Annotated in this window: 53 protein-coding genes, 3 tRNA genes and 1 pseudogene (1 of these 57 running past the window's edge); 26 read left to right on the top strand and 31 right to left on the bottom strand. The window is 36.5% G+C overall.

Features of this window, described 5'->3' with window-relative positions; all coding sequences use genetic code 11:
• A pseudogene (locus B0E34_RS11125) lies at positions 1-286 on the top strand (hypothetical protein) (its annotated part extends 170 nt beyond the left edge of the window); the annotation flags it as partial.
• 21 nt (positions 287-307) lie between these two features.
• Positions 308-1,279 (top strand): chorismate-binding protein, encoded by a 972-nt coding sequence (locus B0E34_RS11120; RefSeq protein WP_087709465.1) that lies wholly within the window; start codon positions 308-310, stop codon positions 1,277-1,279.
• Positions 1,280-1,626: 347 nt separating this feature from the next.
• Here the strand turns inward: B0E34_RS11120 and B0E34_RS11115 are convergent, their stop codons facing one another.
• From B0E34_RS11115 to B0E34_RS11070, 10 genes are all read right to left on the bottom strand, one after another.
• Entirely contained in the window at positions 1,627-1,821 is a 195-nt protein-coding gene (locus tag B0E34_RS11115) for a hypothetical protein (protein WP_076392320.1), read from the bottom strand.
• 5 nt (positions 1,822-1,826) lie between these two features.
• The gene (locus B0E34_RS11110) at positions 1,827-2,429 is read right to left on the bottom strand and encodes a MarC family protein (protein WP_087709463.1); all 603 of its coding nucleotides are present in this window, start codon (positions 2,427-2,429) and stop codon (positions 1,827-1,829) included.
• A 44-nt stretch (positions 2,430-2,473) separates the two neighbouring features.
• Positions 2,474-4,213, bottom strand: coding sequence for a BatD family protein (locus B0E34_RS11105; RefSeq protein WP_087709461.1), 1,740 nt, complete (start codon positions 4,211-4,213; stop codon positions 2,474-2,476).
• The gene (locus B0E34_RS11100) at positions 4,213-4,950 is read right to left on the bottom strand and encodes a tetratricopeptide repeat protein (protein ID WP_076392314.1); all 738 of its coding nucleotides are present in this window, start codon (positions 4,948-4,950) and stop codon (positions 4,213-4,215) included. Before B0E34_RS11100 ends, B0E34_RS11105 begins: the two co-directional genes overlap by 1 nt.
• Positions 4,951-5,050: 100 nt before the next feature.
• Positions 5,051-6,058: a vWA domain-containing protein gene (locus B0E34_RS11095; RefSeq protein WP_087709459.1), complete on the bottom strand. Its 1,008-nt coding sequence runs from the start codon at positions 6,056-6,058 to the stop codon at positions 5,051-5,053.
• Positions 6,058-7,050, bottom strand: a complete 993-nt coding sequence (locus B0E34_RS11090) for a vWA domain-containing protein (RefSeq protein WP_087709457.1) — start codon at positions 7,048-7,050, stop codon at positions 6,058-6,060. The genes B0E34_RS11095 and B0E34_RS11090 overlap by 1 nt, the downstream gene beginning before the upstream one ends.
• Positions 7,043-7,939 carry a BatD family protein gene (locus B0E34_RS11085; protein ID WP_442547406.1) on the bottom strand — a complete coding sequence of 299 codons (897 nt, stop codon included), beginning with the start codon at positions 7,937-7,939 and terminating at the stop codon, positions 7,043-7,045. Before B0E34_RS11085 ends, B0E34_RS11090 begins: the two co-directional genes overlap by 8 nt.
• A gap of 109 nt (positions 7,940-8,048) precedes the next feature.
• On the bottom strand, positions 8,049-8,912 hold the full coding sequence (locus B0E34_RS11080) for a DUF58 domain-containing protein (protein ID WP_087709453.1): 864 nt from the start codon (positions 8,910-8,912) through the stop codon (positions 8,049-8,051).
• 86 nt (positions 8,913-8,998) lie between these two features.
• Entirely contained in the window at positions 8,999-9,454 is a 456-nt protein-coding gene (locus B0E34_RS11075; RefSeq protein ID WP_087709451.1) for a GNAT family N-acetyltransferase, read from the bottom strand.
• Positions 9,454-10,458, bottom strand: coding sequence for an AAA family ATPase (locus B0E34_RS11070; RefSeq protein ID WP_076392594.1), 1,005 nt, complete (start codon positions 10,456-10,458; stop codon positions 9,454-9,456). Before B0E34_RS11070 ends, B0E34_RS11075 begins: the two co-directional genes overlap by 1 nt.
• 251 nt (positions 10,459-10,709) lie before the next feature.
• On the opposite strand from B0E34_RS11070, the gene B0E34_RS11065 reads away from it, so the two are divergent.
• The 7 genes from B0E34_RS11065 (at position 10,710) to B0E34_RS11035 (ending at position 17,821) form a co-directional block, all read left to right on the top strand.
• On the top strand, positions 10,710-11,180 hold the full coding sequence (locus tag B0E34_RS11065; protein WP_076392302.1) for a DinB family protein: 471 nt from the start codon (positions 10,710-10,712) through the stop codon (positions 11,178-11,180).
• 34 nt (positions 11,181-11,214) lie between these two features.
• The gene (locus tag B0E34_RS11060) at positions 11,215-11,607 is read left to right on the top strand and encodes a four helix bundle protein (RefSeq protein WP_087709449.1); all 393 of its coding nucleotides are present in this window, start codon (positions 11,215-11,217) and stop codon (positions 11,605-11,607) included.
• 125 nt (positions 11,608-11,732) lie between these two features.
• The gene (rlmB, locus tag B0E34_RS11055; RefSeq protein WP_076392298.1) at positions 11,733-12,476 is read left to right on the top strand and encodes a 23S rRNA (guanosine(2251)-2'-O)-methyltransferase RlmB; all 744 of its coding nucleotides are present in this window, start codon (positions 11,733-11,735) and stop codon (positions 12,474-12,476) included.
• A 25-nt stretch (positions 12,477-12,501) separates the two neighbouring features.
• Positions 12,502-13,554, top strand: a complete 1,053-nt coding sequence (locus B0E34_RS11050) for a DUF6263 family protein (RefSeq protein WP_087709447.1) — start codon at positions 12,502-12,504, stop codon at positions 13,552-13,554.
• A gap of 75 nt (positions 13,555-13,629) precedes the next feature.
• Positions 13,630-13,860: a hypothetical protein gene (locus B0E34_RS11045; protein WP_175608809.1), complete on the top strand. Its 231-nt coding sequence runs from the start codon at positions 13,630-13,632 to the stop codon at positions 13,858-13,860.
• Between the two features lie 36 nt (positions 13,861-13,896).
• Positions 13,897-16,431, top strand: coding sequence for a hypothetical protein (locus tag B0E34_RS11040; RefSeq protein ID WP_185117457.1), 2,535 nt, complete (start codon positions 13,897-13,899; stop codon positions 16,429-16,431).
• A gap of 97 nt (positions 16,432-16,528) precedes the next feature.
• Positions 16,529-17,821 (top strand): glycosyltransferase family protein, encoded by a 1,293-nt coding sequence (locus B0E34_RS11035; RefSeq protein WP_087709443.1) that lies wholly within the window; start codon positions 16,529-16,531, stop codon positions 17,819-17,821.
• Positions 17,822-18,089: 268 nt separating this feature from the next.
• On the opposite strand, the gene B0E34_RS11030 is transcribed toward B0E34_RS11035, so the two are convergent.
• Positions 18,090-18,728 (bottom strand): hypothetical protein, encoded by a 639-nt coding sequence (locus B0E34_RS11030; protein ID WP_087709441.1) that lies wholly within the window; start codon positions 18,726-18,728, stop codon positions 18,090-18,092.
• A 175-nt stretch (positions 18,729-18,903) separates the two neighbouring features.
• On the opposite strand from B0E34_RS11030, the gene B0E34_RS11025 reads away from it, so the two are divergent.
• The gene (locus B0E34_RS11025; RefSeq protein ID WP_087709559.1) at positions 18,904-19,866 is read left to right on the top strand and encodes a YpdA family putative bacillithiol disulfide reductase; all 963 of its coding nucleotides are present in this window, start codon (positions 18,904-18,906) and stop codon (positions 19,864-19,866) included.
• A gap of 195 nt (positions 19,867-20,061) precedes the next feature.
• Here the strand turns inward: B0E34_RS11025 and B0E34_RS11020 are convergent, their stop codons facing one another.
• The 3 genes from B0E34_RS11020 to B0E34_RS11010 form a co-directional block, all read right to left on the bottom strand.
• Positions 20,062-22,215 carry a TonB-dependent receptor gene (locus B0E34_RS11020; protein ID WP_228423061.1) on the bottom strand — a complete coding sequence of 718 codons (2,154 nt, stop codon included), beginning with the start codon at positions 22,213-22,215 and terminating at the stop codon, positions 20,062-20,064.
• A gap of 254 nt (positions 22,216-22,469) precedes the next feature.
• Positions 22,470-23,702: an MFS transporter gene (locus B0E34_RS11015; RefSeq protein ID WP_371263850.1), complete on the bottom strand. Its 1,233-nt coding sequence runs from the start codon at positions 23,700-23,702 to the stop codon at positions 22,470-22,472.
• Positions 23,703-23,856: 154 nt separating this feature from the next.
• Positions 23,857-25,530, bottom strand: a complete 1,674-nt coding sequence (locus B0E34_RS11010) for a glutamine--tRNA ligase/YqeY domain fusion protein (protein ID WP_087709437.1) — start codon at positions 25,528-25,530, stop codon at positions 23,857-23,859.
• 662 nt (positions 25,531-26,192) lie between these two features.
• Between B0E34_RS11010 and B0E34_RS21325 the strand changes: the two genes are divergently transcribed.
• Positions 26,193-26,342, top strand: coding sequence for a bacteriocin-like protein (locus B0E34_RS21325; protein ID WP_157967241.1), 150 nt, complete (start codon positions 26,193-26,195; stop codon positions 26,340-26,342).
• On the opposite strand, the gene B0E34_RS11005 is transcribed toward B0E34_RS21325, so the two are convergent.
• Together B0E34_RS11005 and fbp are read right to left on the bottom strand one after the other, a co-directional pair.
• Positions 26,339-27,343 carry an o-succinylbenzoate synthase gene (locus B0E34_RS11005; RefSeq protein WP_087709436.1) on the bottom strand — a complete coding sequence of 335 codons (1,005 nt, stop codon included), beginning with the start codon at positions 27,341-27,343 and terminating at the stop codon, positions 26,339-26,341. The genes B0E34_RS21325 and B0E34_RS11005 overlap by 4 nt on opposite strands.
• Positions 27,343-28,359: a class 1 fructose-bisphosphatase gene (fbp, locus tag B0E34_RS11000; protein ID WP_076392274.1), complete on the bottom strand. Its 1,017-nt coding sequence runs from the start codon at positions 28,357-28,359 to the stop codon at positions 27,343-27,345. The genes B0E34_RS11005 and fbp overlap by 1 nt, the downstream gene beginning before the upstream one ends.
• Positions 28,360-28,672: 313 nt before the next feature.
• Between fbp and B0E34_RS10995 the strand changes: the two genes are divergently transcribed.
• From B0E34_RS10995 to B0E34_RS10965, 7 genes are all read left to right on the top strand, one after another.
• Complete coding sequence (locus B0E34_RS10995) at positions 28,673-29,911, top strand: aspartate kinase (protein ID WP_087709434.1); 1,239 nt, start codon at positions 28,673-28,675, stop codon at positions 29,909-29,911.
• Between the two features lie 24 nt (positions 29,912-29,935).
• The gene (locus B0E34_RS10990; RefSeq protein ID WP_087709432.1) at positions 29,936-31,762 is read left to right on the top strand and encodes a bifunctional lysophospholipid acyltransferase family protein/GNAT family N-acetyltransferase; all 1,827 of its coding nucleotides are present in this window, start codon (positions 29,936-29,938) and stop codon (positions 31,760-31,762) included.
• 113 nt (positions 31,763-31,875) lie between these two features.
• Positions 31,876-31,948 (top strand) — tRNA-Phe (locus B0E34_RS10985).
• A gap of 119 nt (positions 31,949-32,067) precedes the next feature.
• Positions 32,068-32,140: transfer RNA gene (locus B0E34_RS10980), tRNA-Phe, on the top strand.
• Positions 32,141-32,275: 135 nt separating this feature from the next.
• Complete coding sequence (locus B0E34_RS10975; protein WP_087709430.1) at positions 32,276-33,451, top strand: thioredoxin family protein; 1,176 nt, start codon at positions 32,276-32,278, stop codon at positions 33,449-33,451.
• A 1-nt stretch (position 33,452) separates the two neighbouring features.
• Entirely contained in the window at positions 33,453-34,091 is a 639-nt protein-coding gene (locus B0E34_RS10970; RefSeq protein WP_087709428.1) for a DUF3575 domain-containing protein, read from the top strand.
• Positions 34,092-34,095: 4 nt separating this feature from the next.
• Entirely contained in the window at positions 34,096-34,302 is a 207-nt protein-coding gene (locus B0E34_RS10965; protein ID WP_076392260.1) for a hypothetical protein, read from the top strand.
• A gap of 79 nt (positions 34,303-34,381) precedes the next feature.
• Here the strand turns inward: B0E34_RS10965 and B0E34_RS10960 are convergent, their stop codons facing one another.
• The gene (locus B0E34_RS10960; RefSeq protein ID WP_087709426.1) at positions 34,382-35,593 is read right to left on the bottom strand and encodes an exo-beta-N-acetylmuramidase NamZ family protein; all 1,212 of its coding nucleotides are present in this window, start codon (positions 35,591-35,593) and stop codon (positions 34,382-34,384) included.
• A gap of 4 nt (positions 35,594-35,597) precedes the next feature.
• On the opposite strand from B0E34_RS10960, the gene B0E34_RS10955 reads away from it, so the two are divergent.
• Together B0E34_RS10955 and B0E34_RS10950 are read left to right on the top strand one after the other, a co-directional pair.
• The gene (locus tag B0E34_RS10955; RefSeq protein WP_087709556.1) at positions 35,598-36,827 is read left to right on the top strand and encodes an ABC transporter permease; all 1,230 of its coding nucleotides are present in this window, start codon (positions 35,598-35,600) and stop codon (positions 36,825-36,827) included.
• A 556-nt stretch (positions 36,828-37,383) separates the two neighbouring features.
• The gene (locus B0E34_RS10950; RefSeq protein WP_087709425.1) at positions 37,384-38,367 is read left to right on the top strand and encodes a PLP-dependent cysteine synthase family protein; all 984 of its coding nucleotides are present in this window, start codon (positions 37,384-37,386) and stop codon (positions 38,365-38,367) included.
• Between the two features lie 55 nt (positions 38,368-38,422).
• Here B0E34_RS10950 and B0E34_RS10945 read toward each other — a convergent pair whose 3' ends face one another.
• From B0E34_RS10945 to B0E34_RS10935, 3 genes are all read right to left on the bottom strand, one after another.
• Positions 38,423-38,950, bottom strand: coding sequence for a YcxB family protein (locus B0E34_RS10945; protein WP_087709423.1), 528 nt, complete (start codon positions 38,948-38,950; stop codon positions 38,423-38,425).
• A 128-nt stretch (positions 38,951-39,078) separates the two neighbouring features.
• A complete protein-coding gene (locus tag B0E34_RS10940; protein WP_087709421.1) occupies positions 39,079-39,381 on the bottom strand; it encodes a chaperone modulator CbpM in 303 nt (100 codons plus the stop codon).
• A gap of 3 nt (positions 39,382-39,384) precedes the next feature.
• The gene (locus tag B0E34_RS10935) at positions 39,385-40,305 is read right to left on the bottom strand and encodes a DnaJ C-terminal domain-containing protein (protein ID WP_087709419.1); all 921 of its coding nucleotides are present in this window, start codon (positions 40,303-40,305) and stop codon (positions 39,385-39,387) included.
• 94 nt (positions 40,306-40,399) lie between these two features.
• On the opposite strand from B0E34_RS10935, the gene B0E34_RS10930 reads away from it, so the two are divergent.
• On the top strand, positions 40,400-41,599 hold the full coding sequence (locus tag B0E34_RS10930; RefSeq protein WP_087709417.1) for a dicarboxylate/amino acid:cation symporter: 1,200 nt from the start codon (positions 40,400-40,402) through the stop codon (positions 41,597-41,599).
• Between the two features lie 143 nt (positions 41,600-41,742).
• Here the strand turns inward: B0E34_RS10930 and B0E34_RS10925 are convergent, their stop codons facing one another.
• Positions 41,743-42,126: a DUF779 domain-containing protein gene (locus B0E34_RS10925; protein ID WP_087709415.1), complete on the bottom strand. Its 384-nt coding sequence runs from the start codon at positions 42,124-42,126 to the stop codon at positions 41,743-41,745.
• A 355-nt stretch (positions 42,127-42,481) separates the two neighbouring features.
• On the bottom strand, positions 42,482-44,011 hold the full coding sequence (locus B0E34_RS10920; RefSeq protein WP_087709413.1) for an aldehyde dehydrogenase family protein: 1,530 nt from the start codon (positions 44,009-44,011) through the stop codon (positions 42,482-42,484).
• 181 nt (positions 44,012-44,192) lie between these two features.
• Here B0E34_RS10920 and B0E34_RS10915 point away from each other — a divergent pair, with 181 nt between their 5' ends.
• The gene (locus B0E34_RS10915; RefSeq protein ID WP_087709411.1) at positions 44,193-45,116 is read left to right on the top strand and encodes an AraC family transcriptional regulator; all 924 of its coding nucleotides are present in this window, start codon (positions 44,193-44,195) and stop codon (positions 45,114-45,116) included.
• A 48-nt stretch (positions 45,117-45,164) separates the two neighbouring features.
• Here B0E34_RS10915 and B0E34_RS10910 read toward each other — a convergent pair whose 3' ends face one another.
• Together B0E34_RS10910 and B0E34_RS10905 are read right to left on the bottom strand one after the other, a co-directional pair.
• On the bottom strand, positions 45,165-46,493 hold the full coding sequence (locus tag B0E34_RS10910; protein WP_087709409.1) for a hydroxymethylglutaryl-CoA synthase family protein: 1,329 nt from the start codon (positions 46,491-46,493) through the stop codon (positions 45,165-45,167).
• A gap of 145 nt (positions 46,494-46,638) precedes the next feature.
• Positions 46,639-47,199, bottom strand: a complete 561-nt coding sequence (locus tag B0E34_RS10905; RefSeq protein WP_087709407.1) for an RNA polymerase sigma factor — start codon at positions 47,197-47,199, stop codon at positions 46,639-46,641.
• 307 nt (positions 47,200-47,506) lie between these two features.
• Here B0E34_RS10905 and tyrS point away from each other — a divergent pair, with 307 nt between their 5' ends.
• Positions 47,507-48,802: a tyrosine--tRNA ligase gene (gene tyrS, locus B0E34_RS10900; RefSeq protein WP_087709405.1), complete on the top strand. Its 1,296-nt coding sequence runs from the start codon at positions 47,507-47,509 to the stop codon at positions 48,800-48,802.
• A 120-nt stretch (positions 48,803-48,922) separates the two neighbouring features.
• Here the strand turns inward: tyrS and B0E34_RS10895 are convergent, their stop codons facing one another.
• Positions 48,923-49,375, bottom strand: coding sequence for a hypothetical protein (locus B0E34_RS10895; RefSeq protein ID WP_076392232.1), 453 nt, complete (start codon positions 49,373-49,375; stop codon positions 48,923-48,925).
• 245 nt (positions 49,376-49,620) lie between these two features.
• Between B0E34_RS10895 and B0E34_RS10890 the strand changes: the two genes are divergently transcribed.
• The 3 genes from B0E34_RS10890 to B0E34_RS10880 all read left to right on the top strand — a co-directional run bounded on the left by B0E34_RS10890 (position 49,621) and on the right by B0E34_RS10880 (position 52,227).
• Positions 49,621-50,259: an alpha/beta hydrolase gene (locus B0E34_RS10890; protein WP_087709403.1), complete on the top strand. Its 639-nt coding sequence runs from the start codon at positions 49,621-49,623 to the stop codon at positions 50,257-50,259.
• 155 nt (positions 50,260-50,414) lie between these two features.
• A complete protein-coding gene (locus B0E34_RS10885) occupies positions 50,415-51,701 on the top strand; it encodes a PDZ domain-containing protein (protein WP_228423059.1) in 1,287 nt (428 codons plus the stop codon).
• Position 51,702: 1 nt separating this feature from the next.
• Complete coding sequence (locus B0E34_RS10880) at positions 51,703-52,227, top strand: hypothetical protein (RefSeq protein ID WP_087709399.1); 525 nt, start codon at positions 51,703-51,705, stop codon at positions 52,225-52,227.
• On the opposite strand, the gene B0E34_RS10875 is transcribed toward B0E34_RS10880, so the two are convergent.
• From B0E34_RS10875 to B0E34_RS10850, 6 genes are all read right to left on the bottom strand, one after another.
• Positions 52,224-53,246, bottom strand: coding sequence for a L,D-transpeptidase (locus tag B0E34_RS10875; protein WP_228423058.1), 1,023 nt, complete (start codon positions 53,244-53,246; stop codon positions 52,224-52,226). The genes B0E34_RS10880 and B0E34_RS10875 overlap by 4 nt on opposite strands.
• A 213-nt stretch (positions 53,247-53,459) precedes the next feature.
• Positions 53,460-55,124 (bottom strand): beta strand repeat-containing protein, encoded by a 1,665-nt coding sequence (locus tag B0E34_RS10870; RefSeq protein WP_087709395.1) that lies wholly within the window; start codon positions 55,122-55,124, stop codon positions 53,460-53,462.
• A 50-nt stretch (positions 55,125-55,174) separates the two neighbouring features.
• Complete coding sequence (locus B0E34_RS10865) at positions 55,175-55,858, bottom strand: hypothetical protein (protein ID WP_087709393.1); 684 nt, start codon at positions 55,856-55,858, stop codon at positions 55,175-55,177.
• 20 nt (positions 55,859-55,878) lie between these two features.
• A complete protein-coding gene (locus B0E34_RS10860; protein WP_123956606.1) occupies positions 55,879-56,502 on the bottom strand; it encodes a phage tail-like protein in 624 nt (207 codons plus the stop codon).
• Positions 56,503-56,978: 476 nt separating this feature from the next.
• Positions 56,979-57,359, bottom strand: coding sequence for a hypothetical protein (locus B0E34_RS10855; protein ID WP_087709390.1), 381 nt, complete (start codon positions 57,357-57,359; stop codon positions 56,979-56,981).
• A 158-nt stretch (positions 57,360-57,517) separates the two neighbouring features.
• A tRNA-Asp gene (locus tag B0E34_RS10850) sits at positions 57,518-57,591 on the bottom strand.
• Between the last annotated feature and the right edge of the window lie 80 nt (positions 57,592-57,671).

Raw genomic sequence — 57,671 nt, 5'->3', positions numbered from 1 at the left:
TTTGCTAAATAATCAGACTTATAAAATGCAGTTTCTGACTCCTGAAAATGACGCTTTAACCAAACTGGAAGATTTTAAAAGCACACAGACCAATCTCGGATTTTCTTTGGGGCTTCAGTACAGATTGCTGCGACGTTTCATCATTTCTGCGGAATATCAGCATTACAGCATCAAAAATATTTCCTTAAAAAACCCTGACTTTGATTTTGAGATTTTTAAGACTAATAATACCTTTGCAGAAAGAAAAATCAATGTTGGAATTTCTTATATTATTTCCCGACTCTGATTTTCTAAAAAGCTTCAAACAATGATTTATTTCAAATTTCCATTCGACGAAAAACTGTATTCCACAGATGAAAATTCCGGCGAAAACCCTATCAGTTTTTATTCTTTTGATGGATTGGAACGATTGGATTTTGGAGGAAAAATTATTGAATTAAATCCTGAAAATTTTAATCAGACAGCAATTTCAAGTGAGATTTTACCTGAAGACAAAAGCGGATTTGTTGCCGAAACAAAGGAAGAATATTTAAAAAATCTTGAAAAAGTAATTGAGGTTATCAAAGAACATCAACTTCCGAAACTGGTCTATTCAAGAAGAAAAATTTTTACCGATTTTAAAGAAATTGATTTAAAAGAGAGCTTTAATCATCTTTGTCAATCCTATCCGAATGCATTCAGATATATTTTTATCGATGACGAAAATTCATGGATGGGTGCTTTTTCAGAAGTTTTAGGAAAATTCAGTAAAAGAACGCACGAATTTGAAACGATGAGTCTCGCAGGAACACTTCCTGTTTCTGAGAACTGGTCGGGAAAGGAAATAGAGGAACAAAAACCTGTAACATCATACATCAGAAATATTTTAAATCAGTATTCTGAAAACGTAACGGAATCTGAAACCTACGATCATATTTCGGGAAACATCAAGCATCTTCGAACCGATTTTAAAGCCCGAATTAAGCCTGAAAACTTAGATCAGATTATTCAGGAATTACATCCCACTCCTGCTGTTTGCGGAATTCCGAAAGATTTTTGTAAAGAAGAAATTCAGAAGATTGAAAAATTTCCGCGCGAACTGTACGCAGGATATATTAAAATTGAGACTGATGAAACGGTACAGTATTTTGTTAATCTTCGCTGTTCAAAACTGTATAAAAATACGGTTTATTTATTTGTAGGTGGCGGAATTACCGCACAAAGCAATCCCGAAAAAGAATGGACAGAAACTGAACTGAAATCTGAAGCTGTTCTAAAAAATCTGGCGATTTTAAAATAATAAACTTCTTTAATTTTTTTTGACCGAAAAAGAGGCAAAAGATTCAAGATTTTGTCTAAAGTAAAATTTTAGAAAACTCTATGGAGTTTTATCTGTGTAGAAATCATATTGAATAGACGTTCGGCGTTCCGTAGGAACGCTATCTTTATAAAATGTATCGTATCATAGATATCAATCCTACGGATTGATTAATAGATATATTCTTATTTCTACACAGATTCTGCTCCTAAAGGAGCAAGACTCTTTACTTTAGAGTTTTATTATTTGAGAGTTAAAATGCAATAAGAAGCAGAAATAAAAAAGCCTCTTTCAGTCTGAAAGAGGCTTTATATAAGATTGTAATTCAATTATTTTCTTACTCCAATTTTGCTCCATGTATTCATTACAAAAAGCAAAATAAGACCTATTGCCGCTGAAGCTATTGAGAAAACAAACTTCAGGTTATCCTCAGACAAAATATCAGATTGCCAGTCTAAAGCATAAAGATTAATTGCGATAAACACGATGAACAGTACCAAAAATACTTTATAAAACTTCTGCATAACTCTTAAAAATTAATGTAATTCTGCACCAACTGCGCAAAATTCGCGGTGAATAATTTAATTGAAATCGCCAACAGGATAATTCCGAAAACTTTCTGTAAAATAGCGAGTGTCGCATCGCCCATTTTCTTCTCCAGCCACGTTGCAGATTTCAGCACCAAATATACGAAAATTGTGTTGAGAATAATTCCAAAAATAATGTTAATATCATGAAACTCGGCTTTCAGAGACAGTGTAGTTGTTAGAGTTCCGGCTCCTGCAACCAGCGGAAATGCAATGGGAACGATGGATGCAGCCTTTGCTTCAGACGTTTTGTTGATCTCAATTCCAAGAATCATTTCCAAGGCTATGATAAAAATCACAAAAGCTCCCGCAATGGCGAACGAATTAACATCAACACCAATAAATTTCAGAATTTTGTTTCCCACGAAAAGGAAAACAAGCATAATCGCTCCTGCGGTAATCGTTGCTTTTTCAGCTTCTATCTGTCCGAATTTCTGCTGTAAACTTACCACAATCGGGATAGAACCGATGATATCAATTACTGCGAAAAGAACCATAAAACAGGTAACAATCTCTTTAATCGAAAAATCATTAAATATTTCCATTTCCTTGCAATTAATAATTTCGCAAAAATATGAAAATAAATTAATTATTTGCTAATCTTAGAATACAAATTAACGATTGCTGATAAAAGTTCGTCCATTCCTTCGGAAGATTTTATCGGGGCATACTTTTCAACCTGCACTCTCTGAATAAGATTCCTGTATTCTTCGGCAATTGCTGAACCTTTTTCTTTTTCCAGCAACTCAGCGAAATGATCAGCCGGATTTACAGAATATTGGCTTTTAACTTCCTCATCAAGCTCATCGAAGGTTTGAAAAAACTTTTGATAATCTTCATTATCCTTAAGATTTTCCAAATATCCGAAATAGTCGTTGATATCTGTTTTAAACTTTTCACGGATTTCATTTTCTGTCTCAGCAACAGAACCTAAAGCCATCGGAGTCTTCGTTTCTTTAGATAATTTATTCTCTTTCTGCCACGTTTTAAACAGAAGATATATCCCGAATAAGGAAAGCAAAATAGCAATATTGATAAAAAGAACATTCCAGTGAAATTTCTTTTTCTCTTTTACTTTAAATGAAGTGGTCTTTAAAACCGGCGTATTTACCGTTTCTAAAAAAGTATTGGTATACTCATTCACTTTCTCAACCGCAGTGCGGGATTCAAGGATCTGATCATGAGAAAAAGCATTTACTGCTAAAGACTGTTCTCCAAGATCTACATACTCCTTGTTCGAAGGATCAAAAAATGCGAAATGCTCTGTTTTAATCGTAATTTCTCCTGCTTTTTTAGGAATCACAAGATAATTTGCCAAAACCTCCCCTTTCATTCCTTCTGTTCCCACCGTGACACGTGAAGTAATTTTGGGTGCAAAAAATTCATAATCCGGAGACTCCGCAATTTTGGGAAGCTCCATGCTTTTAAGATTCCCTTCTCCGCTTACTTTTATAAGAACATTCATTGGTTTTTTAACCTCAACTTTTTCTTTTGAAGTATTGGCAACCGTTACATTGAAGTTTCCTACCGCATTTTTAAAGCATTCCGGAGAACCTTCAGGAAGTTTTTTAACGTTAATTTTTACTTTATTGGAAACGAGTTTGTTTTTGTGCGCGTAGGAATTCAGCGAAGCCGAAACTCCCGGAATATCTACATAACCGGCTTCATTCGGGAAAACCATGAATACAGCCAGAATCTGCGACGCCATATTTCCTGCGTCAGAAGGATCAATCTCAGATTTTGTAAAGCTTACCGGAAAAACATCCAGATTGTCCTGTTCGGGAAGATGAATATTTCTTACCCTTCTGAAGTTATCCATGTTTTTTGAATAGACTTTCAGAACGGCAATGGTAGGCTGATCCTGATACACTTCACGGTCGTCAATCTCCATATTGAGATAAACATCTTTTGAAGCATTGTTTGCAGCCACCGGTTTCTTTTCTACATCTTTTATAAAAATGTCAAAAGGTTCCGTCTTATAAATTTTATTGTTGATGGTAATCAGGAAAGATCCGATCTTTACTTTTCCTTTCTGTTTGGGCTCAAGAGCAAGTCTTGTAATGGTTTGGGAAACCGCAACGTTACTTTCAGGATCTATAAATCCATTGCTCAGTGAGCCTGTTCCGATAAGATTGAATTTGGAAAAATCAGGAAGACGAAGTTTTGTCTGCTGATTGTATTCAGCCCCTTCTACCTCAAGAACAATGCTGAGATTTACAATTTCTTTGGAGCTGTAAGTCGTTTTATCCGGAGTTACAGAAAGATTTACCTGCCCGTAAGAAATTACGGAAGACATCAAGAGTAATATGTAGATAATTCTGTTCTGCATCACCAATCTTTCTCGTTGCTCTCGGGCATCGAATAAGAATTTTTATTTAAAATTCTTCTGGCGGTTTCTTTTTCCTTGTCGCTTACTTTGTTGAGTATTTGATTTTCGAGACCTTTAGGGATTTTGCCTTCATTATTCTGGTTCCGGTTGGGATCATTTCCCTGTCCGTCTCCTTTATTCTGCTGACCTTGTCCCTGATCCTGCTTTTGATCTTTTCCTTTTTGATCATCATTTTGCTGTTGGTCTTTACCACCGCCTCCTTTACCGGAGTTATTTTGCTGTTGTTTTTTCTGTTGGTTTTCCTTATCCTTCAGCTTGGCAATTTCGTAATTTTTTCTTGTTACTTCGCTGTACGGATTTTGCTTCAGGGACTGTCTGTAAAATTCTGCCGCTTTTTCCGGCTTGTTCATCTGCATATAGGTGTTCCCCAAATTATGAAGAGCGGCTGCTTTATCCGGAAGCGTCTGAGAAAGTTTCTGAGCCGTTTCAAATTCTGCTTTTGCCTCTTCGTATTTTTTGCTTTTATATAATGCGTTTCCTAAATTGTAGTGCGCCGTAAAATCTTTACTGTTGGTTCTTATCGCTTCCAGATACTTTACAGACGCTCCATCATAATCTTTACCGTTGAATTTTTCATTGCCTTCATAGACTAAAGTCCTGTAGTTTTTCTGCCCGAAAAGATTTCCCGGAAAGATGAAAGCAATTATAAACGATAAAAAAATGATTTTAGTATTCATTATGTGCAAAATTATTCCTTTAAATGTTAATAAACAGTGTCTTATTTGTTAAAATTGGGTTAAAGTAATGGTCTGATTTTGAGACAATGTATCCGGATTCTTATAAATTAAAATCTCTTTTAGGATTAAATAAATAAATCAGAAAGAAAAAAAACAGAGAAACTGCCAGAAAATACTGGTAATAATGATTGGCATTTTGTGATTTCACCATCGTTTCAGATGAACCGGTTTTCTTTCTTAATGCGTCTAAAATTCTGTCCGGTGCTTCGTTGATATTATTTCCGTCGATGTAACTTCCTCCAGTTGCATCAGCCATTTTTTTAAGTGCTTCCGTCTGTCTTTTCGAAATAACGGTCTGTCCGTTGATGTCACTTTTATACCCCATTAACTGTCCGAAAACATATTCCGGAACCGGAGCTCCCTCTTCTGTTCCTATTCCGACGGACGTAATCATTATTCCCTCTTTTTTAGCCAGTCGTATTGCTGCTTCGTCATTTCCTTCGTTGTCTTCACCATCACTCAGCAAAACAACTTTTCTTCCGTCTTTGCTTACATTTTTAAATTTTTCGGCAGCAATTTTCATCCCGTTCAGAAAATCTGTCCCCTGAATCTGCATGGAGTTTGTTTCGATTCCGCTGATGTAGGTTTCTGCCGAACTGTAATCTGTGGTTAAAGGCATTATGGAGGTTGCCTGTCCTGCAAAAATCACCATCCCCACTTTATCACTTTTCATCTTCTGCATCGTCTGAAGCATCAGATTTTTTGCTTCCGTTAAACGGCTCGGACTGATATCTTCCGCATTCATCGAGTTGGAAACATCCAGCATAAAAATGACATTATTTAATTTCTGACTGGTTTTAATTTCTTCTGAACCGCTTAACAAATCGATAATCGAAAATATTAAAAACAATGTTCCGAAAAGATACAGAGCCGGAAAAAACTTGGTAAAACCGGATTTTTTCTCGAATAACTGCTCATGAAACTGGCTGTCTGCAAAAATTTCTCTTTTCTTTTTTTTCCATTTCAGAAAACGGATCAAAAAGGAAGCTAACAGCGGCAAAAGCAACAGCAATAATAAAAACCAATAATTTCCTAAATACCAATCCATTAACTTAAAATTTTATAAAACACCCATCTCAGTAAAGCGTCTAAAAACAGCATTCCCAAAGCAATCCACAGGAAAATTTTAAAATATTCCTGATAATTGAAAAGTTTGGCAACTTTTACATCAGATTTTTCCAGTTGGTTAATTTCGTCATACACCTCTTCAAGACTTGTATTTGATGTGGCTCTGAAATATTTTCCGCCCGTCATTTGTGCGACTTCTTTTAAAACAGGCTCATCAATTTTCACTTCGGTTTCCGTAAAAACAAGATCTCCGAAAATATCGGTCTGTGTAGGCATTAAAGCATATCCGTTCGTTCCGATTCCGATGGAATATACTTTAATTCCGTTATTTTTAGCCAGTTCCGCAGCAATTGCAGGAGGCATTGCATTTTCAATGGTATTCACACCATCCGTCATCAGAATGATGATTTTACTTTTCGCCTTGCTGTTTTTCAAATGGTTAACCGCAACGGAAAGTCCTTCTCCGATGGCTGTTCCCGGCTGTAATTCCAGAGGATTCAGATTGTTCAGTTCATCCACAACAACCTGATGATCGGACGTTACCGGAACTTTGGTAAATGCTTCGCCGGAATAGGCAACCAGACCAATTCTGTCATTCGGTCTTTTATTAACGAATTTAATCGCAATATCTTTTAAAGCCGTTAAACGGTCGGGCGTTAAATCTTTTGCCAGCATACTCAGGGAAACATCCACAGAAAGCATAATATCGATTCCTTTGGTGTCGTCTCTGTCCTGAGAAACCGTAAAAGTTCTCGGTCTTGCCATGGCAATTATGAGTGCAGAAAGAATAATATACTTCGAAATTCGCAGGATAAACATAATGAAATGAATTCCACCGCTTTCCCCCATATTTTTTACCGTAGGAACTTTTATTCCTTTTCTTTTCTGTCGGCTTGCATCCCTGAATAACAAAGGGATAAACAGCGCGAAAAGCAACAGAAACCACGGACTGTAAAATTCAAAATCAGGCATCCTTTCTCAAGTTTTCAAATTCAAGATCTTTTGAGGATCTTTTTACAAAATCTCTGATGTCGGCAAAATCTTTTTCCATGGTTGCCTGATCCGGGAATGTTTTCGCAAATTTCACCAGATCGCCTCTTAAAAATACGTCTTCCACTATTTTTTCATTTTCCTGAGAAATGGTATTGTTCTTCTTCATCACATCAATAAGGTCATCCGTTAGTAAAACATCTGCCGGAACGCGGTATTGTTTTGCGATGAATTTTCGGGAAATATCAATCAATTCAACATAAAATGAACGGTAATTTCCACTTTCCACATATTTTTTCTTTTTGAGAGAATCCAGTTCCTTCAAGGTCTGATTTGTGGCGACAACCTGCGAATCTTTTGGTTTTCGTCCGAATTTAATGAACATGATGACCGCAATGATGAGACAGATGACCGCAATGGCGGCTAATATGTAAAATTTATACAGTTCCCAGTAATCGGTAACTTCAAGTTTTACTTCTTTGTTGTTCATAATGTCATTAATCTGGTCTGTTTTCTGAGCCGTATTAATGACATCAATTTCGTAAGGAATTGTTTTCAGAACTTTTCCGTTGACTTTGAATTCCAGTTCGGGAATGGTAAATTTTCCTTCATCAAAAACAGCAAATTCAATTCTTCTGTAATAAACATCCTGGGTCTGCGCGATACTGTCTTTAATTTCTTCAAAATGAAAAGGCAGCAACTCATTTTCGCGAGCTGCAGAAACTTTTTCATTGTTCAGGTTATTAATGGTGATCACGATGTGGTTCACTTCTCCCAAAGCAATGGTTTTCTTCTCAACACTGGAAGAAAGGATCTGTGAAAACGCATTTGCACAGATTAAAAAACAAAATATAAATAATAGTTTTTTCAATTTTATTATTAAATTTTAACGTCGTTTTTGTCATTCTGACGAAGGAAGAATCTGTATTAAAAAAGATTGCTTCGTCGTTCCTCCTCGCAATGACAAAAAATGTCTATTTTTATTTCTTCTGAAAATAATTATACAGCAATCTCGAATAATCCGAACCTGTACTAATATTCATAAAACTCGCCGAACTGTTGGCAAAATCTTCTTCTAAAGATTTCAGCTTCTGCTTTTTGGCTTCGGCAAAATTGTATCTCCATCTTGCACTTGAGGTATTTACCCAAATTTGCTTTCCGGTTTCTGCATCATATAATAAGGTATATCCCACATCCGGAATTTCATTGTCTTTTTCATCATAAATTCTCATTCCCAACAACTGATGTTTTTTGGAAGCCACTCTCAGCATTTTAGAGTCATATTCATCTTCAAAATCCGAAAACAGGAAGACCAGAGATTTCCGTTTGAAAATTCCCATCATGTATTCCATCGCTTTATCCATTTTTGAAATGGCAGGAATATAATCTGCGGTTAAAATGGTACTGATAATTGACAAAATATGTTTTCTTCCTTTCTGTGGCGGAATTACTTTGTATACTTTATCCGCAAACAGAATTAAACCTACCTTATCATTATTTCCGGCTGCTGAAAAACCCAGACTTGCTGCAATTTCGGCAACGTATTCTCTTTTCAATTGATTTTTGGTTCCGTAATCCATCGAAGCGGAAATATCCACAACCAACATCATCGTCAGTTCGCGCTCCTCCTCCATTACTTTTACGAAAGGTTCGCGGAAACGTGCCGTTTTGTTCCAGTCGATCCTGCGGATTTCATCTCCAAACTGATAGGGACGAACTTCCGAAAACGTCATTCCCTGTCCTTTAAAAGCACTGTGATATTGCCCCATTAAAGTAGCTTCCGTCTTCTTTCGGGTCCGGATTTCTATCTGCTTTACTTTTTTTACAATATCTTTTATCTGCATTTTCTATGTTTGAGAGTGTTAGTGTATGAGAGTTTCTTGTGACTTTTTAAAACTTCCATCATCTTGCCTCCAGCTTCCATCCTATTTTATTTAAACTCAATCGAAACATTAAACCATTCGTCATCAAATTTCGGGCTGTATTTTTTGTAGAAATTAATCGCTGGTTCATTCCAGTTGAGCACCTGAAAAACCATTCCGCTGTATTGGTTAGATTTTCCGTATTCCATGGTGGCTTCAAATAATTTCTTGCCGATCTGTTTTCCTCTCAGATTTTCCGTCACCACAAGATCTTCCAAATACAATCTTCTTCCCTTCCAGGTCGAATATCTGTCGTAATACAAAGAGATCCCGACAATTTTTCCATTAAATTCTGCTACAAAAGCACCCCAAACAGGAGATTTTCCGAATCCGTCTTCAATAAACTGATCTAAAGTTAAGGTAACTTCATGCAAAGCCTTTTCATAATCCGCCAGTTCTTTAATTAATTCCAGCATCGGTTCACAATCTTCCTGAGCTGCCTTTCTAATAACTACCTCACTCATTACGGAGCCTGAATTTTTGCTAAGATTCTATTGATGATCTCTTCTGAAGAAATTTCCTCCGCTTCAGCCTCGAAAGTTAATCCGATTCTGTGTCTCAGAACATCTTTTGCCAGTGATTTTACATCTTCCGGAATTACAAATGCCCTTCCTTTTAAGAATGCATATGCTCTTGAAGCAATGGCAAGGTTGATTGATGCTCTCGGAGAAGCCCCGAAACTGATATAATTTTTAAGTTCAGACAGTCCGTAATCTTCAGGGAAACGGGTGGCAAAAACCATGTCCAGAATATATTTTTCAATCTTTTCATCAAGATAGATCTGATTGATCAATTCTTTCGCCGCAACAATATGTTCAAGCGAAATCACAGGTTTTACAGTTGGCTGATGTGAAGTGGAAACCATTCTCATAACGGTTCTTTCGTCTTCCAGTTTTGGATAATCAATTGTGCATTTCAGCATGAAACGGTCGCTTTGTGCTTCCGGTAAAAGATAAGTACCTTCCTGATCGATCGGGTTTTGCGTTGCCAATACCAAAAACGGTTTTGGAAGTTTCATGGTTTCGTCTCCGATGGTCACCTGCTTTTCCTGCATCACCTCCAAAAGAGCCGACTGTACTTTTGCTGGTGCACGGTTGATCTCATCCGCCAAAACGAAATTCGCGAAAACAGGCCCTTTTTTTATGGAGAAATCATTGTCTTTTACATTGTAGATCATTGTTCCCACAACATCCGCAGGAAGAAGATCCGGCGTAAACTGAATTCTGGAAAACTCTCCGTGAACCGCTTCAGCCAGAGTTTTTATCGCCAGAGTTTTTGCCAGTCCCGGAACACCTTCCAAAAGAACGTGACCGTTACCTAAAAGACCGATCAGAAGACGGTCTATCATATATTCCTGTCCAATAATAACCTTGTTGATTTCCTGTCTCAAAAGAGAAAAAAAGTAGTTTGCTTCTTTTACCTGCTCCGTCAATTGACGAATATCTTCAGCTTGATTGATCTCTGACATATCTTGATTTAAAATAATGGGTAAATTTCCAATAAATACTTGCATTAATCAACATAAAAAATGCCATTTTTGAGTTAAAGTTTGTTAAATATTCCGGCATTGATGCAGGATCCTGAATAGATGAAGGCTTAAAACTCAATACAATCAATATTATTTTTCTTAAAAATATATAAATTTTGCTTTAATCCACCGTTCAAAAATTGTCATTTCCAGTTTATTAAACTATTTTTGGAGATTAAAATTTTTGCAAAATGAATTATCATTTTCAAGCACACAGACAAGTAAGAAAAAACCTTCTGGATATTCTGCAAAACACTTCTCACGAAGATCTTTTACTGATTCCGGACGGTTTCAATAATAATCTTTACTGGAACATTGCTCATACGGTTGCTACACAGCAATTGCTGCATTATTACCTAAGCGGAAATCCTTTCAGAATTGATAAATACTGGATTGAGACCTACAAAAAAGGAACGCTTCCGAATCTGGATGTGCAGAAATCTGAAGTGGAAGATCTGGAGTTTTTACTAACCGAAACTTCAAAAATCCTGATGAAAGATTATGACAGTGATTTCTTTTCGGATTATACACCTTACACCACAAGTTTTGGGCTGGATCTGAAAAGCATTCAGGATGCCATTATTTTTAACAATATGCACGAAGGCCTGCATTATGGCTATGCTTTGGCGCAGAAGAGAGCTATTTTAGGGGAAAAATATTAGAGGTTCAAGGTTTTTAGTTTAAAGTTTAAGGTTCATGGCAACAGTAAATAGATTCGAAGATTTAGAAATTTGGAAATTATCGCGCGAATTGTGTAAAGAAATTTACGGAATTATTGAATCTACTAATCTTAAAAATAATTTTAAACTCTGCAATCAGATTGATAGTTCTTCAGGTTCAGTGATGGATAATATCGCTGAAGGTTTTGAAAGAAACGGGAACAGAGAATTTATTCAGTTTCTTTCAATAGCAAAGGCTTCTTGTGGCGAAACAAGATCCCAGTTATACCGGGTTTTTGACAGAAATTTCATCTCTGAGGAAAAATTTGAAACATTAAGAGAACAGACTGAAGTATTAAGCCGAAAAATTGGCTCATTTATTAAATATTTAAATATAACAGATTTAAAAGGAACAAAGTACAAAACATAATTGTTTCTGGTTTAAAGTTTAAAATTCTTGATGTGAACCGGATTCACTTTAAAACCGAGAACTCAAAACATTAAACTTTAAACATAGAACTTTGAACTTTGAACCTTTAACATAAAATTTATTCAATGAAAGACGATTTTATTTTCGGGCTGCGTCCCGTAATTGAAGCTATAGAAGCGGGAAAAACAATTGACAAGGTTTTTGTGCAGAATGCATTGCAGGGACCTATTTATGCTGAACTTAAAGCCATTCTGGCGAAAAATAAAATACGTCCCAATTACGTTCCGGTAGAAAAGCTGAATCGTTTTACGAGAAAAAATCATCAGGGAGTGGTTGCTTTTATTTCGGATGTTCCTTTTCATAAAGTGGAAGATGTGGTTCCTCAATTGTTTGAGGACGGAAAAACTCCTTTTTTATTGATTCTGGACAGATTAACAGACGTCAGAAACTTTGGCGCCATTTGCAGAACCGCAGAATGTGTGGGAGTAGATGCGGTGATTATTCCCGAAAAAGGAGCAGCCCCGATTAATTCCGATGCGATAAAAACTTCAGCAGGAGCTCTTTATAATGTAAAAATCTGTAAAGCACCGAATCTGGCTCATGTGGTAGATTTTCTTCAGCAAAGCGGCATTTCCGTATTTGCAGCAAGTGAAAAGGCTGAAAAATTAATTTATGATATTGATTTTACAGAACCTTGTGCAATCGTTATGGGAAATGAAGAAACAGGAATTTCCAAAGAGGTTCTTCACCATTCTGATGAAAAAATAAAACTTCCGATCGAGGGAAAAACACAGTCTTTAAATGTTTCTGTTGCGTGTGGAGCGATTTTATATGAAGCGGTGAGACAGAAATTTATGAAAGCCAATTAATTCGATTAACATTTAAAAATTTACAATGAAAAACATAGCAGCGTTAGCGCTCATCTCAACCATAGCCATTGTTTCATGCAACAAAAAAGAAACGGCAAAAATTACAAAAGTAGATCCTAAAACAGGAAAAACGATTACAGTGGAAGTTCCGGCAGATTCCATAGCAAAAGTAGAGGAAAATCCGGCGATTAAAGATTCAGCGGGAGTGTATACGCAGACTTTTAAACTGGAAAAAGGAAAAACTTATCCTTTAACAACATATCAGAGAGATACGAAAACAATGACTGATCCTCAAGGGAAAACTCTTAATGGAACGAGCGAATCTACCGACGAAATGTCTTTTACGGTGAATGATATTAAAGGGAATGTTTACGATATTACTTTAAATTTAATCGCAAAAAGAAGCTCTCAGACGGCACAGGGAAAAACAATCGTAGTGGATACGAAACTGCCGATCCCGAAAGAGGATGATCTGAAGATGATCTGGAATATCAACAGAGCATTGACCGGAAATAAGCTGAACATGAAGATGGACACCAAAGGAAATGTAATTTCGATTACAGGTTTTGATGCTATTTACACTAAAGTTGCCAATTCTGTAGGATCGCTGATTAAAGATAAAAACCAGAAAGAAAGCGTTGTTGCAAGTCTTAAGGAATCTTTTAACGAAAAAGTTCTTAGAGATCAGTTCAACAAAAACTTAACGATTATTCCTAAAAAAGGGGCGAAAATCGGAGAAAAATGGACGAACAGCGAAAATGCTGATGCACAGGGAAGAATTAAAGTGACGTCTAACTATATTCTGAAAAGTGTAGGAAACGGAGTGGCTGAAATTTCTGTAACCGGGGGGATTCCTAAGAAAGTTAATAAGGAAAATCAGGGTGATGTTACGCACAGCTTAAGCACGGAACTTACACAAAACGGAACGATTACGTTTGACCAGAATACAGGATGGATCAAAAACCAGAATATTTCTGTAAAAACGACACAGATTGAAAGTATTTCCAGAGGAAAAGAATCTCAGTCTATGACGAGTGTTTCCAATTCTTCTGTAATGGTAAATCCTTCTGCGAAATAAAGCAGATCGTTTAAAGTTGAAATGTCAAAGCGTTACAGAAGCTTTGAGCATTAAACCTTAAATATTTTTATTATGATGAAACATATTTTTGAGTTTGTACTCGCAACCATTATCATCTATTTTGTGTGGAATATTTTGAAGAGAATCTTTTTCAAAAAATTTCACAGCTATCTGTTTAACCAGAACAGAAACGAAAACAGAAGGGAGCAGGATATTAAAAACTCAGACAATACGAAGAAAAAAATCAACTGGGACGCAGAAACCGTTGATTATGAAGAGGTAAAAGAAAACAACAATAAAAGGTAAAAATTCCGAAAAAATATTTAGATAATAACCATCAACATGGCGAAAAATAAAAACCTGATTTATATTGCAATTTCATTAGTTGTATTTATCGTTTTAGCATTTTTATACTCCACTCCTGTTTTTACGGGAAAGCAGCTTTTTCAGCATGATATCGTGCAATATCGAGGCGGTGCAAAAGAGCTTCTCGATTACAGAGCCGATACCGGAAAAGAAACCTACTGGAGCGATTCCATGTTCGGAGGAATGCCGACGTATCAGATGGGAAGTCAGTTTAACGGAGACATCATCAAAAAAATCGATTCCAAACTGAATTTTCTGCCAAGACCGGTTAATTATCTTTTTCTTCTTTCCGCAGGATTTTTCCTTTTGGGAATGGTTGTGGTAAGAAACTGGAAATATGCTCTTTTGGGAGCTACTTTTTTCGGACTTTCCACCTATTTTTATATTGCTATTGCAGCGGGACACAACGGAAAAATCAATACCATTGAATATTTCGCGCCGCTCTTAGCAGGAATTTTACTTGTCTACATCCGGAAACAATATATTTGGGGCTTCATTGTCACAACCCTATTTATGGGGCTTCAGATTGCTGCAAACCACCCACAGATGACGTATTATCTTTTCTTAGCGTTAGGATTTTTATTCCTTTCTGAGCTGATAAGAGGTATTCTGAAAAAAACACCAATGAAACACTTCCTGATTTCGTCCGGAATTGTTGCCGCTTCATGTTTAATCGGAGTCGGAATGAATTCTCAGAGAATCATGGCGAATTCAGAGTACATCAAAGAAACCGTTCGTGGAAAGCAGATCCTTACGAACAGCAGCAATACAGGCGGAGATTCCGGAATGGATAAAGAAAGCATGCTGATGTGGAGCTACGGAAAACTGGAAACTTTAAACCTTTTCATCCCGAGATTGATGGGAGGCGGAAGTCAGGAACCGGAAGGAAAAGAAATGATGGCTAAAATTCAGGAATTGGTTCAGGAAAACGTAAGCTCACAAGCTGAATATGACAGAATTTCCAAAGGTTTCGGAAATCTAACCTATTGGGGAGATCAGCCGGGAACTTCAGGACCTGCTTATCAGGGAGCTATTGTTTGTTTTCTTGCGCTTTTAGGATTCTTCATCGCATGGAAAAAATACCGCTACTGGATTTTAGGAGCATCTATTCTTACCGTATTTTTAGCTTGGGGAAGTAATTTTATGGCTCTTTCTGACTTTTTCATTGATTTTGTGCCTTTTTATAATAAATTCAGAGCACCTTCTTCTATTTTGGTGGTTGTAGAATTATTATTCCCTTTAATTGCGATCATCGGATTATACAGATTCTTCACAGATAAAACACTCACACAGGAATACAAACAAAAAACACTTCTTTACGTAGGCGGCGGAACTTTAGGTTTTGTATTGATTTTACTGATTTTCGGAAAATCTTTATTAGGATTTCATACCGATAATGAAAAAACATACCTTCCTCCTTTCTTACTGGATTATCTTATAGACGAAAGATTTAAATTATTCAGAATTGATGCTATTAAAGCATTCATTTATGTTGCGATTGCAGTTGCTGCTTTATTTCTTGTTTTAAAGCAAAAGCTGAATCAGAACATTGCTCTGGTAATTATCGGAGTAGTCAGTTTATTCGATCTTTGGACGGTTAACAAACGTTACCTGAATGATGACAATTATGTTGATAAAATCTTTGCTGAAAATCCTTTCCAGACAGAAAGCTCAGATCTGATGGCTGAAAAAGTTCAGGGAAATCCAAATCTGGAGCCAATTTTAGCGAATGTAAATGTGAACAAAACATTAGAAACCATCGCCGAAAAAGACAAAACGCATTACAGAATTTTCAATAATATTTTAGGAACATTCAGCGAAACAAACACTTCTTATTTCAAATCTTCTATCGGAGGTTATCATGCGGTAAAACTAAGAAGATACGATGATGTAATCAACGAATATTTCCAGATCATGGATTCTGTAAAAGTTCCGAATATCCTGAATCTTCTGAATGCAAAATATTTGGTTTTAGGAGATCCGGAACAACCTCAGGCAATGCCGAATCCAAAAGCCAACGGAAACGCATGGTTTGTAAGCGATCTTAAATTCGTAGAATCTCCGAATCAGGAAATCAAAGCAATCGGAACCATCAACAGCAAAAGAACCGCTGTTATTTCCGCAGATGATAAGAAATATTTCGACGGAAAACCTGTTCAGGCAGACTCAACAGCCTTCATCAATTTAACGAAATATCAACCAAACGAACTGGAATTTAAATCTCAGTCTAAGACTCCGCAATTGGCAGTTTTTTCTGAAATTTATTATCCTCACGGCTGGAAATTCTTCATCGACGAAAAAGAAGTTCCTTACATTAAGGCAGATTATCTTCTTCGTGCCGTTCACGTTCCTGCGGGAAATCATAACGTGAGAATGGTCTTCGAACCGGAAGTTATCGAAAAAGGAAAATGGATTTCGCTTATCTGTTTTGGTTTGTTTATTCTGTTAAGTGGTTTTGGGATTTATTTTCTTTACCGCAAAAGAGACAAAAGACAAACGGAAAAGATTTAGAAATTCAATCCGATCTGAAAATTGCTGGATAATGAAATTAAATGAGATTCTTCATTCCGTTTCACTTCATTCAGAATGACAACAGAATTCATTATTAATGGAACCAAAAAAAATACTCATCATCACCTATTACTGGCCTCCTGCAGGAGGTCCCGGTGTGCAGAGATGGCTGAAATTTGCAAAATATTTACCAGAATTCGGATGGAAACCTGTGATTTATACACCGGAAAACCCGAGTTATCCTTTGCTGGATGAAAGTTTGATGAAAGATGTTCCGAAAGATTTAGACATTGTAAAAACAAAAATCTGGGAACCTTATCAACTGGCTGAAAAACTGAACAAAAGCAACAAAAAATTTAAAGCGGGACAGTTTGATGTCGGTAAAAACCAAAGCTGGAAATCTAAGCTTTCGATTTGGGTGAGAGGCAATTTTTTCATTCCCGATGCGAGAGTTTTCTGGGTAAAACCTTCCGTGAAATTTCTGGAACAATATTTAAAAGAGAATCAGATTGAGGTTGTGGTAACTTCGGGACCGCCCCATTCTTTACATTTAATTGGTTTAAATTTAAAAAAGAAACTTCCCAACCTGAAATGGATTGCCGATTTCCGTGATCCGTGGACAGAAATCTCTTATTACAAACACTTAAAACTGACCAAAAGTTCCGATCAAAAGCACCGTCAACTGGAAAGCGAAGTTTTCAGAAATGCAGATATTACGTTAGCAACAAGTTACACCGATGCTGAAAATTTTCGTAAAAACGGAGCCAATGCAATTTGTATTACGAATGGTTTTGACGAGTCAGACTCAAACAATCAAACACTTAAATCCTCCGACACTCAAACAAAATTCACATTAAGTTATATCGGAGTTCTGGAACAGTTGAGAAACCCTGAAAATCTCTGGAAAGCTCTGAATAATCTGGTTACAGAAAATGCTGAATTTGCTGAAAAATTTACCTTGAAGTTTGCAGGAAGAATTGATGATAAAATTCTGAATTCAATAGAACATTCAAACCTGAAAAATCATATTCTGAATTTAGGATATCTTTCCCACGACAAAGCGATTGAAGAAATGCAGACTTCGGAAATACTGCTCATCACCAACTTTCCGAACGATTCTTCCAAAGGAATCATCCCCGGAAAAATATTTGAATATCTGGCAACAGGAAAGCAAATCATTTCTTTTGGTCCTAAAGATGCGGATGTTTCGAAAATTTTAAATGAAACACAGGCCGGAAAACATTTCAGTTATGATGATTCCGGGAAAATTAAAGAGTTTATTTTAGAAAAATTTGAACTTTGGAAAGAAGGAAATCTTTCGGAAAACACTCAGAATATTGAACAGTTTTCAAGAAAAAATTTAACTAAAAAATTAGCGGAAATTTTATAATCACGAAGATTTTACATATTAAAGTACTGTATTGACATCACATTATGTTAGTATTAGAGATGTCACCCTGAGCTTGTCGAAGGGTCTCTACCGGAATAAGTTATTAACAATTCAGTTACTTATAAAACAACCATTTATAAGATTCTTCCTTCGTCAGAATGACATAGGATCGTCAAACTTCTTTCTGAATGAAAATTACTTTTAACAATGATACATTGTTTAAATATTACACTGAGCTTTCACAACATTGCAATTTTTTTAATTTATTCTAAATCGTCCACTGATCGTTAACAACACCAATAAGATAATACGTTCCCTGAAATTCTTCAAAAATCAGACGAAGGCATTTCCAGTCCATTCCGGAGTTGGCTTCTGAGCCTTTCATGAAATTTTCCGTAAAATCTGCATTTGGATAAATTTCCTTTACATTATTCAGAGAATTGCCTTTTCCCTGAAACTCATTTAAAGAAACCTGCGCTGTCGCAAAATCTTTGGAGTACACCCAGTCTGATAAATAATCATGGATAGTCGCTCTGTACAGATCTCCGGAACCGTCCATTGTTCCCCAAGTAAAAAGTGTTCTGGTAGGTTGATATCTGATAAAATCTGCTTTTGAAAATTTTTTGTCTTCTTTTGGATTCACAAAAGCGTACATCGAAAAACGAACTCCTTTTTCAGGGTGAATAAATTCCGCAAACTTCTTAAAGTTTTTATCCTTTAAAGCCTGTATAATGTCCTCATTGATTTTTTTTAAAGCCTGATCTTTGGTAATTTCCGTTCTACTGATGACTGTACTATCCGTAATGGTTTTGCCTTTAGCATTAACCTCATCATTAACGAATTTTTCAGGGTTCTTCTTACACGCAACCGCAGATAAAGCCAGCAAGGAAATAATTATTTTTTTCATGTTTTTAATTTCTGATTATCATTTACCAAAATAAATGCCATGCTTTTAGAATCGTTTTGAAAGTTTACTATTGAAGGAATTTCATATTTTTCGAATAGATGGTCATTATGAAAAGAATAGTTTTTTGCTTTTACTGAAAAAGCCTTTGTTGATGGGTTTTCCTTACATTTGCTGTATGGAAATTTTAGATATTCTTATCATCGGAGGCGGACCGATCGGGCTGAACTGTGCACTGGAAGCGCAGAAAAATAATCTTTCTTATCGGGTTATCGAAAAAGGAACCATCGTTAATTCTCTGTACAATTATCCTTTGTATATGCGGTTTTTCTCAACTGCTGAAAAACTGGAAATCGATGGAATTCCCTTTATTTCAACTGCGCCAAAACCCGGAAGACAAGAAGCTTTGGAATATTATCAGGGAATTGCGAGACAGCGGAATATCAACATCAATTTATATGAAAAGGTAGAAAAAGTTTCCAAAGAGAATGAAATTTTCATCATTGAAACTTCGAAAGGAAAATATTCCGCGAAAAACGTCATTATTTCAACGGGTTTTTATGATATTCCGAATCTGATGAATATTCCCGGAGAAGATTTAGCTAAAGTAAGACATTATTATACAGAACCTTATCCTTACGCAAAACAGAAAATCGTTGTGGTAGGTTCGAGCAATTCGGCGGTCGATGCTGCTTTGGAAACTTACAGAAAAGGCGCGGAAGTCACCATGATTATCCGACATTCCGAGATTTCAAAAAGTGTAAAATACTGGGTGAAACCTGATATTGAAAACAGAATTGCGGAAGGAAGTATTGCTGCTCATTTCAATGCCGAATTGATGGAAATTAAACAACATTCCGTTGTTTTTAAAAATGAAAAAGATGAATTGCAGGAAATTGAAAATGATTTTGTTCTTGCAATGACCGGCTATCTTCCTGATTTTGATTTTTTAAAAAATTCTGGAATTGAATTGCAGGGCGATTGTCTGAACCCGCTTTATCATCCTGAAACCATGGAAACCAATGTTCCGAATTTATATTTGGCGGGTGTAGTTTGCGGAGGAAAAGATACACATCTCTGGTTTATTGAAAATTCCAGAATTCATGCGGAAATGATTGTGAAAAACATACTTTCGAAATAATGTCATTGCGAGGAACAACGTGACGAAGCAATCTTTATCTATTTTTATTGTTTATCTTTAATTAATCATATATTTAGTTTTAGACAAGCTCAGTATAAACTTTTCACTCAGTAAAGAATCCAAAGTTTTTTTAATGATTACAAATTGCTGACAATAACATGAGATTGCTTCGTCGCTTCGCTTCTCGCAATGACATTAAAAATCAACCTTCATCCCCAATACAAAATTTCTTTTGGCAGCCGGATTGTAATAACGGTTTCCGAATGCATTAATATCGAAGCCTAAAACATACTCTTCATTGTATAAGTTTTGAATCTGAAGATATAAACTGACTCTCGTTTTTTCAAAATGTACAGGAAATCTGAATTGAATATTCCCAACCAAACTTGGTTCCGACCATACTGAATTGGCATCATTCAAAGGAATTTTTGACGTGTAAAAATGGGAATAATCTACCGAAAGTTTTCTGAAAAACGTAAAATTCAGCAAGCTGTTAATTGTTGTTTTGGGAACTCCGGTGATTTCATTTCCTGAAAAATTATTTACGTTCTGCTGATAATTTTTAAATGTAAAATCGTAAAAGCTTCCTGAAAACCTGAATCTGAAATGGCTTAAAAAGTTGTTTTTCAGATTGAAATTCTTCGATTCCATTAAAATTTCAACTCCTTTTTGAACGGTTTCTCCGGAATTGACGAAGTATTCCTGTCCGGCTTCGTTCTGCCTTCTCACAATTGCATCTTTCATCCGGAAATCAAAATAACTTCCTTCTACAAAAATATAGTTGCCGAATTGTTTTCGAATCCCGATTTCCTTGTTCCAGCCGAATTCGGGTTTTAAATTTGTATTAAACTGCTGATTCGAAGAGCGGATTTCTTCATTCGTCGGTGCAGAATTCCCCTTCCCTATTTTTCCGCGCACAGAAAAACCTTTTCCAAAAAGATAGGTAAACCCAAAATTAGGCAGCCATTGATTTTTAAAATGAATTTTTCCTTCTTCATTTCGGGGATATATCCGGTTCCAGTCGTAAGAATTTGAATTTAAACTGATGGAAATATCGGTGAATAATTTTTCGCTGACATTCAGTTTTTGAGAAAGAAAGAAAAATCCTGAAGTATTTTTAATCTGATCGAAATTCTGTGGCTTTCCTTCTGTTCCTCTGTTATTATCGTAATTTCTGACCAAAATATCATTAATTCCGCCTTCAAATCCCAATCGGTAGGCTAATGAAACAGTATTCCACTTTTTTTCGTAATTGAGATGCGTTCTTAGTGCAAAATTCTTTTCAAAACGGTTTTCATAATTGGTGATAAACGGATTTTCAAAATCGACATAAGAACCCTGAACCAACATAAAATGGGAGAAATCCGGACTGAACTGATAATCATTTGAAATTCCTGCCAAAATCATTTTATTACGGATTCCGGCATCCTGTTCTTTTGCACCCGGAACTGTTTTGGTTGCCGGTCTTGCCTGTTTCCTGCTGATCTGCATCTGTTCTAAAGTAAGTCCTCCCGGAGTCTGATAATCGAGATCAGCATACAAAATCATGGCTTTGAGCAATCCATTTTCTGAATATTGAAAATTGTCTTTTACAAAAATCTGCTTTCGCTGAACCTTTGACTGTTCCCGATAAGAATCGGTCTGATAATAGTTCTGAAAAACGTGAAAAAAGTGTTTCCCAATGTGTTTGGAAAGATCAAAACTCTGGTTAAAGGTTCCATAACTTCCAATTGCCAGATTTGCGGAAATCTGATCTGATTTTCTGGTCTGAAGCAAAACAGTTCCGCCCGTTACGGCGCCGTAATCTCCGCTTTCAGAACCTTTATATATTTCCATCCGGTTGATGAGTTCAGGAGAAATAACATTAAAATAGGTGTTTCCCGAAGCATCGGACAGGATGAAATCGTCGAGATAAACTTTCACATTCCGAACGCCAAAAGGCGACCGCAAAGTGCTTCCGCGAAGGGAAATCCTGTAACTTCCGGGAGAACGTTCTTCCATTCTGGCTCCTGCAATCTGATTGATGGATTCGAGCATTCTTTCGGGTGTATTCTGGTTAAGCAGATTTTCTGAAACCACAGCAACCGACTTTGTGGACGAAATAAAAGTTGTGGGTTTCTTGTAGGCATCGATTCTGACTTCTGAAATCAGTGCTGCAGAATCTCTTTTTTGAGAAAACAGCAGGGAAACGGAACATAATGAAAATAGAAAGCAGAGTTTTGTCATCGAATGAAGGGAAGCAAAAACTGTACTTTTCTGTGTGGAAAATATAAATTCGCAGAAGATTTGTTTAAAATACCGTGAGTTGGGCTTCAGAAGAAATTGATGATGCGTTTTGGCTAAAGCCAAATTTGTTTCTTACTCCGTTACAATAAAAAGTCTGTCAACATTTTTTTGTGACGGACTGAATTTCTTAGGGTGTGTTTTCCTTCGCGTGAGGGATGCGGCGGGCGGCGGCGAAGACGCCGGTGCGAGTGAGGAACGAACGAGTACGGAAGCGAAGCGAACCCCAAAGCAGCCCGACCCGAATTGTAGGGGGAAACCTCATAGGTTTTAAAAACCTATGAGGTTTAGCTCCGGAATGAGGGACACGCCCAAAATATTTAAGATTCTGCGTGTTTTCTGTCGCCAATCATCCACGGAACAATGTAATAAAATGCACTGGCAATGATTGTGGCTAAAACTCCTGTCCCGATCCATAATATGGTGAATCCGAATCTTTCGGCGATGAACGTTCCCAAAGTAGGGGTTACAATAAAGGCGATGGAGAATGAAATTCCGTTCAAGCCCATGTAAGCTCCTTTGTTGTTTTTTCCGGAGCGTAATGCTGTGATGGTTGACATAAATGGCAAAGCCCAGATTTCTCCTACGCAGAGAAGGCTCATGGATACAACCAAAGTCACGATACTGTAATCAAAACCAAGCATGGCATAAGCAAATCCGCAGATGAAGGTTCCCAAAAGCATTGTTACTGCAAGACTGAGATATTTTTCGGCAACCTGTACCAATCCCATTTCGAGTAAAACGACTAAAAAGCCGCTGTACCCCAAAATATATCCTATACTTTGCTGACTTAAATGCGCCGTGTCTTTGTAAAAAATAGTCAATGTACTGAACAACTGGAAAAAACAGATTGAAAAAAGCATACAGAAAAAGCAGTAAACCAGAAATTTACCATCGCGGTAAGGCGAATTTTCTTTTTTAATTTCTATGGCTTCCTGTACTTTTCGGGCTTTTAATTTTGCCAGCATGTTTCGTTTTCTGAAAAAGACGATGTATAAAATTCCCGCCACCAAAGCTGTAAAAGCATTGCTGAAAAATAAAAATTCGTAGGAAATTGCCGATAAAATACCGCCCAAAGCGGGACCGATGGAAAAGCCTAAATTAATTGCCATCCGGTTTAAGGAAAATGCTCTGGTTATGTTTTCGGGTTTTGCATATTTTGTAATGGCAACCGAGTTTGCAGGACGGAAGGAATCGCTTACAATGCTTTGCAGCAAAATAATGGTCGCCACTCCTATTTCTGTCTTAAATAGAGGAATCATACAAAATAAAGGCACACTGAGCAATAAGCTGAGATACTGAACTCTGTATTCTCCGATTCTGTCTGTAATAAATCCGCCCAGCCAAGAACCAATTACCGAACCGATTCCGAAAAAGCTGAGTACAACTCCAGTATTTTCGATACTGAATTTTAAATGATCGGTCATGTAAACTCCCAGAAAAGGAAGTACCATGGAACCTGCCCGATTGATGAGCATAACCAAAGCAAGCATCCAGCTTTCTTTTGAAAGCCCTTTGAATGAGTTGGTGTATAAGTATATAAGTTTCACAATTTTTAATTTTAATTATTTTTTTAAACACTAATGAAGCAAATGTTTTTTACGGATAACGCCATTTTTTGGTGGTCACTTTTGTTTCGTTAGGGTTAAAAACAAAAAACAGGGCTTAAAAATAAGCCCTGTTCATTTATATAATATCAATGAATTTTTACTCCGGCTTATAAGAGTCTTTTAACGTCACAGTTCTGTTGAATACAAAGTTTGTATCCGTAGAATCCTGATCTTTCGTGAAATAGCCAATTCTCTGGAATTGAAGAGGTTCTCCAACTGCCACATCTTTTAAGCTTGGTTCAGCAAATCCCTGAATGGTAGTTACAGAATCCGGATTGATAAAGTTTAGGAAATCTACATCTTTCTCTGCATCTGGCTGTTCCACTGTGAATAATTTGTCGTAATTTCTTACTTCCACAGGAATTGCGTGTTTCGCAGATACCCAATGAATGGTTCCTTTTACTTTTCTTAAACTTTCTTCTGTTCCGCTTCCTGACTTGGATTTTTCGTCGTAGGTTGCGTAAATGGTCGTAATGTTTCCGTTTTCGTCTTTTTCTACTCTTTCACCTTTAATGATGTAAGCAGATTTCAGACGAACTTCTCCGCCTAACTTTAGTCTGAAGAATTTGTTGTTTGCTTCTTCTTTAAAGTCTTCACGCTCAATATATAATTCTCTGGAAAACGGAATTTCTCTTGTTCCTGCATTTTCCTGTTCAGGATTGTTTTCTGTTTCCAGCCATTCTTCTTTTCCTTCCGGATAGTTTTCAATGACTAATTTGACAGGATCCACAACCGTCATTACACGTTTTGCGACTTTATTAAGGTCTTCACGAACGCAGAATTCCAGTAACTGAAGTTCAATAAGATTTTCTCTTTTGGCAACTCCTACTTTTTCAATAAAATTCCTGATGGAAGCAGGGGTAAAACCTTTTCTTCTCATTCCGGAAATGGTAGGCATTCTCGGATCATCCCAACCGTTTACTACATTTTCGGCAATCAGCCTCTGTAGTTTTCTTTTGGAAGTAATCATGTAAGAAACGTTCATTCTCGCGAATTCTCTCTGCTTGTTTTTCACTTTTCCTTCTTCGTACACCTGATCCAAATACCAGTTGTATAAAGGTCTGTGGTTTTCAAACTCTAAAGAACACAGTGAGTGAGAAATTTGTTCAATATAATCGGATTCACCATGCGCCCAGTCGTACATCGGATAAATTTTCCAGTCGGTTCCTGTTCTGTGGTGAGGTTTGTTCAGAATTCTGTACATCACAGGATCACGCATATTCATATTCGGTGAAGTCATATCGATTTTTGCACGAAGAGACATAGAACCACTTTCGAATTCGCCGTTTTTCATCTTTTCGAATAAATCTAATGATTCTTCAACAGGACGGTTTCTGAACGGAGATTCCACACCCGGCTCTGCAGGATTTTTTCTCTGTTCGGTAATCACTTCAGAAGGCTGCTCATCTACGTAAGCTTTTCCTTCTTTTATTAACTGAACTGCCCAATCGTAAAGCTGCTGGAAGTAATCGGAGGCGTACAAAACTTTATCCCATTTGAAACCCAACCATTCAACGTCTTTCATAATAGAATCTACAAATTCCTGTTCTTCTTTTTCAGGGTTCGTATCGTCGAAACGAAGGTTTACGGGAGCATTGTATTTTTCACCCAAACCGAAGTTGATGCAGATCGCTTTGGTGTGACCTACATGCAGATAACCGTTTGGTTCAGGCGGAAAACGGAAACGGAGCTGATCTTTTCCCAGACCGTTTGCCAAATCATCTTCGATAATTTGCTCAATAAAATTGAGTGATTTTTTTTCTTCTTCCATTAAATTTCGCTTTTAATTGCTCTATAATACGGCAATTTGCAAATTTATGAAATTTTGAGGGTTTATGGAAATAATAATGCAAAAGAGTAATAGTGGATTTGCATTTCTTTTGGGTTACATTTTTTGCAGATATTAAAATTTCAAATAAAAATAACATCAATACTTTCTAAGAATTAACAAAACAAAAGAAATTTATACCTGTAAAAGTAAAAATAAAAGAAAAAAAACTCCAAACAGCTATTATACAACAGTTTACAATTTATTAAAGAAAAATGTTAAAAAAATAAAAATTATGCATTGACTTTTGGCATAAAGATTGTAAATTTATTACCACAAAAATATTAACATTTTATATTATGAAAAAGGTTAAAAGTAAGTTTTCTTTATTTTTGGAATACATTAAGAAAGCGATTTTTGTAAAAGATGTTATCTAATCGCCAATCACCTAATTTATAAACACTAAGATTATACGACTGAAAACTACAAATTAAAAATCTCAAAACAATTTCCGAAAGTTACACAAAGTTCTAATGTACTTTGGATGTATTCTATATACTTTAACTTATATTATTCACTTTAATGTGTGTTAATATAAGTTAAAGTTGTTGTACATTAAAAAAAAGAAATTCATATTTACATTACAAAACCAAAAAAATGTTTCTATGAAAAATCTAAAAAAACTTAAGAAGAGTGATTTAAAAACAATCAAAGGAGGTATTGTTCCCATCGGCTGTCTTAACTGGAATCCTAAATTAAGATGCTGCAGAACATGGGATGAAGAACATTACAACAATCCTGTTTGTGAAATCTAATTTTTAAACCACAGTAATTCTCCTTTCAGATCGAGATTTGATTCGAAATTATTAACAAATAAAGTTCCGGTTCCCAATCCTTGCGGCATCGGGCTTTTTTTTGTAAAAGTATACTGAGCAATTGCGTTCAGCCCGATATTACTTTCCAGTGCTGATGTAATCCACCATCCTATATTGCGTTCTTCAGCCAGAGAAATCCATTCATCAGAACCTGAAAAACCTCCTGCCAAAGCGGGTTTTAAAATGATATACTGAGGATTTACGGTTTCTAGTAATTTTCTTTTTTCATTAAAATCTGTAATCCCGATCAGCTCTTCATCCAAAGCAATCGGAGTAGGCGTTTCAAGACATAATTCTGCCATATCGTTCCAGTTTCCTGCTTTTATAGGCTGCTCGATAGAGTGAATATGTAGATCGGCTAATTGCTGTAAAACGACTTTTGCTTCCTCTTTATTAAAACCACCATTTGCATCAACGCGTAGTTCAAGCTTTTCTTTTGAAAATTTTAATCTCAGTTTCTGAAGAATCTCATGCTCGGATGTCCAGTCGACTCCTATTTTCAGCTTGATGCAGTGAAAACCTTTTTCCAGCTTATCCTGAATCTGCTCTTCCATATAATTGATGTCGCCCATCCAGATCAGACCATTAATGACGATCGGAGTCTTCCCTTCTGTAAAATCACTTGGGAAATACAGGTTTTCACCATTTTTCAAATTCAGAACAGCCTGTTCGTATCCGAACCAAATGGAAGGAAATTCTTTCAGTTCCTCTTTTAAAAACTCAGTTTCCTGCTGAATATTTTCACAAAGCCATTTTAATTTACCTTCATAATCCGGTCTGTCGTCAAAACTTAATCCTCTGAAAATTGCGCACTCCCCTATTCCTTTTTTTCCATTTTCTGAAATTTCGAGAATAAAGGTCTCTTTTTCAAGCAAAACGCCGCGAGATGTTCCACTCGGGCGTTTGAATTCTAGTAAACATCTTGAATATTCTGCTTTCATTATTTTACACTGTCAATTCGCATAAATTCTTCCGCTTTCTCCACCATATCAATACTTCCGCAGAAAAACGGAATTCTCTGATGCAATTCTGTCGGTTCAATTTCAAGGATTCTTCTGAAGCCGTCTGTTGCTTTTCCTCCTGCCTGTTCTGCAAGGAATGCCATCGGATTACACTCATACAGCAATCTCAGTTTTCCGTTCGGAGCCTGCGAATACGAAGGATAGATATAGATTCCGCCCTTCAGCATATTTCTGTGAAAATCTGCTACCAACGAACCAATATATCTTGAAGTATATGGTCTATCTCCTTCTTCCATCTGGCAATATTTAAGGTAATTTTTTACGCCCTGAGGAAATTTGATATAGTTTCCTTCGTTAATGGAATAAATTTTCCCTGTTTTTGGGAAAGTCATATTCGGATGAGACAGATAATACGTTCCCAGAGAAGGATCTAATGTAAATCCGTTCACTCCGTTTCCTGTGGTGTAAACAATCATTGTGGAAGATCCATAGATAACATATCCTGCTGCAATCTGGTTAACGCCTTTCTGTAAAAAGTCTTCCAACTGAACCGGAGTTCCGGGCTCTGTAACTCTTCTGTAGATTGAGAAAATGGTTCCTACTGAAACGTTTACATCAATATTCGAAGAACCGTCAAGAGGATCAATCAGCACCACATATTTGCTTAAATGTCCGTTTTCGCCACATTTAATATCAATGAAATCATCGTTTTCTTCGGAAGCGATTCCACAGACAACCTCTCTCTGAGACAAAGCGGTAATAAAAATTTCATTGGCAATTACATCCAGTTTCTGCTGCTCTTCTCCCTGTACATTCTGGTTTCCTGCAGCGCCTGCGATGTCTACAATTCCTGCTTTATTTACTTCTCTGTTTACTACTTTTGAAGCAAGTCTTATTGCACTCAAGAGACGGGAAAACTCTCCCGTGGAATACTGAAAATCATCCTGTCTATCAATAAGAAATTCTCCTAAAGTCTGTAATGGTTGCTCTGACATATTTTGCTTTTTACGTTTTCTCCAAATTTCGTAAAATTTATTACAATTTAAAAGAATAATTAATAAAAGACCTTAATTACTGTATATCAATACAATACAACGACACAAGCCTATTAAAAAAAATCTTAAGCTGGAATTAACATTCCCTTTTTATTGTGGCAATCGGAATAATTTCTGCTTATTGATAATTTTAATAAAATCTTAAGGCTACGACAAGATTCTGCTCTTTCATATCTCGTTGTAAATGTCTAATTTTGTCACCCGTAAAATATTCCCACAAATTTTATCTAACAATTTTATTATTAACAATTTAATGAAAATTTTCAAGTTTGGTGGAGCATCGGTAAAGGATGCCGAAAGTGTAAAAAATGTAGCCATGGTTTTAAAAAGCCAGGGATTTGCCAAATGTCTGCTGGTAATTTCAGCGATGGGCAAAACGACCAATGAGTTGGAAAAGGTTATAGAACTTTATTTCAAGAAGGATAACTATCAAACTGAAATTGAAAAGATAAAACGAAAACACATTGAGATCGCGGAAGGATTATTTCCCGAAAATCATGCGGTTTTTGCGGAAATCAATTTATTTTTTGATGATATTGATTCTTTTTTAAGAAGAAACAAATCTCCAAACTACGATTTTGTTTACGATCAGGTGGTAAGCTGCGGGGAAATGATTTCTACGAAAATTGTGAGCGAATATTTGAATGAAATTCAGTTTACCAATCAGTGGCTAGATGCAAGAGATTATGTAAAGACAGACAATTCTTACAGAGAAGGTGTGGTAGACTGGGCAAAGACGGAAGAGTTTATTTCAAACTTAAATAAAGAAATCTGCTACGTAACGCAGGGATTCATCGGTTCGGATAATAACAATTTTACGGTAACATTAGGAAGAGAGGGTTCTGATTATTCTGCCGCGATTTTTGCGTATTGCTTAAATGCAGAGGCTATGACGATCTGGAAAGACGTTCCGGGCGTAATGACGGGAGATCCGAGAAAATTCAAAGATGTAACGTTGCTTTCTAATATTTCATACGAAGAAGCTATTGAAATGGCGTATTACGGAGCAAGTGTGATTCACCCGAAAACATTACAGCCGCTTCAGCAGAAAAACATTCCTTTTTACGTAAAATCTTTTGTAGATCCTACAAAGGAAGGAACAAAAGTAGGTGCTTCGGAAAAAAACCAAAGCGAAGAATCTTATATTTTAAAGGAAAACCAGACTTTGCTTAAAATTTCCACAAGAGACTTTTCATTTATCGCAGAAGACCATATGAGTCTTATTTTCGGATATTTATCCAAGTACAAAATTAAGGTTTCCCTGATGCAGAATTCTGCAATTTCATTGGCTTTATGTCTTGAAGATAAATTCAATACCGTAGATGAATTAAATGAAGAACTTCAAAAAGTATTTAAAACAGAAGTTATAAAAAATGTATCTTTATTTACCGTAAGAAATGCAAAAATAGAGAACATAGATAAATTTTACCAGGAAAAAAGTGTATTATTGGAGCAGATTGCGAAAAATACGCTTCAAATGGTAACACAATAAAAACTAATTGCGACTAAACACAATATGAGTTTAATTTCGAAAAACGATCTGATAAAGGCTTCCGGCTTAAGTAAAATAGGATTTTTAAAGAATCCTGTAGCATCTGCTGTGATGAGCATTGCTAAAATAAACGAAGTAAATAAATTATACGACAAACTAAAAGACAAGGAAGGCAAAGACTTTTTCGACTCATTTGTAAGAGAGCGCAACTTAAGCTATATCGCTTTTGAAGAAGATCTGGCAAAAATTCCGAAAACGGGACCGTTTATTCTGGTATCCAATCATCCGCTTGGCGCGATTGACGGAATTTTAATGTGCAAAGTTCTGTCAGAAGTACGTCCGGATTTTAAGGTGATGGGAAATTTCCTTCTGGAAAAGATCAAGCCGATGGAGCCGTACGTTATTGCGGTAAACCCTTTTGAAGGCAGAAAAGAAGCATACAGCAGCTCTTCCGGAATGCGGGAAACGTTAAAGCACCTGCAAAATGGAGGCTGTGTAGGAATTTTCCCTGCAGGAGAAGTTTCCAATAAGAACAATCCTTACGGTGAAATTCTGGATAAAGAATGGGAAAAACCGGCATTAAAGCTCATCAGAATGGCAAAAGTGCCGGTCGTTCCTATGTATTTTCATGCAAAAAACAGCAGGATCTTTTATCAGGTAGCGAAAATTCATCCTAATTTGCAGACCTTGATGCTTCCGGCAGAAATGATGAACGACAGGGAAAAACCGATCAGAATAAGAATCGGAAAACCTATTACCGTTAAGGCGATGGATGATATGGAAACCATCGAGGAACTGGGAGAATTTCTGAAACGTAAGGTGTATATGATGAAATCTTACTACGAAAAGAGAAAATCTTTGGCGCAAAGTATCAATCTTAAAAATCTTTCGGTAAAATTCCCTTTACTAAGAGAAGAAAATATCGTTCAGAATATCATCGACGAAACTCCGAAAGAAGATATTTTAAAAGACATTAATAAACTGAAAGGCACAGATAAGATGTTTTTCAGCAACGGAAATTATGAAGTTTATTTTACCACTTACGAAGAAATTCCTTCAATAATGCGGGAAATCGGAAGACAGCGAGAGCTTACCTTCCGTGCAGTGGGTGAAGGAAGTAATCTGCCGTTCGACCTTGATGAATACGACAAACATTATCATCATCTTTTTCTTTGGGACAGTGCCGCTGAAAAACTTGTAGGAGCTTACAGAATGGCTTTGGGTAAAGAAGTGATGAAGAAATCCGGCATCAAAGGTTTTTACACCAGTTCTTTATTTGAATTCGAGCAGGACATTCATCCTTTTTTCAAAAAAGTGATCGAAATGGGTCGTGCATACATCTGTCAGGAATACCAGCAGAAGCCGCTTCCGCTTTTTCTTTTATGGAGAGGAATTGTGCATGTCTGTTTACGAAATCCGGATCATAAATTTTTAATGGGCGGTGTAAGTATTTCCAATAAATTTTCAGAATTTTCCAAATCTCTGATGATCGAGTTTATGCGTTCGAATTATTATGATTCCGCAGTAGCACAGTATATTACTCCAAGAAACGAATACAAAGTAAAGCTTCGCGACAGGGACAAGCATCTGTTTTTCGAAGAAATGGAATCTGATCTGAACAAGCTGGATAAAATCATTGATGATCTGGAACCAGAACTTAGATTGCCTGTTTTAATTAAAAAATACATTAAGCAAAATGCTAAAGTTATCGCATTTAACGTAGATCCCAACTTCAATGATGCGATCGACGGACTGATGTATATCCGAATAAGTGATCTTCCGGAAAGCACGATTAAGCCTGTATTAGAGGAAATGAGCGAACAGATAAGACGCGAACAGGAAAATAATTAAGTTGAAAATCAGTAGGTTTTTAAGTTTTGTTAAAAAAAGTCTTGTTAATACTTGCTTCATATACTAAAACTTACTACTTTTGCATCACTTTAAAACAACGAAGTAACAAGAATGGTTTCTTAGCTCAGTTGGTAGAGCAATGGATTGAAAATCCATGTGTCCCTGGTTCGATTCCTGGAGAAACCACTTAAAAAACCACCTGTAAAAAGGTGGTTTTATTTTCAAAGTTTTAAATAAAATTTGCCAAGGTTAATAATAATTATTATTACTTTTGCACCACTTCAAAAAAGAAGCAAAAATTAAATGGTTTCTTAGCTCAGTTGGTAGAGCAATGGATTGAAAATCCATGTGTCCCTGGTTCGATTCCTGGAGAAACCACTTAAAGTCATCTCATTTGGGATGACTTTTTTTATTTTTTATTTCACATTGTTAAATCGTAGTTAATCCCATCACAATAGCATCTCCTTTACGTTGAAATTAAGTATCTTCGCTTTTTTAAATTTTATTTGAAAAATGAAGAAGATTATCTCCGGTTTATTGTTATTTTCTGCCATCACGGCATTTGCTCAGGAAGCCATTAAATTTGAAGAACTGCCTTTTAAAGACCTTATTGCAAAGGCAAAAAAAGAAAAAAAGATTGTTTTTCTGGATGCCTATGCTTCATGGTGCGGTCCGTGCAAAATGATGGAAAGAAATGTTTTTACACAGAAATCGGTCGGAGATTATTTCAATGCAAATTTTGTGAACGCAAGATTTGATATGGAAAAAGGAGAAGGAAGAGATATTGCGGCAAAATACGGAGTACGCTCCTATCCTACTTATCTTTTTCTGAATGGCGACGGAGAGCTTGTTTCCCAGAATTTCGGCTACATGGAAGAAAGTATGTTTCTGACGATGGCGCAGGATGTAAATTCTCCTAACAACAAAAAAGGTTCGCTGAAAGAACGTTTTGCGAAAGGTGAAAAAGATCCCGATTTTCTGATCAATATTATGAAACTCAATTCCTCTTCGGATTTTAATTTTGCCAAACAGGCATCTGAAAGGTATTTTGAAAATAAAAAAGCCACTGAAGAATTTTCAAAAGACGACGTTGGTCTGTTGCTATTTTTCTTAAAATCTACTGAAGACAAAAATTACAAAGTTTTTACAGACCGAAAAGCTGAAATCATCAAATTTTTACCGGAAGAAACGTATAAAGAATTTGACAATCAGATCAAGCTTGGCAAAATTATGGAGCAGTCTATCGATCAGCAGAATAAAAAAATCAATGATGATTACTTCATGAAAAACGCAGAACCTCTTGTAGGAAAGCATGATGCGGAATTGAAACTCAACCAGATAAAACTTGGCTATTATGAGCAAAATTCGAATTTTCCGGAATACGAGAAAGCAGCTTTAGCCTATTACAGAAATTCAGAAGCGTTTGAACCTAATGAATTATTAAAAGCAGCATGGGTATTTGCGGAACACGTAAAAACCCCATCATCCCTGAAAAAAGCGGCGGAGTGGGCTGAAAAATCTGTGATGAGAGGCGAAAGTTCTGAAAACACATATATTCTTGCGAAACTTTATTTTCTAACCGGAAATAAAGAAATGGCAAAAACATACGCAGAAATGTCTAAAAATATGGCAACACAGGCTCAGAAAGATTCTACTTTAGCCGATGAGCTACTAAAACAAATAAAATAAAATGCTTAAAATAAGATTGATTGCAGGGATTTTAACCGTGTTTTTTTTAGGAACACTCAATGCACAGGAACAGGAACCACAACCGACTTCTGAAAAAAGTGTATACCTTAAAGGAAATGCTTTGCTAATACCTGTAGGAGTTATAAATGTAGGATTAGAGCATCAGTTAAATAAAAAATTCACGGTACAGGGCGATGTTTTAATTTCTCCGTGGAAATCTTTTGCCGGACATGAATTGCAGTATTACTCCGTTTCGCTGGAAGGAAGATATTATTTTGATGAAGCCTTCAAACATTGGTATATCGGAGGAAATATTGCAGGTTCCCGCTTTATTGCGCAAAAGTGGAATTACTGGAGTGACGGCACTTTTATTGATGAGAAAAATGGAAATGTCTACCAATATTCTGATATATATCAAAAAGGTTATTCCATCATAGTTGGAATTACAGGGGGCTATCAGTTTAAACTTGCTGAAAACTGGAACATGGATATTTATGCAGGAATCGGAACTTCTCAGGATTTTTATAAAGGCTATGTACGCTCGACGGGAGCTCGTTATGACGTAGCGGAAGGCTTTAACAAAAGCGGGGAAATTCTTCCTTACAGAGGCGGTGTCATGATTTCTTATAAACTAAAATAAAACAATGAAACTATTCGGTAAAAACCATATTATTATCTGCATCATCACTTTCGGGATTCTTTTTCTGATGAACTATCTTGGAAACGATCAGGCAGATAAGCTGGAAAGAGCTTTAATGATTGCGGCAGCGGGCGTTATCGGTCTGTCAATCGGTCTTGTGATCATGAATAAAGGAAAAGACGACAAAACTCCGCCGCAGAATTTTGATTAAAAAATTTTAATTGTCAATTGTCAATTTAGATTCACAAATAAAATGAATTCACTATTGACAATTGACAATTCATATTTCATCAGTTTTCGTAAACAACATATTTCTTTCTGATTTTCTCGAATTTTTCCAAATCTGATTTCCAGGATGCTTTGATTTCCGAAGCTGATTTTCCGGCAACAATCTGTTTTCTCAGCTCATCGGTTCCGGCTAAAGTATCAAACCACAGATTACTTCCTGTGGTTGGTTTCAGGAAAAAGTCCAGATCAGGATTTTTATAGTTTTTATACGCTTTTATTACCCAGTCCAGATTCAGTTCTCTTAAGTCTTTTCTATAATCTGAAAGGTTTTCGCCGTAGCACAATTTTCCGTTTAAAAAAGGATCTTTTGCTCCTGCACTTGGCTTCGGAGTAAACTGATAAGGAAGATTTTTTGTCCATGGAGATCCGTAAATCTGGAACGGCAAATCTGTTCCTCTTCCCACGGAAACCTGTGTTCCTTCAAAAAAGCATAAACTTGGGTATAAGTTGATGGCTTTATCATTGGGTAAATTCGGGGAAGGCTTATCTGAAATCTGGTAACGCAACATTTTATGATAATTTTTCATCGGAATCAACGTGTATTTTGCCTGAACTCCGTTTTTCAGCCATTTTTCTCCATTTACCATTTTTCCGTACTCTCCTATTGTCAATCCGTATACAACCGGAACTTCATGCATCCCCACAAAACTTGTCCATTTTTTCTTTAAAACAGGACCATCTGTATATCCGTCATGCGGATTTGGCCTGTCTAAAACAATCACTTCAATATTATTTTCAGCGGCTGCTTCCATAAGATAGGTCAGTGTTGAAATATAGGTGTAAAACCTCACGCCGACATCCTGAATATCAAACACCAGAACATCCATTTCTTTCAGTTGTTCCGGAGTCGGTTTTTTATTTTTACCATATAATGATACGATGGGAATTCCGGTTTTCACGTCTACTCCGTTTTTTACTTTTTCTCCTGCATCTGCATCGCCTCTGAAACCGTGTTCCGGCGCGAAGATGGATCTTATTCTGATCCCGTTTTTTACTAAAAAATCCACAACGTGCGTTTTATCGCTCATCAGTCCGGTCTGGTTCGTTACCACTCCTACAATTTTTCCTTTCAGCAGAGGCAAATAGAGCTCCGGCTGATCTGCTCCCGTTTTAAAATCTTTTTTATCTTGAGCCTGAGAATAATATTGATTGAATACTCCTAAAAAAATTAGGCAAATAAGAAGTAAATTTTTAATTTTGAAATCTAAATTCATAAGTTTGAAATTTCCTTTATATTTCTCGAAAAAAATAGCGTTTTCCAAAGATAACAAAAATAACCTTTCGAGGGTTATCATCTTCATCGGCAGACTTTCTGTGGCATTGGGAATTATTGTTTCTCTCATTACCGTTTCCACCGGATTCGGTTCTAAGAAAGCGATTAAGGAAAGACTTGCAGATTTCAGCGGACACGTTACTGTAAGATCCACGAGATCAAACTCCTCCTACAATACTTCAGTTCTTGATAATCAGGGACTGAATATCCAGAAAATAAAAGAACTTCCGGATGTGGAAAGTGTGCAGAAATATGCTACAGTTACTGGAATCATGCGAAATGAGCACAATTTTGCCGGAATTATCTTCAAGGGAGTAGGAAAAGATTTCGACAGTCTTAGATTTAAAAAATTCCTGGTTGCCGGAACTTCTCCGAAAGTTACGGAAGTTGGCTATTACAACGGAGTTACTATTTCCCAGAAGATTGCCAATGATCTTCATCTGAAAGTGAAGGACAGCATTGTAACGGTATTTTCAAAGGCAGATCAAAAGCCTATTTACAGAAAATTTGAAGTGGTAGGAATCTATAAAACCGATATTAAGATGATCGACGATCAGTTTGTTTTGGGTGGAATTAACCATGTGCGGAAAATTCAGGATATGAAACCCGATGAAATCGGCGGACTGGATATTTTCTTTAAAAATGTAAATGATATCGACAGCGATTTTCCTGAAATTGAGAAACTCATCGGCTATAAAAATTATGCTGAAAAAGCCACTGAAAAATATCCTCAAATTACAGACTGGATCAGTATTTTCGATACGAATATCGCTCTGATTATCATCATCATGCTGATTGTTGTGGTCATTAATATCATCATGGTTCTTCTGATCCTGATTATTGAAAGAACAAATTCTATCGGTCTTTTAAAGACTTTGGGAGCAAGCAATTCACAGATCAGAGCCACTTTTATCAATTATACTTTAATTATTATGATTCCGGGATTGCTGTACGGAAATGCGATTGGTCTCGGACTGCTTTTGATTCAGAAAATTTTCGGAGTAATTACTTTAAATCCTGAGAATTATTATGTAAGTACGGTTCCGGTAGATCTTAATCCGATTGCCATTATTTCAATTTCTGCCGGAATTCTGATTATTTCAGGACTGGCTTTAATAATTCCGAGTTATCTGATCAGTAAGATTTCTCCGGTGAAAGCGATTAAGTATAATTAAAAAGTGAATGGTGAATTTTACTTCGTAAGTGAATGGAATTTTTTTAAGACTGGAATTTTTTTATAAAGCCAAGACATTGAATTTTTGACAATTCACCATTGACTTATAATCATACTTTTCAGACCACCCCGTCAAAAATTTTTCTGAAATTTTCGCCACCCCTCCAAAGGAGTGGAATTTTCTTTGTGTGTAATTCTGTTTGAAATCCTAAATTCCTAGCCCCGATAGAAACGACATCCTTTTTTGTTGCGGCTGGAGCATAAACTGGAGGTTTACGGACGTAGTTCAGGAAGCTGTAACAAAAAAGATACAGTGGATAGCGGGAAACAGCTCCTTATTGAGTTGGAGAGTTGGAGAGTTGGAGAGTTGGAGAGTTGGAGAGGGTGAGCGTAAGAAGGTAAATAGAGTGAGAGGGTTTTGAGGGGATTTTAGAGTTTGGGTTTGGATTGGAAAGGTTGGTTTTGAGGGGTTGAAATTGAGAAAACAGTATTAATTATTCATTTTTAATTATTAATTATCTGAAAGCCGTATCTTTGCAACGCTTTAAAAGACATTTATGAAATACGCAAACAACATCCTCGAAACCATCGGAAATACGCCTCTTGTAAAACTTAATAAAGTTTTGGGTGAAGATTTTCCGGCACTGGTTTTGGCAAAGGTGGAAACTTTCAATCCGGGGAACTCTGTGAAGGACAGAATGGCTCTGAAAATGATTGAAGATGCTGAAAAAGATGGAAGATTAAAACCCGGAGGAACGATTATCGAAGGAACATCCGGAAATACAGGAATGGGACTGGCTCTTGCCGCGATCATCAAAGGGTACAAATGTATTTTTGTAACCAACTCTAAACAGTCTAAAGAAAAATGTGATATTCTTCGCGCTGTAGGAGCAGAAGTTATCGTTTGTCCGACAGATGTAAAACCTACCGATCCGCGTTCTTACTATTCTGTTTCCAAAAGACTGGCTAAAGAAACGGAAAACGGATGGTACGTAAACCAATACGACAATTTATCCAACAGAGCTGCTCATTACGAGTCTACGGCGCCTGAAATCTGGAAACAGACAGAAGGAAAACTAACGCACTTCGTTGTCGGAGCCGGAACTGGAGGTACGATTACAGGCTGCGGAACATTTTTTAAGGAGAAAAATTCTGACATTAAGGTAATCGGAGTAGATACGTACGGCTCGATTTTAAAAGAGATCCACGAAACGGGAGAAATCAACTTAGGAAATGCTTATACCTACATTACGGAGGGAATTGGCGAAGATATTCTTCCTGAAAACTATGATATGTCTGTAATCGATCATTTCGAAAAAGTAACGGATAAGGACGGAGCAGTATATGCAAGAAAACTGGCTAAAGAAGAAGGTATTTTCTGCGGATATTCTGCGGGAAGCGCAATTTCTGCTTTGGTACAGATGAAAGATCAGTTCACGAAAGATGATGTGATAGTGGTTCTTCTTCACGATCATGGTTCCAGATATGTTGGAAAAATTTACAACGACGACTGGATGAAGGAAATGGGCTGGCTGGATTAATCAGCTTTTCATGATAATAAAACTCAGAGCAAAGCACTCTGAGTTTTTTGTTGTTTTATTCTGAAATATTTTTCTTTAAAACCTGCTTCAGGAAGCTGTATTCCTTTTCGCTCATTGATTTTCTGGGAAACATATAACTGTATTTTCCTTCAACGGTAATAAATTCATTATTGCTGTCAAAATAAGTGAAATCTTTCCATTCGCTGGTTTCTTTTTCGCCATCGATATTTACAGTAAAGAAATTTTCATCAAACCGGATTTCGTAGATTTTACAGTTTTCAAGCTTATTCAAGTAATTATTAACCTGCTTTTTCCATCTCGAAACTTGGTTGATGCTTACAGAAAGAAAAACCGCACACAGCAAAAACAAAAAACTTACAAAATATAAAATTCCCGCTTTTTCTTTGGTAAAATCATTTCTGAAAACAAAAACAATCAGTAAAATAACGGCAACTACAATCGTTGTAATCGTTTTTCCTCTGGTAGTCGATGAAAAAAACAAACTTCCCTGATTTCCGCTGAAATATATTTCTTCGAAGTCTTTCCTTTTAGACTTTAAAACAATACTTTTCTCTTCATTCATAAACAGTAATTTCTGATGCAAAGCTAAATGAAAAATTTAATTTAATGATGATCTCTTCATTGATCTATTGTTTTTTCACAACTCCAAAACATCAATCATCAATCATGATGCTTCAGCTATCAACTAAATTACCCATCCTCATATTTATTTGCAATTGCAGAAAGTTTATTCATCAGTTCACGGTTCCTCTGTCTGAGATCATCCATTTTTTTCAGCATTTCATGGATTACTTCCAAACCCGGAAGATTGATTTCCAGATCATAATGCCAGTTTGTAAATCTTTCAAACATGGGCAAATCTTCATACATCAGATAACGGATTTCATTTTCTGTGTGAATAGTAAGTAATCCCGAGTTCACCAGTTCATCAAAAAAAGTAATTTCTACGTTATATATTTTTACGAGTTCTTCCCGCGATATTCTTTCACTCATGGCTTAGGAATTTTTAAGTTGTTCAAAAAGTTCTTTCTGCTTTTCAGTTAAATTTGTCGGTAATTTCACTTCATACGTCACGAAAAGATCACCAAATTCTCCCTCTTTTTTGTACACCGGAAAACCTTTTCCTTTTAGTCTCACCGTTGTTCCGTTCTGGGTTTCAGGTTTTACTTTCAGATTTACACTTCCGTCGAGAGTATTTACTTTTACGTCACCGCCTAAAACTGCAGTGTAAAGATCAATCGAAACTTTAGATTTCAGATCATTGCCGGCTCTTTCAAAATTCGGATCAGTAGTGATATTGAAAGTAATGTATAAATCTCCATTTGGACCGCCATTGAAACCGGGATTTCCGTGACCTTTTAATTTAATCTGCTGACCGTCATACACTCCTGCCGGAATCGTAATTCTTACTTTTTTGCCATTGATATCAAAAGTCTGAGGATGTGTTGTTGCAGCATCTTTCAAGGTTAAAGTTAATTCTGCCTGAATATCCTGTCCTTTAAATTTTCCCGACGCACTTCCTCTTGAATTCCTTCCGAAACCTCCTCCTGCTCCGCCAAACATACTCTGGAAAAAATCTGAAAAATCTTCCCCGTCGCCGAAATCCGCTTCCGAAAATCCTCCTCCGAAGTTTCCTCCCTGATTTTGATACTGTCTTTGCTGCTGTTGCTGGGCTTTTTCATATTCTTCGCCATGCTTCCAGTGTTCTCCGTATTTATCGTACTTTGCACGGTTTTCGGGATTGCTCAGAACTTCATTGGCTTCATTAAGCTCTTTGAATTGTCTTTCGGCTTCCTTGTCATCAGGATTAAGATCGGGATGTAATTTTCTTGCGAGTTTACGATATGCCTTTTTGATATCTTCCTGCGTTGCGTTCTTGTCTACGCCTAAAATTTTATAGTAATCTATATAAGCCATAGAAACGATGTTTACTCAAATTTAAGGATTTTATGACTGAATTTTATATAACGGAATGTTAAAAATTAAGCTATCTTTGGTTAAAAAGCAACGCATGAAAGAAGTGTTGAAAAACTACTCCGGAATTTTACTTTTACTGTTGGGAATCTCTGTCGGAAGCATCATCGGAATTGCGGCTCCCGATATTGTGGATTATATAAAACCTTTGGGAGATATTTTCCTGAACCTGCTGTTTGTAAGTGTAGTTCCGCTGGTTTTCTTTGCCGTTTCCAATTCTATTGCTTCGTTAGAGCAGCAGTCTAAATTTGGAAAAATAATGGTTACCATGGCTTTTACCTTTCTGTTTTTTATTTTAACCGCCGCGGTTTTTACGATTTGCGCCGTTTATCTTTTTCCGGTTTCCGGAGTTTCGGGAAGTTCTGAAATTGTGGAGGAAGCTACAAGCAATGACAGTTGGGGAAACAGAATCGTCGGATTTTTTACAGTAGGAGAATTTACACAGCTTTTTTCAAGACAAAATATGCTGGCTCTTTTAATTTTTGCCTTCATGACGGGATTTTCCGCCAGAAAAGCGGGAGAAAAAGGACAGGCTTTCCGCTCATTTATCGCTTCGGGTTATGAAGTGATGAAGGAACTGCTCTTGTTGATTATGAAAGTTGCTCCGATTGGTTTGGGCGCTTATTTTGCGTATCAGGTGGCGACTTTGGGACCTCAGCTTTTCGGATTTTATGCGAAACCTTTAGGATTGTATTATATTGCAGGAGTGGTCTATTTTCTGGTCTTCTTTTCACTCTATGCGTTTATGGCAAAAGGACAGAACGGGGTTAAAAGTTTCTGGACGAATGCTATTTTCCCTACTTTAACCGCTTTGAGTACCTGCAGCAGCTTCGCCACAATGCCCGCCAATTTACAGGCAGCTTCAAAAATCGGAATTCCGAGCCAGATTTCAAATATTGTGATCCCGATTGGAACAACCTTACATAAAAACGGTTCTTCCATGTCGTCAATCATTAAGATTTATGTGGCATTCTTAATCATCGGAAGAGACTTTTTTGATCCTATGAATCTTCTTTTAGCTTTGGGAATTACTGTTTTTGTAAGCATTGTTGCGGGAGGAATTCCGAACGGAGGATATATTGGAGAAATGTTGATGATTTCAGTTTACAAATTACCACAGGAAGCAATTCCGGCAGTAATGATTATCGGAACTCTGGTTGATCCTTTGGCAACGGTTTTAAATGCAGTCGGACAATTGGTAGCTTCTATGTTTGTGAGTAGGTTTGTGAAGGTTTGATTTTGTACCTAAACACAAATTGCACGAATGTTTTTTCACGAATTGCACGAATAATATTTAACTTAAACATCTGCGTCATCTGCTAAATCTGCATGAGACTTTATATTTTTTTATCTCGCAGATTGTGCCGATTGAGCAGATTTTTATTCACTGCGTTTCACCGGTTCTAAATTCTCCAGTTCTTCCGGCGTAAAAAGTCTGTAAATGACTTTGAATGTTTTCCCCAGAGGTGTTTCTAAAGAAAATCCGCCCGATCCGAAACCATCGACAACATCGAGTGTAAAATGTGAATATTTCCAGTATTCGAAGAGATCACGATCGATCCAGAATTCATGATTGTTAATCGTACCGATCATAGCATCGTTCATTCTCGGGTAAAATCCTCCTTTTTCAAAACACTGCGGCTGCGTTCCTTCACAGCATCCTCCTGCCTGATAAAACATCAGGTCACCATATTTTTTTTCCAGTTCCCAAATGACTTCCAAAGCTTTTTCGGTTGCTGAGAGTCTTGCTATTTTTGTTTGCATTTTTCTTTATTTTTAGTGAATTAAAGGTCTACGAACACAGTTCAGAAGTGAAGTAAAAAATCTTTATAAATAAGGTTTAGATTCTTCCTTCGTTATTATCTTTCTTACATAAAGTTAAAAGTTTCGGCGAAATTTCATTTCGCCGAAACCTGAAATCTTTAATTGAAATTTCTCAACTCACCCGAAAATTCCGGATCAGGACGAATGGTTGTTCGCGTGAGGGATAGGAAGGGCGGCGAGGAACGAGCCGGTGCGGAGTGAAACGGAGCACCGAAACGAAGTGGAGCCCTGAATAGCCCGACCGTTTTTCCCCGTTGCCGAGACGGGGAAAACGGGCATGCCCTAATATTTAAGATTAAAAGAAACCTAGTTTGTTTTTGTTGTAGGAAATCAGCATATTTTTGGTCTGGCGGTAATGATCCAGCATCATTTTGTGGTTTTCGCGACCGATTCCCGACTGTTTGTATCCTCCGAAAGGTGCTCCTGCAGGATATGCGTGATACTGGTTTACCCAAACTCTTCCTGCTTCAATATGACGCGGAATGTTATAAAGCTGATGCGCATCTCTTGTCCAGACTCCTGCTCCAAGACCGTAAATGGTGTCGTTTGCTATTTTTAATGCTTCTTCTTCGTCTTTGAAGGTGGTGAACGCCAGAACAGGTCCGAAAATTTCTTCCTGAAAGATTCTCATTCTGTTGTTTCCTTTAAAGATGGTCGGCTGAATATAATATCCGTTTTCCAGACCTTCTCCGACGTGATTTACATCACCTCCAACAAGCACTTCTGCACCTTCTTCTTTTCCTAATTTGATGTAGGAAAGGATTTTATCTTTCTGGATCTGTGAAGCCTGCGCTCCCATCATTACGGTTTTGTCTAAAGGGTTTCCGACTTTGATGGCTTTTACTCTTTCGATTACTTTGGCAATGAAAGCATCTGCGATGTCTTCCTGAACCAGTAATCTTGAAGGACAGGTACAGATTTCACCCTGATTTAAAGCAAAAAGAACTGCGCCTTCAATAGCTTTATCTAAAAATTCATCGTCCGCATCCATTACCGAATTAAAGAAAACATTTGGAGACTTCCCACCCAATTCTAACGTTACAGGAATGATATTTTCTGTTGCGTACTGCATGACCAGTCTACCGGTTGCTGTAGATCCTGTAAAGGCTGCTTTTGCTACTTTCGGATTGGTTACCAAAGCTCTTCCCAACTCTGCTCCGAAACCGTTCACAATGTTTACCACTCCTGCCGGAAGCAAATCGCCAATGAGTTCCATAAGAACCATAATGGAAATCGGAGTACTTTCTGCCGGTTTTAAAACGACGCAGTTTCCTGCTGCCAAAGCCGGAGCTAATTTCCAGACTGCCATTAAGATCGGGAAGTTCCATGGAATGATCTGTGCGATTACTCCAAGCGGTTCGTGAACGATTAAAGAAACGGTATCTTTATCCAGTTCGTTATGAGAACCTTCTTCCGCTCTGATAACGGAGGCAAAATATCTGAAATGATCAATTGCCAAAGGAATATCTGCGGCTAAAGTTTCTCTTACCGCTTTCCCGTTATCGATGGTTTCAACGGTTGCGATGTATTCTAAATTCTGCTCGATCCTGTCGGCAATTTTGTTTAAAATGATGCTTCTTTCTGTGGAAGAAGTATTTTTCCATGTTTGGAATGCTTTTTCGGCCGCATTTACCGCCAATTCAAGGTCTTCTTTGGATGAATGTGCTGCCTGTGTGAAATTTTTACCGTCAATGGGAGAAACTACATCGAAGTACTGTCCGTTAACAGGAGCTGTAAATTGTCCGTTGATGTAGTTGTCATATCTTTTTTTGAATTCAGGCCATTGGAGTAATGTTTCTGATTGTTGTTGTGTTGTAGTGCTCATATTCGTACAATTTTAATTTTTATCTATTGCCAAATTACATTTCCTTCAATGATTCTGATAGCACAATCGTACAAAAAAACTTCAAAATCGTACAGACAGAAAATTTTATTATTTCATTAACAGTCTTGTAAGCCGATTATTTTCTATATTTGAGTAAACAGGCTATTAAAAATGTTTAGAAATGAACAATAACAAGATTTTATTAGAAACTCCTGAATTGAAAAGGGAAAACCAGCTTATGCACTTGGTTGAAAATCAGACAAAATTCAATCTAAACAATTGTGAATTCAGTATCTACGAAACGCATAAGGCTGCTTTCGATGTAAAACTGCATTTTGAAACGATTGCATTCACGGCAATGCTTCGCGGGAAAAAGCACATGAAAATAGATCATAAAACGGGCTATTTCGATTATTTTCCGGGAGAAAGTGTTCTGGTTTCGCCGGGAGAAACGATGGTGATCGATTTTCCTGAAGCGGATGAAACGCCTTCCCAGTGTATTTCTCTTAGCCTGAATCCTGAATTTATAGAGAATTCTCTCAATCACCTCAACTATCATCTTCCAAAGGTGGATGAAACTTCGCAATGGAATATTGAACTGGATGAGTATTTTCTGTTTAATAATCAGTCTCTGGCTTCGGCAACGAATAATATTATGAGAATTGCGATGGACGATAATTCACAAAAGGATATTATGGCAGATTTTGCTTTGAAGGAACTTCTGATCCGTCTGATGCAGACGCAGGCAAGAAGCATGGTGGAGAAAAATATTGTTAAAAACAAATCCAGAATAGGTTTTGCCGTAGATTATATTAAGAAAAACCTTCATCAGAAATTATCGATAGACAGCATTGCAAAAATGGCTTATGTAAGTAAATCCAATTTCTTTAAAATGTTTAAAGACGAACTGGGAACTTCTCCGAATGAGTTTATTTTGCAAGAAAGAATCAATCGGGCAAAAGAACTTTTGGCGAACCAGAACAGCATTAAAGAAACGGCTTATCAGACAGGTTTTTCGGATGCAAATTATTTTACGAGAGTATTTAAGCAATTAGTGGGAGTAACGCCGAAAAGTTATCAGGATAAAGTTTTATTTCTTGAATAAAAAAAACACCTCAGATTGAGATGTTTTAATATTATTCTTAATTTTTAGTTATCCCTGATAATCATAATATCTTGCGCCTTTTAAAACAGGATTTTCCAGTTCTACTGATGTTAAACCAAAGCCTTTATAGTTTTCGTTAATTGAATTTTGCAGTTGTTTTCTGTGGAGTTTTTCGTAGGTCTCAAAATCAATTGCTGTTCTGTTTTTTAAACTTTCAAATAAATTCCATTTTTCTGCCACTTTTTTCCAGTTTTCTGAAACTTTTCCGGCAAAAACTTTGGATTTTGATCCGCTTCCGTATCCTAAAAATCCGATTTGCTGTCCTGCCAATTCTTCATTTTCGTTAAAAGAAGTCTGTAAAGCAGAAAGTAAAGCCATAAAAATGGAAGCAGTGTACATATTTCCGATTTCCGAAGATGCACGTTGAGATTTTTCAATTTTATCATTAATAAACTGAAGGTATTCTTCTGATTTTGCCACTGCTTTCTGTTCTTCAGGAGTTTCGTAAGACAACCCGTTTTCTAAACTGTAAATTTCTGTGAAAACTCTTTTTCCGTGAAAGGCGTATGGAAGATGAAAGATCAGATATTTCCAGTTTTCGTAAGGCTTATTAAGTCCTGTAATTTCTTTATAATGATTGTAAGCTTCTCTAATTCTGTCCTGATAACACTGGTTGGAATATTGTCCGTCAAAGACTGGTTCATCCGTGAAAATTTCTATTTTTTGAGGAAAACTTTCGGGAGCATTCGTTAAGTCTTCTTTTTTGAAATGACGACGCGGCTTGAAAAAATCAAAGACCGATTCTGTGGCAATTCCCCACTTGTTTTCAATTTCAATGAGATCAGGTTTTGAAGAAATTAAAACCGCAACTGCTCCTCCACCCTGTGTGTATTCTCCGGAAGAAGCCAGTTCGTATTTTGCGTAATCACTTGCAATGACTACCGCTTTTTTATCAGGGTTTGCTCTTACAAAATCTAAAGAATTATGAAGCGCATCTACTGCTCCAATACACGCAAAAGTCATGTCTACTACATCACAGTTTCTGAAAACCCGGTCTCCAAATTCTTTTTCGAGAACTTTTTCTACCATCTGCATAGCGTAAGAAGCGGTTGGTTTAGCGGCATCCAAAGCGCTTTCTGTTCCTAAATAAATTCTTGATATTTCTTTCGGATTGATGTTATAATCCTGTATGAGTTTAAGTAATGCTTCTGCTGCGAAAGTTGCGGCATCTTCATGAACATCGGGAAAGCCCATTTTATGCAACCCCAATCCTTTTTCGAGTTTTGCAGGTTCGATTCCTCTTTTTTCTGCTAAATTTTTAATTTCCAAATATAATGAAGGTACATAATAGCTTGCTGCCTCAATTCCAAAAGTCATATTTTCTAATTTTCATACGAATTTAGAAAATGTAAACGTTTAATCATATATGATTTTCAGCATTTATTGAAAATTTATTCTGAATATGATAAATTTCAGGAAATTATATTTTAAATTCTAAGATCGGGATTTTAAAAGTTTGTGATTATTGATCGTCAAACTCATTATTTTTCAACAGTTCTGCTAAGACTTTTTTTGCACGCATAACACGAACCTTTGTATTGGCGACAGAAATGCCCAATTCTTCAGCTATTTCTTTGATGCTTTTTTCCTCAAAAAACCTTAACCTTATGATTTCCTGATAATTGACATCTAAAGATTCTATTGTTTTGATGATTTTCTTTTGTTCTTCTTCGGAAATCATCAATTCTTCAGGAGATTTAGCATACTGGTTTTTTACCTCATCCAAATTTTCCGTAGGATCCTGATTTTCGCGGCTTTTTTTTCTCCAAAAATCGATGATGGTATTCTGCGCGATGGTGAGAACCCATGTTTTAAACTGAAAATGAGGATCAAACATTTCCAGCTTTGATAAAACTTTTGAAAAAACATTTACCGTGATTTCGTCGGCATCATTTTCGTCGTGAACTTTTTTCATTACAAAAGAAAAAACATCAACCCAAAAAATGTTGATGAGCCTGGTCTGCGCTTTCTGGTCTTTTTCCTTCGCTTTCTGAATGAGAGGAAATAATTGTTCGTCGTTCATTAGTAACAAATATAACTGATTTTCGCTGAAAATACAATGCAGGAAATCAAATGATTTTTTGGTAAAAATGGTATTACCGACCGAAGTTTAGCCCTGATCGCAGCATTTGTCTGAGCTCATTTTGTTAGATTTAGGTTTCGGCGGCAAAGCCGCCGAAACCTAAATCTAACAAAATAGCGAGTGCGGAGAGCAGGAAACAGCTCCTAAAAAAATCAACCTGTTTTTCATCCTGAATTGAAAGTTTCTGTCTTCGCCTTATTCCCCCGAAATGATTATCTTTGCACATTAAATTTTAAAGCAGAAAATAATGAACTCTTTTATTGAAGAACTGAAATGGCGCGGGCTTTTTGCCGACATGATGCCCGGAACGGACGAACAACTGGATAAGGAAATGACAACAGCCTATATCGGTTTTGATCCTACTGCAGATTCTTTACATATCGGAAGTCTTATTCAGATAAAAATTTTAGCTCATTTTCAGCAGCACGGTCATAAACCGATTGCTTTGGTGGGGGGTGCAACAGGAATGATTGGTGATCCTTCGGGAAAATCTGCGGAAAGAAATCTTCTGGATGAAGATACTTTGCTTCATTATGTAGACTGTCTTAAAAATCAGCTTTCCAGATTTCTTGATTTTTCGGGAAGCGAGCCGAATAAAGCGGAACTGGTAAACAATTATGACTGGATGAAAAATATTTCTTTCCTTGATTTTGCGAAAAACGTAGGAAAAAATATTACCGTAAACTATATGATGGCGAAAGATTCTGTAAAGAAAAGACTTTCCGGAGAGGCAGGTGTTGACGGAATGAGCTTTACTGAGTTTACGTATCAGTTGATTCAGGGGTATGATTTTTTACATCTGTATCAAAATAACGGCGTTAAACTTCAGATGGGAGGTTCTGACCAGTGGGGAAATATCACGACCGGAACTGAACTGATCCGAAGAAAAGCACAGGGCGAAGCTTTTGCATTAACGGTTCCTCTGATTACAAAAGCCGACGGTTCTAAATTCGGGAAGTCTGAAAGCGGAGAAAATTACTGGCTGGATAAAAAGAAGACTTCTCCTTATAAATTTTACCAGTTCTGGCTGAATGCAACGGATGAAGACGCGGAAAGATTCATTAAATTCTATACATTTTTAGGGAAGGAAGAAATTGAAACTTTAATTGAAGAGCATAAAACGGCTCCACACGAAAGAAAGCTACAGAAAAAATTAGCTGAGGAAGTTACAACATGGGTTCACGGAAAAGATGAATACGAGAAGGCATTGAAAGCATCTGAGATTCTTTTCGGACGTTCAACCGCTGAAGATCTGGTAAGTCTTGATGAAGAAACATTTCTTGAAGTTTTCGATGGAGTTCCTCAGAAAGAGGTAGCAAAGAATGATGTTTTAGGAGTAAATATTATCGATTTGCTTTCTGAAAAATCAGGATTTTTAAAATCTAAAAGTGAAGCAACAAGAGAGCTGAAAGGAAATGCTATTTCCGTAAACAAACAGAAAATTAATGATGTTTACACTGCCAATGAAAATGATCTGATTGACGGTAAGTTTTTACTTCTTCAAAAAGGAAAGAAGAGCTATTTTATCGTGAAAGTGATTTAAAAGTTAATAATAGTATAAAATCTGGGGCGCAAAATTTTCAATTTTGCGCCCCAGATTTTTTAGGTAACATCATAAAAAAAGACCACCTTTTCAGATGGTCTTGGTATTTTGAATGATTTTTTATAGTTCTAAGAAGCTGTAAGAAATTGAAGCACTTTGTGTACCCGATCCTACAACCTTTTTAGTTTTGGCAACTTCTCCATCTACATAGATATTGATGATTAGCTCAGAATCTGAATAAGGAAGAACAGCATTTGCTGCTAAATTCAACTGAGCCTGACTTGAGCTTACAAATTGTTCTCCGCTGGACCATGTAGTTCCTGTAGGATTAAAAGTAGTACTCTGCCCTGTTCCGATCTGTGTAACTACAGTTGAAAAAGTTCCTGTAACAGGTGGATTTGCAGGTGGATTTGGACCTTTTGTATTTATTTTAGCTTCAAACTGAATAATGTGATCTGTAAATTCATCATCGTCATCTTTCTTACAAGAATTAACAACTAAGATTGCTGAAAATAATACAGCGAATAAAAAAGAAAGTCTAAGTAAACTTTTTGATTTGTAAAATTGCTTCATTTCTCCAAATAGATTTTTAATGTTCCAAATATAGGTTTTTTATCAATATAAAAATAACTTTTATGAAAAATTTCCAACAATGAATTGCAAATAATATCAATTCAATAAATAATTATAACGCTGTTTCTGGCTGGATATTGTCTTAATTTATCAGGCACTTTAAGACAGTTTGTCCAACTATTTTAAATGGTCTTATTTTGATGGAGCTAAAGAATAGATACATCATTAATAATTATCTTTGCCGTATGAATTTAGATTATATTGTAAGAGAACCCGAAAATATCAGTTCCGACACCACGATTCTTTTCATGCTTCATGGCTACGGAAGCAATGAACAGGATCTTTTCAGCTTCAGAGAAACTCTTCCTAAAGACTGGATTATCGTAAGCTTCAGAGCACCAAGAAACACCCAGTTTGAAGGCTTTTCATGGTATGATATCGATTTTAATAATCCTGACAATTTTATTGATGTTCCACAGGCTACAGAATCTTTAAACAGCGTTACGGAAAGTATTCTTAAAATTATAAACAGTTACGGAATTACGGAAGGAAAAACTCACCTTTGCGGTTTCAGTCAGGGAGGAATTTTATGTTATGCTCTGGCTCTGAAATATCCTGAAATGTTCAATCTTGTAGCGTGTTTAAGCAGTTATCCGGAAGAAAAGTTACTCACCGATATTGTAAAGGATAAGAAAAAACTGGAAAGACTTCGCTTCTTTATCTCTCATGGAACAGATGATGCGGTAATTCCTTTGGAGTGGGGAAGAAAAGCGGCAGATCTTTTGTATGATTTAAGCTGTTATTTTACGTTCAGAGAATATATGAGCGGTCATGGAGTGAATCAGAAAAATTATATGGATCTGATGGACTTCTTTTCCAAATAAGATTATCGAAATTTAAACATTCGTTTTAAATTATTAAACAAAATACAAACATTCTCATTTTGGGAATGTTTTTTTATTGGTGATAAAGATAAATTCAGTAAATTCAGTAAATGAAACTGAGGTGTTTTTTTGTGTTTGTACTGTTCTGCATTTTTATGAGTGCTCAGAATTCTTTTGAAATTCAGAATGTAAAAAAAACAGTGATCCCTTTTAAACTTATTGCCAATTTAATTTTTATTCCCGTAAATATTAATGGAGTAAATCTGACTTTTTTACTTGATACCGGAGTCGCAGAAACTTCTATTTTCAGTCTTGAAAATAAAGAAATCAATCTCCAGAATATTGAGAAGATAAAATTTGCCGGTTTAGGAGGAAGCGCAAGTATCGACGGATTTCGTTCCGATAATAATATTGCAAAAATCGGAAAGAATTTCGTAAACTATTCAATGACGGTGTATATTATTACCGATCAGGATTTTAATATTTCCTCGCACGTAGGAATTCCTGTAAACGGAATTATCGGTTATCATTTTTTTAAAGACCATCCTGTTGTTATCGACTATACATCAAAAAAAATTATCATTTACAACGATAAAACTTTATTTCAGAAAAAAATAAAAAATTTTAAAGAGATCGATATCAGTATTGAAAAAAATAAACCTTATGTGATTGCCGATGTGGAAATGACAAGGGAACGAAAGCCTTCAAAATTATTAATTGATCTGGGAAACAGTGACCCGATGTGGCTGTTTCCTGCTTTGATAAAAGACTTTGTATATAACCGACCGAATATTGATGATTATCTCGGAAGAGGTTTTAACGGGGATGTATTTGGAAAACGAAGCAGAATTCACAACCTGTATCTCGGAGATTTTAAATTTGAAAAACCGCTTACGGCAATGCCTGATGAATATTCTATTCAGCACGTAAATATGGTGGAAAACAGAAAAGGTTCCATTGGCGGAGATATCATGAGGCGTTTTACAGTTGCATTCGATTATTCTGAACAGAAGATGTATTTAAAAAAGAACGGAAGTCATGATGATCCTTTTCATTTCAATATGAGCGGTCTGGATTTTAAGCAGGACGGCATGGAATGGACGAAAGACGTCGTTAATCTTCCCGCTAAAAGAAAGGAAAGTCCTTCCAACGGAATTGAAGTGATCAATAATAACCTTCAGTATAATTTTGTTTTAAAACCTATTTTTTCCATCGCCGGAGTGCGTAAAGATTCTCCGGGAGCTAAAGCCGGACTTCAGAAAGACGATCGTTTAATAAGCATCAATGGCAAAAAAACAGAGGACATGACACTCAATAAAATCATGGAAATGATGAAATCCGATGAAGGAAAAACCATCAATATGCTGATTGAAAGAAAAAATAAACAAATGACTTTGAGCTTTACTCTCGAGGATCCGATACCTTACCAAGAACAAGAATGATATGAAAACCGAAGAAACTACGCTGGACAAAATAAGAACCAGACCCCGATTTAAGATGTTTAGTCATTTAACCAAAGATGAATACGCAGAAAATCTGAAAAAATATCTAAAAGAACATAAAGGTGAGTTTTCCGGCAACATTAATAAAGAGGTAGCAACCATCTGTGTAGAAACAGATTACGAAACCTACTGGAAGCCAAGATTGTCTTTAAGAATTGAAATTGAAGACGAAAAAACTGCGATACGAGGCGTTTTCGGACCCAGTTCCGCAGTTTGGACGTTTTTTATGTTTTTATATTTTGCGTTTTCGATTCTCTGGATGGTCTTTATTTCCATGTATTATGTGGAAAAACAGATTAAAAGTCAGGAATTTCCATGGGCACTTACCGCATCTTTTATTATGTTATTCTGCATTGCACTTACCTATGCAGCAGCACGTTTCGGGCAGCATAAAGGAAAAGATGAAATGCTGAAACTCAGAAAATTCGCAGAAGAATCTACGCTGCAGTTTGAAAAACTGGATTAAGGAGCAACGGTCTTAGTGGTTTGCGGCATTTGTTCCAATACAGCTTTTGCCGCTTTTATAGAATCTACCACTTTTTCTCTGTTATCCTGCTCTTTCAGTATTCTTTCGATATTGGGCTCGATCATTTTAGTCATTTCTTCCACAGAAACGCTGTTGGCATTAGGATCGCTAAGAAGTTTTCTCCAAGGTTTTCTTTTTCCCCAACCGTAATCTCCATAAACCATTACAGCCGTTCCTTTTGCTTTTGTAGTCGCTCCTCCCGGATTTAAAACCCATGTATCTGCATAACCATAAAGCCATTTTGCATCTTTCATCAATAATCTTAGACATGAATGCGATGCAGGGTAACCCGGAAGGTCATACTGATGCCATCCTATTCCGTCGAGGTTAAAGATGTTGAAATTATAAGGCAATTTCCACTCGCTGCTTACAGTTGAGATCGCCAGTTGTTTTTTCCAATTGGCAAAGGTAAGACCTGTTTTTGTTTTCGCCGTTTTCTTTCCCATACTTGTAGGTCCCCACTTCACAAGAGTTCCATTTGAATACACTCCGTATGCTTGAATAGGATAAGAAAAGATAACGAATTTCTTTACCGGACTCAACACATCAAGCTGCATCGGGAAAGGAGAATACTCCATTAATGTAGTATCAATTTTTGCAGGAACTACCAAAGTATCTGCATTCCATTTATTTTTGGAATCCAGCCTATTTAAAGCTAAAATAGCATAACGTTCTTTCTCTGTATATTTTTTGTTGAAGATTCCGAATAAAGAATCTTTTATTTTTTTGTCTTTAGGGAAAATAAAAGCATTATAAAAGCCATCTTCCTGCATTGCCGGAGGTAAAGATTCTTTTTCAACTACGGAATCTTTTTTCACAACCACAGAATCTGTCTCAGGATCAGGTTCACTGATTGATGAAGTGGTGTCATTGATTTTGTCGCTGATTTTTTCAATTTCTTTTTTACAGGAAATCATCATTAAGCTGATAAAGAATGCATAAAGAAGTGATTTTTTCACAAGTCTGTTTTTCATAAATAAAAGTGGGCAATAATTTTTTTTCTACTCAGTACAAATATCAGACCTAAAATCGGATAAAAAAAATGCAGAATCAATTTACCGTAAAAATACGGTGAACAGTTAATATTTTGAATCAAGAATTATTAAATGTAGTTATGTTAAATATCGTATGAATTGACTGAAATCTAAGGTATACGCGGTTAATTATCCGAATTAATTTAACCTGATAATTTTTAATCTGTGCTGCCCTGTGCCTGTTAAAGCAGTAACAGTACCCACTTCCCCACCTACTTGTATATTAACCGTTTGTCCGGCTGTTAAGTTCACTACTGTTGACGGAGAGCTTGTAATGTTAACTCCGCTTCCTGCATATGGAGATGCCGAACAGGATGATTCTGTATCTGTTGTACCGTTTACAACAATTCTGGTTGTAATTGAATGATTTGCTGCTGTATTTGCATTAAAACTGTTATTTGCTATAATCTGGTAGGTTCCTGTTCCCGGAGCCGTAAAACTTCCTGATGTTGTATTATAAGAAGTTCCTACATTTACTGCGGTACTATTATAAGGTATCACTGTATAGGTAGCAGAAGGAGTATATGTTGTTGTTCTTGAAGCATCTACGAGCAACTGAGGAAATGTATCATTACTAGGTTCCCACTGGCTTGTAGTGGTATTGTAAATTAGTGTCTGTCCGTTAGTCGGTGCTGTATTGGCAACATTTCTTCCCTGAATTTTCGCAACTGTAGAGGCTCCTAAAGTTCCTGTAACATCGCCTGCAATTGATATTCCCGATGTTGGATAAGTTCCGGCTGCTGTTAACTGTCCCTGTGCATTAACTGTGAAAGTAGGAATCGTTGTAGATGCAGTTCCATAAGTTCCGGCAGTGACTGTAGTATTGCTTAAAGATATAGTTCCTGTAGATGTTATGGGTCCTCCTGTAAGTCCTGTTCCTGTGGCAATATTGGTTACAGTTCCCGTATTGGAAGTGGAAATCGTTCCGTCTGGAGCAATATTTATTCCTGAACCAATCTTTACTCCTCCAAGAGTTGTAGAACTTGCAATTGGTAAAGAATAGGCAGATGGAAGTAAATGTTTCTGTCCGTCTGCACCAATGTATGTGTTTGCATTTCCTGTCCCTCCCAAGACTCCCTGAGTTCCCGAAACAAGGTTACCGATACCCGTAACTAAATTGTAATCCACCGCTGTTCCACTGCCCAAAACGGCATTAGTCCCTCCGGTTACAGATAATCCTGTAGTGGTTGTCGTTAAATTACCTCTTGTAAGCGTTGAATTAGGTGATATATTTATCCATGAAGTACCATTATACTGTAAAATCTGTCCTGTTGTAAGAGCAGAAAGCGATACATCGCTTAAACCGGATAAAGAAAAATTTCCCAAAGTGCCATTTCCTCTGATGTATTGAGAAATGGTTCCCGAACCGGAGACGGTAATCGTTCCCGAATTGGTAATCGGAGAATTTGAAACACTGAAAGCAGAAGGCATACTTAGTCCTACACTTGTAACTGTCCCACTATTCACTGTATTAAGAATACCTCCGGATAATGTAAGTCCGGCTCCTAAAGATAGCGGACTCACATTACCGGAAGCATTTGCATATAAAATTTTATTGAAAAGCGCCGAGTTGGTATAAACAGCGCCCACTGATTTTACAATTCCATTTACTTCAAGCTTTTCTGAGGGACTGGATATACCAATTCCTACATTTCCGGAGTTTTTATTATAAATATTATTCCCGGATAAAATCCATTTCGATTCATCAACCTGTTTAAGGGTACCTTTATTATCAATAACCCTGACTTGTGAATAGAGCGAAACAGATAAAACTAAAAAAAGAAAATCGAATAATTTGCCCATCTCGTGTTTATCAATAATATGAAAATAAATGATTGGTTTTAGGAACAATCTTACTTCATGTACTGCACCTCAATAATATCGCCTGCCAATACAGACCAATCATTAGGAGCACTTCCGTTCGGAACAAGTGTCACTGCAGATCCCGAAACAGTATAATCTTCATTAGCAATTAATTTTGCACCATTTCTGTAGACCCATACCTGAGAATATGTAGGTAACACAGGAGATCCTGTTAAACTGTAAGATGTCTGACCTGCTGTTGAAGTAAATTTTTCATGTCCGCTCTGTACAAGATCTGTTGAAAGCATTTTTAAGACATTTCCTGTAGCTTCGTCTCTTACAAGAATCGTATATCCCGAAGTTCCCAGCGTTGCAGAAGTTGCCGGAACATTAGATCCTGCCTGATTGGTATTGGTATTCTGAAGTACATTGGCAAGACCAAATTTTTTCCCATTAAGATCTATACTGGTATCATCAGTAAGGGTTCCTCCCAGTTGCCACGTTGTTGTTGTTACATTATTCGTAGTATTGGTAAGGGTTGTAATTCCGTTTTTAGCCTGTAGATATTTGATGGTTCCTTTGTTATCAATCACCCTGATAGTTCCGTTAAGAGCCTGCGCCGCTCCATTAGCAGAGTTCTGGGCTACATCACCAGTTGTTTGTTGTGCTTGTACAGCTCCGGAAGCTGCAAAAAGAAATACTAAAATTGCGGAAGTTTGTAGATACTTTTTCATGTTATTTAATTTTAAAATTTTTATAAGAATTTGTAAATTTTTATCTCATCGTTGGCATAGCAGGATACTCCGGTCTCCAGTTTTATATTAAATGAAGAAAGAACCTGAAAATCTATGTTTACCCCATTTCTGTAAACTTTTGTATTGGAAGTACTGATGCTCCATGGAGTGGGGAATTCTGTCTGACCGTCCGCAGCAATAATTTTTACAGAAAGGATTTCGGTTCCGGACATTTGCGAAATCCAGTTGCTACCGTTATACACAAAAAGAGTTCCGGTGGAATTATTAACGTATATATCTCCGGTAGAATTCGTAGTAGGAATCGTTGGATCTGCGTTTCCGTAAAAAATTTTTGAGCTGTCGTTAAATCTAAGCCACTTGCTTCCGTCCCAATAATAATATCCTTTGGTAATTCCTGCATTTGAAGTCGTATTGTATACAAGGAGGCTTACTGCAGGATTAGGCACTGTGGTAATATCTGTAATGTTTTGAAGAGGAACACGAGGAATAAGTAAACCTTTATCTGATGCTTTAGCAACAATATCCAGAGCTGCCGAAGGATCGGGACTGGGTGTATTTATCCCTACCTGAGACATAAAGAGAGGAGACATTAAAAATGTGCATACAATAAAAATGAACCTCATAGTGTTAAGGTTTTATACTTATTATTATAATCTAACAAGTTAAATGCTCAGTAAAATGTATTTGGAATAGATTGCAGAACAGCAACTACTTTAGGTTTTCGAAATAATTTTAATGACATTATTCAATCTGTTGTGATTAATTGAATAATTTTCATTTAACTTTGTGATTTGATGTCTAATATACAAGTTTAAACCAAATAAACAATGAAAAACATTATATTTTAATCAATTTAAAAAGAATACTTTAATTTATAAAAATTTATTATTGAAAAAATTAAAATTATAATTGAATATTTAATAAAAAACGAAAAAAATTAATTCATAAACTTTTTAAAAAACGCCATATTTTATCACATTCTATGCAGAATTGACTAAAAAAACCTTTAGTAATCAGTAAGTTTAACAGCCAATAATTTTATTTTAGAAAAGTTATATTTAGAATATCATCTTCAAAGTTGAATATTTAAAATATCTTATCAGATCTTTTTATTTTTCTCTAATCTGGTCTTGCAACGTAAAAAATAGGCTATAGCATCTTTAATCAGTTGGTCATTATTTACAGAACAGTAATCTTGCATTTCATCGATAAATAGCTCCTGAATGGTTTCCAATTCTGCCAGTGATCTTCTACGCGAAAAACTATCTCTGATATAGTTTTTAAGAATAAAGATGATATAATCTCTCTTAATGCATTTTTCGTCAAACATGTACGGAAAAATTGTTCCCATCCATTCGTTATCAAAAAAAAGAACATCTTCATCATCTTCCAAAAGGATTAAATTTTCATCGTAAGCCCATTTTAAAAGATTTTCTTTTAATGCAGCCTTGTTGCTCCAATCGAAATTCAATATGGTCATAAGTTCTTTTTAATTTTAAGATTACTTCGGAAATATAAAAAATGATGTGTATACAAAATTCAGGAAAAGGTTTTTCAGAAAAGCACACATTACAGTTTATGAAATTACTCTGAAAATATAAAAATAAAAAAGTCTCCTAAAATTTAGAAGACTTTTTGCGATCCGGACGGGACTCGAACCCGCGACCTCCGCCGTGACAGGGCGGCATTCTAACCAGCTGAACTACCGGATCAATTTTTTTTAAAAGAAATTTAGAAAACTTTTGCGATCCGGACGGGACTCGAACCCGCGACCTCCGCCGTGACAGGGCGG

The sequence above is a fragment of the Chryseobacterium mucoviscidosis genome, assembly GCF_002177115.1.
Taxonomy (GTDB): domain Bacteria; phylum Bacteroidota; class Bacteroidia; order Flavobacteriales; family Weeksellaceae; genus Chryseobacterium; species Chryseobacterium mucoviscidosis.
This window is presented reverse-complemented; position numbering and strand designations above follow the sequence as displayed.

Excerpts from the sequence above, each read along its gene's own strand:
- B0E34_RS11120 (WP_087709465.1), top strand. The coding sequence starts at position 308 with ATGATTTATTTCAAATTTCCATTCGACGAAAAACTGTATTCCACAGAT.
- B0E34_RS11115 (WP_076392320.1), bottom strand. The coding sequence starts at position 1,821 with ATGCAGAAGTTTTATAAAGTATTTTTGGTACTGTTCATCGTGTTTATC.
- B0E34_RS11110 (WP_087709463.1), bottom strand. The coding sequence starts at position 2,429 with ATGGAAATATTTAATGATTTTTCGATTAAAGAGATTGTTACCTGTTTT.
- B0E34_RS11105 (WP_087709461.1), bottom strand. The coding sequence starts at position 4,213 with ATGCAGAACAGAATTATCTACATATTACTCTTGATGTCTTCCGTAATT.
- B0E34_RS11100 (WP_076392314.1), bottom strand. The coding sequence starts at position 4,950 with ATGAATACTAAAATCATTTTTTTATCGTTTATAATTGCTTTCATCTTT.
- B0E34_RS11095 (WP_087709459.1), bottom strand. The coding sequence starts at position 6,058 with ATGGATTGGTATTTAGGAAATTATTGGTTTTTATTATTGCTGTTGCTT.
- B0E34_RS11090 (WP_087709457.1), bottom strand. The coding sequence starts at position 7,050 with ATGCCTGATTTTGAATTTTACAGTCCGTGGTTTCTGTTGCTTTTCGCG.
- B0E34_RS11080 (WP_087709453.1), bottom strand. The coding sequence starts at position 8,912 with ATGCAGATAAAAGATATTGTAAAAAAAGTAAAGCAGATAGAAATCCGG.
- B0E34_RS11075 (WP_087709451.1), bottom strand. The coding sequence starts at position 9,454 with ATGAGTGAGGTAGTTATTAGAAAGGCAGCTCAGGAAGATTGTGAACCG.
- B0E34_RS11070 (WP_076392594.1), bottom strand. The coding sequence starts at position 10,458 with ATGTCAGAGATCAATCAAGCTGAAGATATTCGTCAATTGACGGAGCAG.
- B0E34_RS11065 (WP_076392302.1), top strand. The coding sequence starts at position 10,710 with ATGAATTATCATTTTCAAGCACACAGACAAGTAAGAAAAAACCTTCTG.
- B0E34_RS11060 (WP_087709449.1), top strand. The coding sequence starts at position 11,215 with ATGGCAACAGTAAATAGATTCGAAGATTTAGAAATTTGGAAATTATCG.
- rlmB (WP_076392298.1), top strand. The coding sequence starts at position 11,733 with ATGAAAGACGATTTTATTTTCGGGCTGCGTCCCGTAATTGAAGCTATA.
- B0E34_RS11050 (WP_087709447.1), top strand. The coding sequence starts at position 12,502 with ATGAAAAACATAGCAGCGTTAGCGCTCATCTCAACCATAGCCATTGTT.
- B0E34_RS11045 (WP_175608809.1), top strand. The coding sequence starts at position 13,630 with ATGAAACATATTTTTGAGTTTGTACTCGCAACCATTATCATCTATTTT.
- B0E34_RS11040 (WP_185117457.1), top strand. The coding sequence starts at position 13,897 with ATGGCGAAAAATAAAAACCTGATTTATATTGCAATTTCATTAGTTGTA.
- B0E34_RS11035 (WP_087709443.1), top strand. The coding sequence starts at position 16,529 with ATGGAACCAAAAAAAATACTCATCATCACCTATTACTGGCCTCCTGCA.
- B0E34_RS11030 (WP_087709441.1), bottom strand. The coding sequence starts at position 18,728 with ATGAAAAAAATAATTATTTCCTTGCTGGCTTTATCTGCGGTTGCGTGT.
- B0E34_RS11025 (WP_087709559.1), top strand. The coding sequence starts at position 18,904 with ATGGAAATTTTAGATATTCTTATCATCGGAGGCGGACCGATCGGGCTG.
- B0E34_RS11010 (WP_087709437.1), bottom strand. The coding sequence starts at position 25,530 with ATGGAAGAAGAAAAAAAATCACTCAATTTTATTGAGCAAATTATCGAA.
- B0E34_RS21325 (WP_157967241.1), top strand. The coding sequence starts at position 26,193 with ATGAAAAATCTAAAAAAACTTAAGAAGAGTGATTTAAAAACAATCAAA.
- B0E34_RS11005 (WP_087709436.1), bottom strand. The coding sequence starts at position 27,343 with ATGAAAGCAGAATATTCAAGATGTTTACTAGAATTCAAACGCCCGAGT.
- fbp (WP_076392274.1), bottom strand. The coding sequence starts at position 28,359 with ATGTCAGAGCAACCATTACAGACTTTAGGAGAATTTCTTATTGATAGA.
- B0E34_RS10995 (WP_087709434.1), top strand. The coding sequence starts at position 28,673 with ATGAAAATTTTCAAGTTTGGTGGAGCATCGGTAAAGGATGCCGAAAGT.
- B0E34_RS10990 (WP_087709432.1), top strand. The coding sequence starts at position 29,936 with ATGAGTTTAATTTCGAAAAACGATCTGATAAAGGCTTCCGGCTTAAGT.
- B0E34_RS10975 (WP_087709430.1), top strand. The coding sequence starts at position 32,276 with ATGAAGAAGATTATCTCCGGTTTATTGTTATTTTCTGCCATCACGGCA.
- B0E34_RS10970 (WP_087709428.1), top strand. The coding sequence starts at position 33,453 with ATGCTTAAAATAAGATTGATTGCAGGGATTTTAACCGTGTTTTTTTTA.
- B0E34_RS10965 (WP_076392260.1), top strand. The coding sequence starts at position 34,096 with ATGAAACTATTCGGTAAAAACCATATTATTATCTGCATCATCACTTTC.
- B0E34_RS10960 (WP_087709426.1), bottom strand. The coding sequence starts at position 35,593 with ATGAATTTAGATTTCAAAATTAAAAATTTACTTCTTATTTGCCTAATT.
- B0E34_RS10950 (WP_087709425.1), top strand. The coding sequence starts at position 37,384 with ATGAAATACGCAAACAACATCCTCGAAACCATCGGAAATACGCCTCTT.
- B0E34_RS10945 (WP_087709423.1), bottom strand. The coding sequence starts at position 38,950 with ATGAATGAAGAGAAAAGTATTGTTTTAAAGTCTAAAAGGAAAGACTTC.
- B0E34_RS10940 (WP_087709421.1), bottom strand. The coding sequence starts at position 39,381 with ATGAGTGAAAGAATATCGCGGGAAGAACTCGTAAAAATATATAACGTA.
- B0E34_RS10935 (WP_087709419.1), bottom strand. The coding sequence starts at position 40,305 with ATGGCTTATATAGATTACTATAAAATTTTAGGCGTAGACAAGAACGCA.
- B0E34_RS10930 (WP_087709417.1), top strand. The coding sequence starts at position 40,400 with ATGAAAGAAGTGTTGAAAAACTACTCCGGAATTTTACTTTTACTGTTG.
- B0E34_RS10925 (WP_087709415.1), bottom strand. The coding sequence starts at position 42,126 with ATGCAAACAAAAATAGCAAGACTCTCAGCAACCGAAAAAGCTTTGGAA.
- B0E34_RS10920 (WP_087709413.1), bottom strand. The coding sequence starts at position 44,011 with ATGAGCACTACAACACAACAACAATCAGAAACATTACTCCAATGGCCT.
- B0E34_RS10915 (WP_087709411.1), top strand. The coding sequence starts at position 44,193 with ATGAACAATAACAAGATTTTATTAGAAACTCCTGAATTGAAAAGGGAA.
- B0E34_RS10910 (WP_087709409.1), bottom strand. The coding sequence starts at position 46,493 with ATGACTTTTGGAATTGAGGCAGCAAGCTATTATGTACCTTCATTATAT.
- B0E34_RS10905 (WP_087709407.1), bottom strand. The coding sequence starts at position 47,199 with ATGAACGACGAACAATTATTTCCTCTCATTCAGAAAGCGAAGGAAAAA.
- tyrS (WP_087709405.1), top strand. The coding sequence starts at position 47,507 with ATGAACTCTTTTATTGAAGAACTGAAATGGCGCGGGCTTTTTGCCGAC.
- B0E34_RS10895 (WP_076392232.1), bottom strand. The coding sequence starts at position 49,375 with ATGAAGCAATTTTACAAATCAAAAAGTTTACTTAGACTTTCTTTTTTA.
- B0E34_RS10890 (WP_087709403.1), top strand. The coding sequence starts at position 49,621 with ATGAATTTAGATTATATTGTAAGAGAACCCGAAAATATCAGTTCCGAC.
- B0E34_RS10885 (WP_228423059.1), top strand. The coding sequence starts at position 50,415 with ATGAGTGCTCAGAATTCTTTTGAAATTCAGAATGTAAAAAAAACAGTG.
- B0E34_RS10880 (WP_087709399.1), top strand. The coding sequence starts at position 51,703 with ATGAAAACCGAAGAAACTACGCTGGACAAAATAAGAACCAGACCCCGA.
- B0E34_RS10870 (WP_087709395.1), bottom strand. The coding sequence starts at position 55,124 with ATGGGCAAATTATTCGATTTTCTTTTTTTAGTTTTATCTGTTTCGCTC.
- B0E34_RS10865 (WP_087709393.1), bottom strand. The coding sequence starts at position 55,858 with ATGAAAAAGTATCTACAAACTTCCGCAATTTTAGTATTTCTTTTTGCA.
- B0E34_RS10860 (WP_123956606.1), bottom strand. The coding sequence starts at position 56,502 with ATGAGGTTCATTTTTATTGTATGCACATTTTTAATGTCTCCTCTCTTT.
- B0E34_RS10855 (WP_087709390.1), bottom strand. The coding sequence starts at position 57,359 with ATGACCATATTGAATTTCGATTGGAGCAACAAGGCTGCATTAAAAGAA.